At 69.4% G+C, this 48,904-nt stretch carries 42 protein-coding genes and 2 pseudogenes; 19 read left to right on the plus strand and 25 right to left on the minus strand.

The genetic code is table 11. From position 1 onward, the window contains the following. The coding region (locus E1218_RS10670; RefSeq protein ID WP_132318805.1) for a VOC family protein at positions 1-301 on the minus strand (301 nt) is incomplete at its 3' end. Between the two features lie 261 nt (positions 302-562). On the opposite strand from E1218_RS10670, the gene E1218_RS10675 reads away from it, so the two are divergent. Then, positions 563-1,471, plus strand: a complete 909-nt coding sequence (locus E1218_RS10675; protein WP_132318807.1) for an NADP-dependent oxidoreductase — start codon at positions 563-565, stop codon at positions 1,469-1,471. A gap of 139 nt (positions 1,472-1,610) precedes the next feature. Here E1218_RS10675 and E1218_RS10680 read toward each other — a convergent pair whose 3' ends face one another. Both E1218_RS10680 and E1218_RS10685 read right to left on the minus strand, forming a co-directional pair. Then, positions 1,611-2,387 (minus strand): phytanoyl-CoA dioxygenase family protein, encoded by a 777-nt coding sequence (locus tag E1218_RS10680; protein WP_132318809.1) that lies wholly within the window; start codon positions 2,385-2,387, stop codon positions 1,611-1,613. 351 nt (positions 2,388-2,738) lie between these two features. After that, positions 2,739-3,713, minus strand: a complete 975-nt coding sequence (locus E1218_RS10685) for a TolB family protein (protein ID WP_165949224.1) — start codon at positions 3,711-3,713, stop codon at positions 2,739-2,741. Between the two features lie 132 nt (positions 3,714-3,845). Between E1218_RS10685 and E1218_RS10690 the strand changes: the two genes are divergently transcribed. Together E1218_RS10690 and E1218_RS10695 are read left to right on the plus strand one after the other, a co-directional pair. Then, on the plus strand, positions 3,846-4,121 hold the full coding sequence (locus tag E1218_RS10690) for a DUF167 domain-containing protein (RefSeq protein ID WP_132318813.1): 276 nt from the start codon (positions 3,846-3,848) through the stop codon (positions 4,119-4,121). Between the two features lie 54 nt (positions 4,122-4,175). After that, complete coding sequence (locus E1218_RS10695) at positions 4,176-5,195, plus strand: hypothetical protein (protein WP_233712144.1); 1,020 nt, start codon at positions 4,176-4,178, stop codon at positions 5,193-5,195. 426 nt (positions 5,196-5,621) lie between these two features. On the opposite strand, the gene E1218_RS37165 is transcribed toward E1218_RS10695, so the two are convergent. The 6 genes and pseudogenes from E1218_RS37165 to E1218_RS10720 form a co-directional block, all read right to left on the minus strand. Beyond that, positions 5,622-6,029, minus strand: coding sequence for a hypothetical protein (locus tag E1218_RS37165; RefSeq protein ID WP_233712149.1), 408 nt, complete (start codon positions 6,027-6,029; stop codon positions 5,622-5,624). 77 nt (positions 6,030-6,106) lie between these two features. Then, positions 6,107-6,385, minus strand: a pseudogene (locus E1218_RS37170) (class I SAM-dependent methyltransferase); the annotation flags it as partial. Positions 6,386-6,570: 185 nt separating this feature from the next. Next, positions 6,571-7,152, minus strand: coding sequence for a dihydrofolate reductase family protein (locus E1218_RS10705; RefSeq protein WP_132318815.1), 582 nt, complete (start codon positions 7,150-7,152; stop codon positions 6,571-6,573). Between the two features lie 64 nt (positions 7,153-7,216). After that, entirely contained in the window at positions 7,217-8,056 is an 840-nt protein-coding gene (locus E1218_RS10710) for a helix-turn-helix domain-containing protein (RefSeq protein ID WP_233712145.1), read from the minus strand. A 217-nt stretch (positions 8,057-8,273) separates the two neighbouring features. Continuing rightward, the gene (locus E1218_RS10715; protein WP_132318817.1) at positions 8,274-9,704 is read right to left on the minus strand and encodes a glycoside hydrolase family 32 protein; all 1,431 of its coding nucleotides are present in this window, start codon (positions 9,702-9,704) and stop codon (positions 8,274-8,276) included. Beyond that, entirely contained in the window at positions 9,701-10,765 is a 1,065-nt protein-coding gene (locus E1218_RS10720) for a LacI family DNA-binding transcriptional regulator (protein ID WP_132318819.1), read from the minus strand. Before E1218_RS10720 ends, E1218_RS10715 begins: the two co-directional genes overlap by 4 nt. 159 nt (positions 10,766-10,924) lie before the next feature. Here E1218_RS10720 and E1218_RS10725 point away from each other — a divergent pair, with 159 nt between their 5' ends. From E1218_RS10725 to E1218_RS10740, 4 genes are read left to right on the plus strand one after another with little or no spacing between them, the layout of a single operon-like run. Then, positions 10,925-12,328, plus strand: coding sequence for an ABC transporter substrate-binding protein (locus tag E1218_RS10725; protein WP_132318821.1), 1,404 nt, complete (start codon positions 10,925-10,927; stop codon positions 12,326-12,328). Beyond that, positions 12,328-13,260, plus strand: coding sequence for a carbohydrate ABC transporter permease (locus E1218_RS10730; protein ID WP_233712146.1), 933 nt, complete (start codon positions 12,328-12,330; stop codon positions 13,258-13,260). Before E1218_RS10725 ends, E1218_RS10730 begins: the two co-directional genes overlap by 1 nt. After that, the gene (locus E1218_RS10735; protein WP_132318823.1) at positions 13,257-14,096 is read left to right on the plus strand and encodes a carbohydrate ABC transporter permease; all 840 of its coding nucleotides are present in this window, start codon (positions 13,257-13,259) and stop codon (positions 14,094-14,096) included. Before E1218_RS10730 ends, E1218_RS10735 begins: the two co-directional genes overlap by 4 nt. Then, a complete protein-coding gene (locus E1218_RS10740) occupies positions 14,093-15,436 on the plus strand; it encodes a glycoside hydrolase family 32 protein (RefSeq protein WP_165949225.1) in 1,344 nt (447 codons plus the stop codon). The genes E1218_RS10735 and E1218_RS10740 overlap by 4 nt, the downstream gene beginning before the upstream one ends. Before the next feature lie 76 nt (positions 15,437-15,512). Here E1218_RS10740 and E1218_RS10745 read toward each other — a convergent pair whose 3' ends face one another. The 4 genes from E1218_RS10745 to E1218_RS10760 form a co-directional block, all read right to left on the minus strand. Then, complete coding sequence (locus tag E1218_RS10745; RefSeq protein WP_132318825.1) at positions 15,513-16,181, minus strand: dihydrofolate reductase family protein; 669 nt, start codon at positions 16,179-16,181, stop codon at positions 15,513-15,515. Next, positions 16,181-16,687, minus strand: a complete 507-nt coding sequence (locus E1218_RS10750; RefSeq protein WP_132318827.1) for an SRPBCC family protein — start codon at positions 16,685-16,687, stop codon at positions 16,181-16,183. Before E1218_RS10750 ends, E1218_RS10745 begins: the two co-directional genes overlap by 1 nt. Beyond that, positions 16,687-17,028, minus strand: coding sequence for an ArsR/SmtB family transcription factor (locus E1218_RS10755; protein ID WP_132318829.1), 342 nt, complete (start codon positions 17,026-17,028; stop codon positions 16,687-16,689). The genes E1218_RS10750 and E1218_RS10755 overlap by 1 nt, the downstream gene beginning before the upstream one ends. 460 nt (positions 17,029-17,488) lie before the next feature. After that, positions 17,489-18,043, minus strand: a complete 555-nt coding sequence (locus E1218_RS10760) for a hypothetical protein (RefSeq protein WP_132318831.1) — start codon at positions 18,041-18,043, stop codon at positions 17,489-17,491. Positions 18,044-18,193: 150 nt separating this feature from the next. On the opposite strand from E1218_RS10760, the gene E1218_RS10765 reads away from it, so the two are divergent. Further along, positions 18,194-18,970: a hypothetical protein gene (locus E1218_RS10765; protein WP_132318833.1), complete on the plus strand. Its 777-nt coding sequence runs from the start codon at positions 18,194-18,196 to the stop codon at positions 18,968-18,970. Further along, complete coding sequence (locus E1218_RS10770; protein WP_132318835.1) at positions 18,967-20,568, plus strand: RecQ family ATP-dependent DNA helicase; 1,602 nt, start codon at positions 18,967-18,969, stop codon at positions 20,566-20,568. Before E1218_RS10765 ends, E1218_RS10770 begins: the two co-directional genes overlap by 4 nt. 857 nt (positions 20,569-21,425) lie before the next feature. On the opposite strand, the gene E1218_RS10775 is transcribed toward E1218_RS10770, so the two are convergent. From E1218_RS10775 to E1218_RS10785, 3 genes and pseudogenes are all read right to left on the minus strand, one after another. Continuing rightward, a complete protein-coding gene (locus E1218_RS10775) occupies positions 21,426-24,539 on the minus strand; it encodes a PKD domain-containing protein (RefSeq protein ID WP_132318837.1) in 3,114 nt (1,037 codons plus the stop codon). Positions 24,540-24,745: 206 nt separating this feature from the next. Next, positions 24,746-25,098: pseudogene (locus tag E1218_RS10780) on the minus strand (amidohydrolase family protein); the annotation flags it as partial. Positions 25,099-25,289: 191 nt separating this feature from the next. Continuing rightward, on the minus strand, positions 25,290-26,597 hold the full coding sequence (locus E1218_RS10785; RefSeq protein WP_233712147.1) for an acyl-CoA dehydrogenase family protein: 1,308 nt from the start codon (positions 26,595-26,597) through the stop codon (positions 25,290-25,292). Positions 26,598-26,691: 94 nt separating this feature from the next. Between E1218_RS10785 and E1218_RS10790 the strand changes: the two genes are divergently transcribed. From E1218_RS10790 to E1218_RS10805, 4 genes are read left to right on the plus strand one after another with little or no spacing between them, the layout of a single operon-like run. Next, complete coding sequence (locus tag E1218_RS10790; RefSeq protein WP_132318839.1) at positions 26,692-27,417, plus strand: TetR/AcrR family transcriptional regulator; 726 nt, start codon at positions 26,692-26,694, stop codon at positions 27,415-27,417. Next, positions 27,414-28,691 carry an acetyl-CoA C-acetyltransferase gene (locus E1218_RS10795; RefSeq protein ID WP_132318841.1) on the plus strand — a complete coding sequence of 426 codons (1,278 nt, stop codon included), beginning with the start codon at positions 27,414-27,416 and terminating at the stop codon, positions 28,689-28,691. The genes E1218_RS10790 and E1218_RS10795 overlap by 4 nt, the downstream gene beginning before the upstream one ends. 8 nt (positions 28,692-28,699) lie before the next feature. Further along, the gene (locus E1218_RS10800) at positions 28,700-30,046 is read left to right on the plus strand and encodes a 3-oxoacyl-ACP reductase (protein WP_132318843.1); all 1,347 of its coding nucleotides are present in this window, start codon (positions 28,700-28,702) and stop codon (positions 30,044-30,046) included. A 1-nt stretch (position 30,047) separates the two neighbouring features. Next, positions 30,048-30,905, plus strand: a complete 858-nt coding sequence (locus tag E1218_RS10805; RefSeq protein ID WP_132318845.1) for a MaoC family dehydratase — start codon at positions 30,048-30,050, stop codon at positions 30,903-30,905. Between the two features lie 43 nt (positions 30,906-30,948). Here E1218_RS10805 and thrS read toward each other — a convergent pair whose 3' ends face one another. The 6 genes from thrS to E1218_RS10835 all read right to left on the minus strand — a co-directional run bounded on the left by thrS (position 30,949) and on the right by E1218_RS10835 (position 36,855). After that, complete coding sequence (gene thrS, locus E1218_RS10810; RefSeq protein WP_132318847.1) at positions 30,949-32,208, minus strand: threonine--tRNA ligase; 1,260 nt, start codon at positions 32,206-32,208, stop codon at positions 30,949-30,951. A gap of 159 nt (positions 32,209-32,367) precedes the next feature. Continuing rightward, positions 32,368-33,132, minus strand: coding sequence for an amino acid ABC transporter ATP-binding protein (locus E1218_RS10815; RefSeq protein WP_132318849.1), 765 nt, complete (start codon positions 33,130-33,132; stop codon positions 32,368-32,370). Further along, positions 33,129-34,052, minus strand: a complete 924-nt coding sequence (locus E1218_RS10820; protein WP_132318851.1) for an amino acid ABC transporter permease — start codon at positions 34,050-34,052, stop codon at positions 33,129-33,131. The genes E1218_RS10815 and E1218_RS10820 overlap by 4 nt, the downstream gene beginning before the upstream one ends. 2 nt (positions 34,053-34,054) lie before the next feature. Beyond that, positions 34,055-34,984, minus strand: a complete 930-nt coding sequence (locus E1218_RS10825) for an ABC transporter substrate-binding protein (protein ID WP_132318853.1) — start codon at positions 34,982-34,984, stop codon at positions 34,055-34,057. Positions 34,985-35,000: 16 nt separating this feature from the next. Next, positions 35,001-35,825 (minus strand): deaminated glutathione amidase, encoded by an 825-nt coding sequence (locus E1218_RS10830; protein ID WP_202865912.1) that lies wholly within the window; start codon positions 35,823-35,825, stop codon positions 35,001-35,003. 76 nt (positions 35,826-35,901) lie between these two features. Next, entirely contained in the window at positions 35,902-36,855 is a 954-nt protein-coding gene (locus E1218_RS10835) for a substrate-binding domain-containing protein (RefSeq protein WP_132318855.1), read from the minus strand. A gap of 176 nt (positions 36,856-37,031) precedes the next feature. Here E1218_RS10835 and E1218_RS10840 point away from each other — a divergent pair, with 176 nt between their 5' ends. After that, entirely contained in the window at positions 37,032-38,390 is a 1,359-nt protein-coding gene (locus tag E1218_RS10840; RefSeq protein WP_132318857.1) for an aminotransferase-like domain-containing protein, read from the plus strand. 3 nt (positions 38,391-38,393) lie between these two features. On the opposite strand, the gene E1218_RS10845 is transcribed toward E1218_RS10840, so the two are convergent. Continuing rightward, positions 38,394-39,230, minus strand: coding sequence for an acyl-CoA thioesterase (locus E1218_RS10845; RefSeq protein WP_132318859.1), 837 nt, complete (start codon positions 39,228-39,230; stop codon positions 38,394-38,396). Between the two features lie 142 nt (positions 39,231-39,372). Between E1218_RS10845 and E1218_RS10850 the strand changes: the two genes are divergently transcribed. Further along, positions 39,373-39,810, plus strand: a complete 438-nt coding sequence (locus E1218_RS10850) for a DoxX family protein (protein ID WP_202865914.1) — start codon at positions 39,373-39,375, stop codon at positions 39,808-39,810. A gap of 3 nt (positions 39,811-39,813) precedes the next feature. Here E1218_RS10850 and E1218_RS10855 read toward each other — a convergent pair whose 3' ends face one another. After that, on the minus strand, positions 39,814-40,728 hold the full coding sequence (locus E1218_RS10855) for a proteasome assembly chaperone family protein (RefSeq protein ID WP_132318861.1): 915 nt from the start codon (positions 40,726-40,728) through the stop codon (positions 39,814-39,816). Between the two features lie 173 nt (positions 40,729-40,901). Between E1218_RS10855 and E1218_RS10860 the strand changes: the two genes are divergently transcribed. The 3 genes from E1218_RS10860 to E1218_RS10870 all read left to right on the plus strand — a co-directional run bounded on the left by E1218_RS10860 (position 40,902) and on the right by E1218_RS10870 (position 44,535). After that, entirely contained in the window at positions 40,902-41,918 is a 1,017-nt protein-coding gene (locus E1218_RS10860) for a hydroxyacid dehydrogenase (RefSeq protein WP_233712148.1), read from the plus strand. Between the two features lie 127 nt (positions 41,919-42,045). Then, positions 42,046-43,953, plus strand: coding sequence for a DUF2264 domain-containing protein (locus E1218_RS10865; RefSeq protein ID WP_132318863.1), 1,908 nt, complete (start codon positions 42,046-42,048; stop codon positions 43,951-43,953). Positions 43,954-44,004: 51 nt separating this feature from the next. Further along, on the plus strand, positions 44,005-44,535 hold the full coding sequence (locus E1218_RS10870) for a ferritin (RefSeq protein ID WP_132318865.1): 531 nt from the start codon (positions 44,005-44,007) through the stop codon (positions 44,533-44,535). A gap of 170 nt (positions 44,536-44,705) precedes the next feature. Here E1218_RS10870 and E1218_RS10875 read toward each other — a convergent pair whose 3' ends face one another. Next, on the minus strand, positions 44,706-46,589 hold the full coding sequence (locus tag E1218_RS10875; protein WP_132318867.1) for a DUF2207 domain-containing protein: 1,884 nt from the start codon (positions 46,587-46,589) through the stop codon (positions 44,706-44,708). Between the two features lie 116 nt (positions 46,590-46,705). On the opposite strand from E1218_RS10875, the gene E1218_RS10880 reads away from it, so the two are divergent. Continuing rightward, positions 46,706-48,838 carry an elongation factor G-like protein EF-G2 gene (locus E1218_RS10880; protein ID WP_132318869.1) on the plus strand — a complete coding sequence of 711 codons (2,133 nt, stop codon included), beginning with the start codon at positions 46,706-46,708 and terminating at the stop codon, positions 48,836-48,838. The last annotated feature ends 66 nt before the right edge of the window (positions 48,839-48,904 follow it).

Consider the following 48,904-nt stretch of genomic DNA (forward strand, 5'->3'; position numbering starts at 1 on the left):
TGCCTTGCCTGTGCGGACCCCACGGCATGGAGTGAATCTCGATCGGATCGACGGCTGTCGCCCCTGCGGCGAGCGCGCGACGCACGAACGCATCAGGGTCCGCGACGAACACCTCGATCCGGGTGGACGTCGTTCCCAGTTCCGCCGGAGCCGCCCAGCCGTTGTTTCCCGGCTGACCGAGCAGGAGCGGGGCGCCGGACACTCGTAGTCCGGCCACCGACCCGAGGTCCCATTGCAGCTCGGCCCCCATCGCGCGACGGTACCAATCGACGGCAACCGGGACGTCCTCGACAGCGAGCATGACTGAAATGGTCAGTGGGCGCTGGTCAGCCATACGCCCATCCTGTTCGAGGAGACGGCGATGGTCTAGAGCGGTATGGAAATCTCCTCTCACATGCGGCACCGCGGCCGGGACCGTGTCACGGCGCACATACCCGCGGCCCGGCTCCCATCGCCCGCCGAAGTGGCCCATCGAAACCGCGACTGAATGGCCCACGGATCGTGGGCCACGGCTGCGTAAGGTCGGATCGAACCCATCACACTGACCACCGCAAGGATCTTCATGCGTGCCATCACCGTCCGGGACCGCGAGGCCGAAGGCTACGGGCTGTCCCTGACCGAGTTGCCCTACCCCCACGCCGCCGAGAACGACGTCATCGTCGAGGTCCACGCCGCCGGCTTCACCCGCGGCGAACTGGACTGGCCCGGGACCTGGACCGACCGCGCCGGCCACGACCGCACCCCGAGCGTGCCCGGCCACGAACTGTCCGGTGTCGTCGTCGAGCTCGGCTACGGCACCACCGGTCTCACGGTCGGACAGCGGGTCTTCGGGCTGGCCGATTGGACTCGCAACGGTTCGCTCGCCGAGTACGTCGCCGTCGAGGCCCGCAACCTCGCTCCGCTGCCCGCCGGCATCGACCACGTCGCCGCCGCCGCGTTGCCGATCTCCGGGCTGACGGCCTGGCAGGCGCTGGTCGACCACGCTCACCTGCAGGCGGGCCAATCCGTCCTCGTCCACGGCGTCGGCGGCTCCGTCGGCTCGGTCGCCGTACAACTGGCCGGCGAGACCGGAGCCCACATCGTCGGCACCGGCCGAGCCTCCGACCGGGACCTGGCCGGCACCCTGGGCGTCCACGAGTTCCTCGATCTCGACCGCGACCACCTCGAGGACATCGGCGAGGTCGACGTCGTACTCGACGTGATCGGCGGCGAGATCCGCGACCGTTCGACCAAGCTGCTACGCCCGGGCGGCACCCTCGTCACCATCGCCGATCCGCCGACCATCCACCCGCCCGACGGCCGGGCGATCTTCTTCGTCGTCGAGCCCAACCGCGACCGGCTGGCACAGTTGGCCACTCGCCTCCACCGAGGACGCCTCACACCACTCGTCACCGCCACCGAAGACCTGACAGGCACCCCCGCCGCCTTCACCGAACCCACCCGCGGCAGGACCATCATCACCCTCAGATGACACGACCCTGCCGGCGCGAATCTCGTACCGGCTGGGTGATGCGCGCGGCCGAAGGATCAGTGGCGCACCGCCGGCCATGCGGGTCGTCGTGACCCGCTCGGATACCTCCAGGTCGGTGTCGGCGAAGCGGATCCCTACGTCAGATCGGGAGCGGGTCGTAGTTGGCGCCGAACGGGGCGTCCGGCCTGGCGAACTCCCCCATCAGGGCACGCCTCAAGGGCGTCGTGCGCTCGAGGAACTCGGGGTCGTTGCTGAAACGGTCGGCCATGCGGACCCACGGTGGGCTGTAGACGTAGTGCGTGGTGAAGCGGTCGTGGTCGCCGTCGTGGCGGAAGGTTCGATGCCAGACGCCGTTGTGGAACACCAGAGCGGCCCCGGCCTCGGCACACACGACATGGCCGATCGCGATGTCATCGTTGTTCGCACGGATCGCCTCAGGCAGACCGACCCGCGAGCGGTGGCTGCCGGGGATCAGTTCCATGTTGCCCATGCCGGGCACCGTCTGATCGGTGAGCAGATACGACACGCGGAGCTGAAGCAGGGGAACCGGGAAGCCCAGGTCCTTGAAGTCGAAGGCGGACGATCCGTCCTGGTGCCACCGGCCGTTCCCCGCGTGCGCGGGCTGCATCGTGTTCCAGCCGGCCTGCAGGACGAACCGGTCGCCGAGCAGACCCTGCACCTTGGGAAGAACGTCAGGATGGTCGATGAGCCGCTCGAGAACCGGCTCGCTCTCGTACGTCCGGCCGATCTGCCCGAACTGACGGTCGCGATCGCGGTGCAGACGCTGCGAGACGTCGTACGCCTCGGCGGCCTCGTCCCTGGTCAGGACGTTGGGGATGAGGAAGTAGCCCCACGACTCGAAGATGAAGCGGTCGGTCTCGGTCAGCTGACCTTTGTCGACGACGGGATCGAGCATCGCTGTGTCCTCTTCTTCATGCTGTTGGAAGGGCTTGTCAGGTCTGGCATCACTGCGACCAGGGAGTCGGACGGATCACCGACGGCAGGTGGTCAGCGCGACAGCCACCATCCGTGGGCAACCCGTGGATGGTGGCTGTCGGAGTTCGCCGAGGTACTCAGATCCTCAGCGCACGCGACCATCGCCGGCCACGCGATGGCGTCCAGTGGTTCCGCAAGAAGCTCGTACCGGTCACGATTCAATCCTGACGCGTCTCGTGCTGCCGAGAAAGGGCCAACCGCCCCAGATTGGCACCCAGGTCAGAACTAGTCAGTCTCCGGGTCCTGTCTGTTCCGCCGAGAATGCGGGCTATCAGGAGCCGGGAGTGACCTGGCTCCCCGGCGGTTGCCACGCGGGCTGGCCGTCGAACCCCGGTGACTGCGTCAGAGCGCGGCTCGTGCCGGTCTCGACGTCGACGACATAGACGTCCCAGGATCCCTTCGCGTCCGAGTAGTACGCGAGTGACCGGCCGTCCGGAGACCACCGCGGCCGTTCCTCCGACGCCGTCTCGGCCACCACCGAGCGCTGCCCGGTGCCGTCCGCGGCGATCACCTGGATGTCGAAGCCGGCCGACGTCACGCTGTTGTAGGCCAACCGCGAGCCGTCGGCCGACCAGGCCGGGTTCAAGCCGCGGACCGGCTGCGGAAGGAGCGGCTGTTCGAGTCCGGTGTCAGGGTCGACCGAGCGAAGCTCGGGCGCACCGCTGCGCGTGGTGGCGAAGCCGATCCGCGAACCATCCGGGGACCATTGCGGCTTGTCGTCCAGCCCCGGGGAGTTCACCAGTTGCCGGACGTTCGAACCGTCGGCGTTCAGTACGAAGACGTCCCAGTCTCCGTCCCTGTTGGAGCTGAAGGCCAGTCGACGTCCGTCCGGTGACCACGTCGGGTAGAAGTTCGCGGCCGCGTCGCGGGTGATCTGCGTCAGCCCCGTTCCGTCGGGGAAGATCAGGTAGAGGTCGCTTGCTGTCGGCGACCCCGCGTTGAACGCAAGCCGTCGCCCGTCCGCCGACCAGGCGGGGTGCGAGACCGCCGGGAGCGACTCGGTCAGCCGACGCACGTTCGAGCCGTCCGCCTGCATCACGTACAGCGCGTCGGCGCCCTCGCGATCGGAGACGAAGGCAATGAGCCCACCTGCGTGCGTGGTCGACGGCTGCGGCGACGCAGGCGGTGACACCTGCCGCGCCCGCCCGGGTTCGGGCGTCGACGACCTGCACCCGAGCGCCGTGCACCCGAGGACCCCGACCAACAGCGCGGCACTGACCAGCCGCTGCCCGTGGACTGTCCACACGGCCTGAGCTTCACGGTCGATGCCACGGCCCGCCAAGCAGTGGCCTGCCTCCGTATCCGAATCGTTGCGGTCCCCGAGGCCGTGCACCATCGGCTCGACACGTGGTCGCCGGCGGCAGGCGAGAATCGGGTCATGAGGATTTTGCTGCGCGTCAAACCGGGCGCCTCCCGAACCGCCGTCGGCGGCCGGTACGACGGTGCGGCGGGCCCGGCCCTGGTGGTCGCAGTGGCAGCCCGTGCGGTGGAGGGGCAGGCGACGAAGGCGGTCCTGGAGGCGGTCGCAGCGGCGTTCGGCGTACGGCGCGCGGCCGTGACGCTGGTGCGCGGCAGGACCAGCCGGGACAAGCTGGTCGACGTCGACGGCGAGGACGCGGAGCTTCGCCCCAGACTCGAGACGCTCCTCGGCTGAACCGACAGCACCACCTGAGAAGATCTGCGAGCCGACGCCGACGGCCCCGCCGCGATGGACGAAGGCCGCGCCTCACCCGGGAACGCCGGCGGCAACTTCTCCGGCCCCGACCGCATCAAGCGTCTCGACAAGCCGAGACGAAAGGGCGTCATGGACAAGAAGCGATTTCCACTGGCACTGGGGCTGGCCTCGATGGTCCTCGGCCTGGTCACGATCCCGGCGCCCGGCGCGGCAGCGACACGCGCCCGGGCGAGCGCCGTCTGTGAGCTGTCGCTGAACTCCATCAGCGCGACCGGCGCGCACCAGGGCCAGCGCATCAAGGCCACCACCCCGCCGACGGCCGGCGTGACGAGCCAGGCTCCCGACAAGTTCGCCCCCGGTATGACCCGGTTGAGCGGCTCCTGGATGAGCGAGTCGCTGATCCCCTACTCAATGCTGCACCAGGGCAAGGTGGTCATCGGCTCGACGATGTACGCGGCGTCCTGGGAGCAGTACGCAGCGGACGAGTCGGTGCACCTGGGGAGAGTCGGCGGCGGCTGGGACAGCTTCACCTTCTTCGAGGAGTCCCGGTACGACGAAGGCGCGAAGCCCGGGGCGGTCGCGCGCAGGCACGAGTACGGGCTGCGCAGCGACGGAGCGCTCGCCCGCTGGCGGATCAGCGACAAGGGTTGGGTCGCGGCCGGGACCTACCCGGGCTTCGCGGCGGTCAAGACCATGGCTCTGATCAGCCAGACGCGGACCTACGACACCTTCCTCGCGAACACCCGCGGCGGAGCGCTCTACACGATCCGGATCCCGGTCACGAACCCGATGAAGCCGATCGTGACGAGGGTTCGTGCCTCCACCTGGCAGGCCTTCGACACCCTGATCGCCGAGCGCTGCGGCCAGTACGGCACTCTGCTGCTCGGGATCGACAAGCACACGTCGTCGGCCTATCTGTATGCCGTCGGTCACGCGAACGGCACGGCGACCGTGATCCAGAGCCTCGGCAAGGTGCCGAACGTCCACACTGCCCCGGTCTACTTCCGCTCAACGGGCGTCCCCTGGGCCACTCCCCCACTCAACGGCGACTGACCGCTCACTCCCTCGGAAGCTGCGCGTAGCGCAGTCCATGGCGACACTGGTAGCACTTCCAACCCTCGCGACATGGATGCTGCGACAGCCGAATCCGCACTGCCTTCGTTGGTGCGGGGTTGAGTGCTAGTGCCGCGTCCAGAAACGTTGAGGTCGTAACCCGCGTTGGCTGCAGTCCGACAGGACGTATGCGCCCACTGCCCCACGACAAACGCCTGAGCAGACCAGCAATCCGGCTCGATCGCCGGACACCTCCTGTCGAACTGCACACATCACCCCGGATCCCCCAACCGCGGACAGCAAATCGGGACTGGGGACATCCGACCAGATGTTCCAGTCCCATCAGGTGTCGGAGGATCGGCCCAGGCACCCACCACGCGACCACGCTCGTCAACAGTTACGACCCCAACGTTTCCGGGCGAGGCACTAGTGGTGGCGGCGGGCGAGGTGGGCGGTGATCTCGGCGTTGATTTCCACCGTTGCGGGAAGGACCCGGAGGATTCGGCGAAAGACCTCGTCTCGGTCGGCGGGCGGCAGCATCACGTACGCCGAGACCGTCGAGAGTTGTCCGACGTAGTCGCGGGCGCTCATCGTCAGACGCCGTTCGATCACCGACTGCCGGACCTCGGTGAACCACTCGGATTGCTGCAGCTCCGTGCCGGGCCATTCCATCGGACGATCCGTGGAGGGTGTGCCATCGGGCGACGGGACGCCGTCCTCCTCCAGGTACGGCGCACGTGCCGCACGCGCGGCCTCCTTGAGGGCCGGGTCGGCCAGCTGAATCGGTACACCGAACGAGGCGAACACGCCACCCGGCTGGACGAGCGCGGCCATGCGGGCCCACCGCCTTCGGGCCTGGTCCAATGGAGCGCGGCAGCCGAATACACCAGCTCGTACGACGATTCCGTCACCAGGTCCTCGAACGCGGCTTGCACGGTGGTGACGTTGGCCGGCAGACGTTTGCGCAGCTCCGCGAGCATGGCGGCGTCAGGGTCCGTCGCCGTGACCGCGATCCCTCCCTGCGCGAACAGGCGCGTCGCCTTACCTGTCCCGGCGCCGATCTCGAGGGCGGTCCGGATCGGCCGGCCGGCGTACGCCATCACCAGATCGAGGAGCTCCACGGGATATCCCGGCCGGAACCGTTCGTACGCCTCCGCTACCGCCCCGAAGCTCAACGCGCGCGCGACCATGCTGGGATCCTGGCATTTTCCACGCCCCAGCGCCCGCCACTTTCTCTGCCGGAGGCGTGGGAGCGGCGGAGCGCACCGAGGTACGACCTACCGGCAGAGGGTGCCTCGGCCGACAGGGCGAGCGACCCCGGACGACGCAGCGGACGCACTGTTCGGGGCGCTGCGCAGCCACCCGCTCAGATCGGTCAACGGCGCACCCGATAGCGCAGGTGAAGCACCCGGTTGCCCTGGATCACCACGTCCGGATCCTCCAACAGGTGCTGCGCGTTGACCGACCCGAAGTAGCGTTTGCCGGACCCGAAGACCACGGGTACGACGTCCATGCGCACCTCGTCGATCAGGCCCGCGGCGAGCACCTGGCCACCGACATCGCCGGCGGCGACCTCGACCATGCGGTCACCTGCGAGCTCCTGCGCCCTGGCCACGGCTGCCTCGACGCCCTCGACGAAGTGGAACGGCGCCTCGGGGTCCCAGCCCTCGGGCTCCGGCCGGTGCGTCACGACGATCACGTGGTCGATCCCGCTCGGAGGCTTTCCGTCCCAGCCGTCCGTCAGATCGAAGACGTGGCGGCCGGCGATCGTCACCCCGATCTGGTCCCAGTACGGCCGCGTGTAGTCGTAGGAGGTCTGCGACACCTTCACCTCGCCGCTCTCGTCCAAGGAGACGGCACCGCTGGACAACCAGTCGAACAGCGGTCCGGGCATGTCGTTCCCGTCCGCGATGAAGCCGTCCACCGAGACCGAGCTGTACATGACCACCTTGCCCACGGGGCCCTCCTTTGCATCGGGCCCCCAAAGTAGCGTGTCGTCGAGCTGTCACTCTTGTAAGAAATCAATCGGCCGGCAGCGGCCAGCCTTCGAAAACGTGGCCGGGATGTTCGCGCAGGAACCGCCGCCGGACTTCGACGTACCGGGTCGGCGTGAGCCCGGTGAACGCCCGGAACTCGTGACCGAAGTGGGCCTGGTCGAAGTAGCCCGCGTCATAGGCGAGGTCGCCCCAGTCGATCGGTCCGGCGGGGTCGATCGCGAACACGGTGGCGGCGAAGCGGTGGGTGCGGGCCAGCCGCTTCGGCGTGACGCCGATGAGCTCCTTGAACCGCTGTGCCAGGTGAGTGCTGCTGACACCGGCTGCCATGCTCAGGTCGCCGATCGCCACGCCCCCGCTGCTCGCCGCGATGACGCTGCTCGTATGGCGGACCAGCCCCAGGCCGGCGGTCTCGCACAGCCGTCGCATCAGTTCCTCCTCGAGCAGCGTCAGCATCTCGTGCGGTCCGTTCGCCGTGGCCAGCCGGTCTCGCAGCTCGGCCACGGCGGGCCGGCCCCAGACCTGCTCTACCGTGGCCGGCCGGTCACACAGCTCGGCGGCAGGCATCGGCAGGAACGGCGCCAGTCCCCACGGCTTGAAGTGCACGCCGACTGACCGGGTCCGGAGTGGGTAGCCGAACTCCCACGCGCGGGTGGGCGTGGTGGCCACGCAGCCGTCGGCGTACCCGGCCGTCTCGCTGTCGGTGCCGCCGCGGATGCGGAACGGCGCCCCGAGGTTGACGATGAGCAATGCCGACGGCGCGGGCGGCAGCGTCAGCCGGGCGTACGGCCGCTCACCCTCCAGGAAGTAGAGGTCGTCGATCAGCCCGTCCAGCGGCGGTCGTGGCACTCTGGACACGTACTTCATGCCCACAGCATCGCCGACCCCCCGTCGCCATCGCGCGCCGGGATGGTCCAGCCGCGCTGCGGCCGGCATCGGGCCGGCGCCGAAGAGCACCAAGCCAGGCATGTCGAACCAACAGCCGTCCGGCCGTCCAGAGCAGCACCACCTTGACGAGTGCAGAGAAGGTAGCCAGCCCACTTCGGCTCGGACCGGGTCGCCCGGCAATGCCCTCCCGGATTGGCTACCGGGCCACTGTAAGCGAAGCCAGAGTGAAGCCGCCGTCGGTGGCGAACAGGCCCGGCCGGCAGGCACCTGGCTCGTACCTTCGGAAACTCAGCGCGACGCGGTCGTCGACCACCACCTGCCCGGTCGTCCCGTCCAGCAGCACCTGCACGGTATGCACGCCGGGCGGCAATGGACACGCACGCTCCAGCTCCACCGCGTACGGCACGTCGCCATCCACCTGCCACTGCGCCGGACCGGTTCGGCCGCGCGGCCACCGGTCGAGCACGATCCGGCCTCGCTGCGGCTCCAGTCGTACGACGGTCCCGTCCTCACCGTCCGCACCGGCGTGCAGCAACACGCCGAATGCCTGCGTGCCGGCCTCCACGTCGGCCCTCACCGTGATCAGGCATCGTTCAGGCACCGGGTCCCCGATCCATGCGGCGTACCGGTCGACCGCTCCCTCCCCGGGCTTTGTGGCCGCACCGTCGACCGCCGCCAGCTTCACCTGCTCCGCATCCGAAAAGGCCGCGAGGATCTCCGCAGGAAGGCCGAACGCGAGGGTGCCGTCATCCTCCTGCCGCGCTTCGAGTACGGCGAGATCGCCGGCCCACTGCCACGAACCGGCATCGCAATCCCCTTGTTTCGTGGGGATCCAGCCGATGAAGAACCGTCGACCCGCGTGCTCGACGGACTTGGCCGCGTAGAACGCCCGACCGTCGACGGTGTCCCGCCTCGGCGCTAGCCATGGACCGTCCGGCCCGCGTGCGATCCGGTACCGCGTCTGGAACGCGTCGGTGAACTCGGAGTACACCAGGTACCACCAGTCGCCCCACCGGAACACGTCCGGGCACTCCTGCGTGATGAACCGGTGCGGCTCCCACAACGGATCCGCGAGCTCCCACTGTTCAAGATCGGTCGACGTCAACCGCGCGACCACACCACGCCGACGAGCGGGCGAATCGGTGTACCGAGCGGCCAGCACCATCTGCCACGGCTCGTCGGGCGCAGTCCGGTACACGAACGGATCCCGCCAGTCCTGCGGCATGTACCCAGCCGGCGCCCCGAAGGTGTGCGCAGGCAGCTTCGTCCACTCCGTCGGATCGCCGTCACTGACCGCGTGGCAGACGACCTGGAAGGCACCGTCCGCGTCCCCGCGCCGCGGGTTGTGCCCGGTGTAGAAGAGGTGCAGCCGCGAGCCGTCCGTAACCACACTGCCCGTGTAGCAGTCGAAGTCCTCGGCATCACGATCCCCGGCCTGCAGTACGACGCCGTGGTCGGTGAAGTGCACGAAGTCGGTGGTGGACACCAGCGCCCACGGCATACCGCTCGCACCGTCCGTCGGATCCCCGGGTCGCTCGTCCAACAGGTAGAACAACCAGATCCGCTCTGCGTGGCTGAACGGGATCACGTCACCGACGAAGCCCGACACGGGCCGCCAGTGGATCACCTCGGCCTGACCTTCGGTCGCGGGAGCCGGCGTGGTGGATCGCCGACCGACTCGCGTTCGATCAGCTCGCAGTCGACGATCACCCGCTCCGGTGCGTCGTCGGGCGCCGCCAGCACCAGTTCACCGGCTCGGCGGCCGAGCATCAGGTGCGGCAGCGCGGCGGTCGTCAACCCGGGCCGGACCTGATCCGCGACGTCCGGCTGGTCGTCGAAGCCGACGATGCTGACGTCGCCCGGGCAGTCCAGCCCGAGCGCGTGCAGGGCGAGCATCGCGCCGATCGCCATCCGGTCGTTGCCGCAGACCAGCGCGGTCGACCCGTGCTCGACCACGACCTCGGTCGCCAGGTCGTAACCGGATCCGATCTGGTAGTTGCCGTACCGGTGCACCAGATCGGCGGGACGCAGCCCGGCCGCCCGTGCGGCGTCGTCGAACCCACGTCGGCGTTCCTTGCAGGCGTAATCGTTGCGCATGCCGCCGAGGAAGGCGACCTCGCGATGCCCCCGCTCGAACACCGACGCCGCCGCGGCGCGGCCACCGGCGTACTCGTCGGCCAGCAGGATCGTGTCGGCGTGGCCCTCCTCGGGCCAGCAGTTGACGAAGATCGTCCGGATCCCGTCCAGGCGGGGGCTGCGGTGCAGCGGCTTCGGTGACAGCGACGCGTACACGATCGCCGCGACGCCCTGACCGACCAGACTCGCCACCGCGCTGTCGCCCTGCTCCGGATCGCCGGTCGTGTCCACGACCATGCACACGTACCCCGCGGGCTGGACCACCTGTTGCAGGCCGAGCACGATCAAGCCGGCGTACGGCTGCGAGACGATCCCGCTGGTCACGACGCCGACCGTGAACGACCTGTTGGACCGCAGCAGCTGAGCCGCCCGGTTCGGGACGAAGTCGAGCTCGGCGGCGGCCTCCAGCACGCGCCGCCTGGTCTCCTCGGCCACCGCGACGTCGCGGCGGTCGTTGAGCACGAACGAGACGGTCGGCTGCGACACCCCCGCGCGACGAGCGACGTCGGTCATCGTGACGCGTTTCGGCCGGCCGGCCGGCTGCTTCGCCATGGTTCCCCTTCACGGTGCACGGCGTCTCCGCCGTCGCCATCTTCTATCACAACGAGGCCCAATACGTATTGCGCCTCACCGTACAGCACTGCTACCGTCCCGGCTCAATACGTATTGGGCGGCGCGCCGGGCCGCCTGAGGGGTCAAGGAGGCATTCCCATGACAGGTATCCATCCCCCCGGTGGTTCGTTCACCCGCCGCACCCTGCTGAGAGCCGGAGCCGGTGGTCTCGGCCTGGCCGCGCTCGCCGACCTGGCCGCGTGCAGCAACGACAGCAGCGGCTCGTCGAAGTCGCTGAAGATGCTGTACTTCGGCGAGCAGGCGCAGGCGACCCAACTGCAGAACCGGTTGCAGCCGCAGATCAGCAGGCTCGACCCGGGCATGAAGTTCGAGATCTCCGCCATCAACGGCACGGACTGGAACGACTTCCTCGCCAAGGTGCTGACCCAGATCGCCGCCGGCACGCCGCCGGACATCATCAGCGTCGCCACCGAGGGCCTGCAGCTGATGGCCTCGAAGGAGCTGGCGATTCCGCTCGACGATTACGTCACCAGAGACCTCGACGCGCTCAAGGAGTACTTCGCCGACATCCACCCGGCGCTGGTCGAGTCGATGATGTACCAGGGCCACCTGTGGGAGCTGCCGGACAGCTTCAACGCCGGCAACATGTTCTACAGCACGGGCCTCTTCCAGCGCGCGGGCGTCGTACCGCCGACCCCGGACTGGACCCTCGACGACTTCGAGACGGCGGCGACCAGGATCGCCAGGTTCCAGGGCATCAACGCCTTCGGCTGGGTGGTCCGGTTGTGGGGCAGCTGGACGTCGTTCATGTACGCCAACAACGCCAACCTGCTCGAGGAGGGCAAGTACGACGGCGGCGACTGGCTGTGGAGCAAGGCGTACGCCGGCGACGCTGCCGCCGCCGGCCGCAAGGGCGGCTGGAAGTGGGGCGCGCCGACGGCGAACTCCGAGGCCACGGTCGAGGCGCTCGACTACATGATCGAGCTGACCAGGAAGGGGCTCTCGCCGTCGCCCGATGTCGGCGGTGGCGGCACGCTGCAGGGGCTGTTCGCGTCCAACCGGATCGGGATGTCGATCGGTGGCGGGTTCTGGGCCGGCGGCCTGACCAACGCCGGGATGAAGAACGGCAGCTTCGACGTCACGATGTTCCCGAGGTGGAAGAGTCAGCGGCACCTGTTCGGCGCCGGAGGATACGCGATCTTCAAGTCGTCGAAGAAGAAGGACCTGGCCTGGGAGGTCCTGAAGCTGCTGGTCAAGCCGGACTCCTTCGACCTGGTGTTCCCCGGCAACGTCACCACGCCCGGCCGCAAGTCCCTGGTGACGGCAGCGCGGTACGCGAAGACGGGGCCGAAGCACTGGTCGGTCTTCTACGACACGCTGACCGAACACCCCGACACCGCGCCGATTCCGGCACCGCCGTACTACAACGCGCTCGCGACGGCGCTGAACCAGCGGACCACCGAGGCGATCTCGTCCGGTAAGGCGAAGGCTGCGCTCGACGGGTTGCAGTCCGACCTCGAGAAGGCGGCGGGGGCTGGCTGATGGCTGTCGTCACCGCGGAGGTACGGAACACGGTCGTGAAGCGGCACCGGCATCCGGCCGCGCACGGCGAGGCCCCGTTCGGGTTCGCGATGATCGCGCTGTCGGTGCTGTTCGTGGCGGTCTTCACCGCGATCCCGATCGTCGCGTCGCTGGGGCTGTCGTTCTTCTCCTGGGACGTGATCTCGACACCGGAGTTCGTCGGGCTGGAGAACTACCAGCGATTGCTGCACGACGGGCCGGTGCTCAAGTCGTTCGGCGTGACGCTCGGGATGGCCGTCGCGATCGTCGTACTGCAGCTGGTCCTCGGCCTCGGGCTGGCGGTCCTGGTCAACCAGCGCAGGCTCATCTGGGTCCGGACGGCGTTCCGTACGGCCTTCTACCTGCCGCTGCTCGCCTCGACGGCGGCCGTGTCGATCTTCATGGGCTACCTGTTCGACTACAAGTTCGGCGTCGTGAACTACTACCTCGGGCTGCTCGGCATACCGAACGTGCCGTGGCTGACCAGCGGATTCGCGGCGGCCACGACGATCGTCCTGATCGCGGTGTGGCAGCAGGTCGGGTTCACGTTCGTCCTGTTCGTCGCCTCGTTGATGTCGGTGCCCACCGACGTCCTCGAGGCCGCGCAGATCGACGGGGCCGGGCCATTGCGGACGCTGTTCCGGATCAAGGTCCCGTTGATCAGCCCGACCATCCTGTTCGCCGCGGTCGTCGCCCTGATCAACGCGATGCAGCTGTTCGACCAGCCGTACATCATGACCAAGGGCGGCCCGGGGTCGGCGACCACGACGGTGACGATCTCGATGTACCAGAAGGGCTTCCAGAACCTGCAGTTCGGGTACGGCTCGGCGATCGCGATCGTGCTGCTGGCGGCGATCCTGGTGATCACCGGGCTGCAGTTCCTCGCGGCACGAAAGCTGGTGTTCTACCGATGATCCGCTCCACCGGAACCCTCGCCCGGATCGGCCGGGTGACCGGCCTCGTGGTGCTGGTGATCGCCGCGATGGTTGCCCTCGGCCCGTTGCTGTGGACGGTCACCACGTCGCTGCGGACGCCGGCCGAGGCGTTCGGCAACCCACCGCAGTGGATCCCGCTGCACCCGGACTTCTCCAACTACAGCGCGGTCTTCGACCGGATCCCGATCGGCCGGTTCTTCCTGAACAGCGTGATCGTCACCGGCCTGATCGTGGTCGGCCAGACGATCACCTGCACGCTGTCGGGGTACGCGTTCGCGATGGTCAGCTTCCCGGGGCGCTCGGTCATCTTCGGGATCTTCCTCGCCACGATGATGGTGCCGCTGCAGACGATCATCATCCCGGTGTTCGTGATCATCCGGTACCTCGGCCTGTCGGACAGTCCGTTGTCGCTGGTGGTCTCCGCCCTCGGCAGCGCATTCGGCACCTTCCTCATGCGCCAGTACTTCCTGCAGATGCCCAAGGAGCTCGGCGAGGCGGCGCGGATCGACGGCGCCGGCCACTTCCACACCTTCCTGCTGATCTACGCCAAGATGGCCGCCCCGGCGATCGCCACGCTCGCGATCCTGAACTTCTCCGGCTTCTGGGCGGAGTTCTACCGGCCGCTGATCTTCCTGCAGTCGCAGGAGAACTTCACACTGCCGCTCGGACTGGTCGGCCTGCAGGGGAACCTCGGCACCGGCTCGATCTCGGTCGTACTGGCCGGCGTCGTACTGGCGATCCTGCCGAGCGTCGTCCTGTTCATCATCGCCCAGAGGTACTTCATCGCAGGCATCACGGCAGGAGCATCACGGTGACCCAGACCCAGTCACAAGCCCAGACGGCAGCCCGGTCGGCCGCCGCGGTCGCGCATCTGCGCCCCGCGTTCCACATCCGGCCGCCGCGCGGGTACCTCAACGACCCGAACGGGCCGATCGAAGTCGGTGACGACGTTCACCTGTACTTCCAGTCGCGGCCGACGCTCGACCTGCAGATGCCGGTCGAGTGGGGGCACGCGACCTCGCCCGACTACGTGCGCTGGACGCTGCACCGGCCCGCGATGGCCCCACAACCCGGTGGACCGGACACCGACGGCTGCTGGTCCGGCAACACGGTCCTCGACGACAACCGGGTCCGCGCCTTCTACTCCGGGAACGTCGAGGGGCGCCCGTACCAGTCGGTGCTCACGGCCGTCTCGGACGACGGCGGGATGACGTTCGGGCCCGCGCGCCAGGTCGTGCCGGATCCGGAGCAGGCCCTCATGTTCCGCGATCCCTTCGTCTGGAGGGAGAACGACACGTGGTGGCTGGCCGTCGGTGCCGGGTTCGCCGACCGCGGCGCGAGCATCGCGCTGTACCGTTCGGCCGATCTGGAGCATTGGACGTACGAGGGCCCGCTCGCCGAGCTGCCCCGCGGGATCGCCGCCGGAGAGGACACCGGCGCCGCCTGGGAGTGCCCACAGGTGCTCACGCTCGACGGCCGCCGGATCGCCGTCGTCGCGTCCTGGTCACCGGAGCGCGGCCCCGCCGAGGTGCTGTCGTTCGACGTCGACGTCCGCGTGACGCCGCAGCGCGTCGACCACGGCACGAACTTCTACGCGGCCTCCGCCCTCCGGGACAGCCGTTTCGGCCCGCTCCTGTTCGGCTGGCTGACCGAAGGCCGCGACCGCCTTGGCTGGACGGACGACTGGGCCGGGGTGATCTCACTCCCCCGCGTCGTCCACCTCGGCCCCGACGGATCGCTCCGCAGTACACCGGTACCGACCGTCGACACACTGCGCGCCGGTCCCGGCTCACCCGCCGACGGCGTCTCCACCGGCCCGCAGTGCGAGATCGCCGTACCCGAGGGGCCCGGGCAGGTGATCCTCCACTTCGGCGACCAGGAACGCCTGGTCGTCGAACTCGACACAGACACCGTCACGATAGACCGCACCCACGCCAGCCTCGACAACCACGCTCACGGCGGCCGCATGCAGGTGATCGAAGCCTTCGACCCGACCTCAGGCGGCCCGGCCGCCCGCATCTTCCTCGACGGCTCGGTCCTCGAAATCTTCACGAGCTCAGGCCGAGTCCTCAGCACCCGCGTCTATCCGACCACCCCGCCGCCCTGGCGCATCGAGGCCACCGCGAACGCGCAGTACTGGCGCCTCGCGAGCTGAAACGGCCGGACGCACCAGGTGAGGACGCGCGGGTGGCCATCGGTACGGCGGTGTGTTCACCGTGTGCCGGGCGCGCCTACCGCTGCCGGACGGTGTAGGTCAGGTGCGTCACCCTCGGCGAAGGCTCCGCGCGAACCTGCTCCAGGGCCACGCGGGCTACGTCCACGCCCTCGAACAGGCGGACTCCGGTGCCGAAGAGCACGGGCGACAGCGCGAGCGTGAACTCGTCGACCAGGTCGGCGTTCAAGTACTGGACGATTGTCTCCGCGCCGCCGGCGATGCGGACGTCGCGGTCGCCGGCGGCCTGCCTGGCCTGCTCGAGCGCGGCCTCGATGCCGTCGTTGACGAAGTGGAAGGTGGTCCCGCCCGGCCGCTCCCAGGGATCACGCTTCTCGTGCGTCACAACGAAGACCGGGGTGTGGAACGGCGCCTCCTCCGGCCACGCCAGCTCGCCTGCCTCGAACATGCGCTTGCCCATGACGTTCGCACCGATGCGCTCGTGCGTTCTCCGCGCGATGTCGTTGTCGAGTCCTTCCTCGCCGCCCTCGCCGAGCTTCAGGTTCTCCCGGAAGAACCGCTGCGGGAGGACCGCCTGGTGCAGTTCCGCCCACTGCGCCATCCAGCGCCGCACCCTCGGGTCGTCCTGCTTCCTGCCGGGCCCGAAGAGGTCCTCGACGGGCACCGCATCGGGCGCGATGAACCCGTCGAGCGACATCGTCACGCCGAAGAACACCTTTCCGGCCATCAGACTTCCATCTCCTCTCCGGACGACCTGGTGACGTATGCGGCCAGGTTGCCCAGGGTCTGCCGGCCGGCCTCCAGCGCGTGGTACTTCTCGACCGCCTCGTCGCGCAGTGCCTTGGTGGGGAACACCGTGCGCATCTCGATCCGGGTCGCCGTACCGTCGGACTCGAACGTGAGGAACGACTCGAAGGTGTTCGGATCGTCGCGAGACTCACCGTGCAGCAGCGCGATCCGCTCCGGCGGGGCGATCTCGGTCCAGGTGATCCACTCGGAGTAGTCCGTCCCGTCCGGTCCATGCAGCACGAAGTCCCACACCCCGCCGACGCGGAACTCGAACGACCGCGTGGTCGTGGTGAACTCCTCTGGGCCCCACCACCGTGACAGATGCCGCACCTCGGTGAACGCCTCGAACACCAGCTCACGCGGGGCGTCGATCGACCGGGAGATCACGATCTCGCGGTCGGTCCTCGCCGGCTCCGTTCCCGCTTCCTGCCTGGCCCCTGCCATCAGTCATTCTCCTCGCGTCTGTTCAGGTCCTGCACGTAGGCGTCCAGCCGGTCGAAGCTCTCGTTCCAGTACTGCTCGAACCCGCCGGTCCACTCGTGGACCGGCCGCAGGCCGCGGGCGTCCAGGCCGTAGAGGCGCTGCTTGCCGGCCTTGCGGTCCCGCACCAGCCCCACCTCCCGGAGCACCCGCAGGTGCTTGGAGGCCCCTGGCTGCGTGATCCTCAGCTCCCGGGCCACTTCGGTCACCGGCCGCTCCCCCGCCCGCAGCAGGACGAGGATTTCCCGGCGCTGCGGCTCGGCGATCGCGTTGAAAACGTCCGACGTGGTCGCAGCTCGTGCCATGCCACAATCATATGCCCATATAGGAATGCGTCAAGCCTAGGCCAGACAGACGCTCACACGTCGACCAGCTGTGGGCAGCCGTACCACCAGTCGCCCGCTGCCCGAGGGGAGACTGACCAGGACTGTCATGAGGCTCGGTACGGTTCGGAACGGTCGGCGGCTGCGCGATCTTGGTCATCGACGGAGCACGAGGTCACCTGCGGGATCGATCGCGCGTGGTGGGGCACCAACATCGCCAGCCGCGCACTGGTCCAGCTCCTCGCGCTCGTACCGGACCGCCCCGTCCACGCCCGAGCCGCCGGCGACAACCTCAGTTCCCTCCGCGTCCTCAGAGGCAGGCTTCGAGATCAACGGACCGCATACGCCGCAGCCCGGGGCCAAGAAGTCGGAGAGACCCTCCTGGCTCGCTAGTGCGCCCAGCCCGGTCTCTGGAAGACCCAGGTGGTACGGCGCGGTCTCGCTAGGCCGCGGATCGCGTCTCCGCCGTACTCGGGACCGACCCCACTGCTGTCGGCGCTTCGAACGGATCGACGAGAGTCGGTGCGACCGGGTCGACCAGCGTAGGCACGGGCCGCCGGCCAACGGCAGGCGGCGCCACCGCATCGCGGCAGCTCTCGCTCGGCCCGCCGACCCGTCGAGCGACAGTTTCCGCACCGAGGACGACCAGGGCGGTGACGGCGAACGATGCGACGCTGATGCCTCCGCCGATCACCGCGATCGACTCGAAGGACCGGCCGCCGCGAGTCAGCTCGGACGCGGTCATCACCAGTGACGTGTTGGCCGTCGCCAGTGACACCACCATGACCACGCAGCACGCGACTCGGGGAATTCCCCGGACAAGGTTCGTACCGACGACGAGCGCGGTCGCGATGACCGCTACACCGGCGGTGTAGACGACCGGCGGCCACCAGCGATGCACGAACATCGCCCAGATCGTGTCGAACGCGATCGCGCTCATTGCCAGCGGATACACCAGGAGCATCGCCACCCACCGCCGCGCTGCCCAGCCGTTCATACCCCAGGTTCCTCCATCGCCACCCTCGTCGATGACTGGCACTCTCCCACCGAGAGTGCCAACTCATGACCTACCCCGTCCGTCGTTCGGAGTCAAGCCGGGAATTGGCCACAGGTTGATCGGGGTGTGGGCGAATGGTGGGCAGAGGCGATGGGTACTTCGGCGGGACCGTGGGACGCCGCCGGTGTCGCCGGGACGTGCAGCTCTGGAGGGGTCACCGTGATCAATGGCTTCTTCGGTGGTGGAACGCCGGAACTTCGACGGGACCAGGACGGAGTGCCGATCCTGTCGGCCGGCAGTCACCGCCATCCCCGGGACGGCGCCTGCTTCATGGAGTACGCCGCGTACCTCGCCGGGGAACCGTGGTCGGACCATCCGAGCTGCACGCACCCCCTGCTCGCCCATCTCGCCCGCGAGGTCAACGACCGGACGTCGGACTCCGGCCGGCGCGAACTGGCCCCGCTCATCCCTTCCGTGATCGGCCTGACCTCGCACGATCCGATCGTCTATCCGCGGCTCGTCGCGCGTGTCGCCCGGACAGCACTGCCAGTGGTCGCCCCGCAGGACCAGGTCGTGCTGGCGGTGGCCCTGATCCGGGCCGAGCAGCTGACAGCCGAAATCGCAGAACCGTCGGACGAGTCCGGCTCCGACGCCGGCGGTGAAGTCCTGGCCGAGAACGCGCCGGCCAGGAGATGGGCGGAGGCATTCCTCCGGCGGCACCCGCGTCCTCGCCTCGTCACCTACCTCCGCCGTGCGGCCCCCAATTCGCTCTCTGCGGCCACGCGCGCCGCGTCCCGGAGCACGCACACCGGATCCGACGGACTGCTGCGGCAGATGCTTGCCGACGGCATCGAGACGGTCGAACGCCTGACCCGCCGGGCCCCGACCGCCGGGGCGCCGAGTATCCACGCCGGCCCGGGTTCATGACTCTGCCTGCCGAGCTGACCAGGGTCGCACGCGACGTCTTCGGCTGGGACGGGTTCCGGTCCGGCCAGGCGGCGGCGCTTCGGGCCGTGTACGACGGCCGCGACACCGTGGTGGTGATGCCGACCGGGTCGGGCAAGTCGGCCATCTATCAGATCCCGGCCCTGCTGGCCGAAGGTCCCGCGATCGTCGTCAGTCCGTTGATCTCTCTGCAGCACGACCAGATGTCCGCGTTGCGCGACGCGGGCGCCGGTCCGGCTCTCCAACTGAACAGCACGGTGGACGTCGCCAGTCTGCTCGCGGACGAGGCCGGATCGGCGAAGTTCGTATTCGTCACACCCGAGCAGTTGAGTAAGGACGACGTACTCGAAGCACTGGCGCGGCTGCGACCGGCGATGTTCGTCGTCGACGAGGCACACTGCGTGTCGGCCTGGGGCCACGACTTCCGTCCGGACTATCTCCGGCTCGGTGCCGCCGTCGACCGGCTCGGACATCCCGTCGTCCTGGCCCTGACCGCGACGGCCGGGGCGCCGGTCCGCGCGGAGATCGTCGGGGCCCTGCACCTGACCGATCCCGAGATCGTGGTCTCCAGCTTCGACCGGCCGAACCTCCATCTGGCGGCACATGCTGTCGCCGACGCCGAGAGTCGGCGGACCGCCGTGCTGGACGCCGTCGACCGGCTCGATCCGCCGGGCATCGTCTACGCCTCCACCCGTCGGCAGACGGAGGAGTACGCCGCCGAGCTGAACGCCAAGGGAGTGCGGGCGGCCCCGTACCACGCCGGGCTTCGCCAAGCAGATCGCCGTACCGTCCACGACGGCTTCCTGGCCGGCCGGATCCAGATCGTCGTCGGAACGACCGCCTTCGGGCTCGGCATCGACAAACCCGACGTGCGCTTCGTCGTCCATTCCGGAGTGGCCGATTCCCTCGACTCCTACTACCAGGAGATCGGCCGCGCCGGTCGGGACGGCGAACCTGCTCAGGCCGTCCTCTTCCACGGTCCGGGCGACCTCGGGCTCCGAAAGTTCCTCAGCGCCTCACCACCGCCTGAACAGGCGCTGTCGGCTGTGCTGGACGCCGTACGCGCTGCTCCCGGTCCGGTACTGCGGAAGGACGTGGCCCGGCGGACCGGCTTGTCGGCCAACCTGGTCAGTCGTTGCTGCACCTGGCTCGAACAGTCGGGTGGCGTTGCCTTCGACCGCCGCAACCGTCTCGTCCCGGGCGACGCCGGGGATGCTGTCGGCAAGGCGGTTCGAGCTGCCGAGCGGCGCCGGCAGGCGGATCAGTCCCGGCTGGACATGATGCGTGAGTACGCCGCCGCCGCAGGTTGCCGGTGGAGCTTTCTGCTCTCGTACCTCGGTGAGCGATCAGATGGCGCCTGCGGGAGATGTGACAACTGCGAGCGCACCCCGCAGCCCGAGCCAACCGCTGAAGCCGGCCCGTTCCCCGTCCACAGCCGCGTCCGCCACACACAGTTCGGCGACGGCCAGGTCCTCCAGGTCGACGGCGACCATCTCACCCTGCGCTTCGACGACGCCGGATACCGAACCATGTCGGCGGCCGCCGTACTGGAGAAAGACCTCCTCACGCTCGCACCTTGACCGGCGTCCGACTCGTTCCCTCGACGGCCGCACCCCAGGTTCCTTCGCTCCCTGGGCGGCCATGGCTCTCGGCTCGTTCCCTGAGCAGCGCCTTCACGCATTCCTGTCTGGTTCGACGCCCGTCGGCGTCACTGGTCCCTGTCGGGTTCGACTCCTGTCGGGCGCCCCGGACTGGTATCGGGCGCGATCGTGGGATCGGCGGCCGCGTCAGAATCAGTCTCACCGGCGGCCACCGGTCGAACCAGCCGGTCGTCTCCAGTCCGCCGTACGCCATCACTCCGCTCGTTCGCGGTAACCCGTTGCCCGCTCGGCGCCGCCTCCGACGCCGCGCTCTCGACGATGTCTCCAGGCACGCCGTCCTGCCCGAACATCTCCTCAGCAGCACCCGCCGCCCTCCTGCGAACGACGTGATACCCAACCGCCCCCGCGCCCATCGCACCGACAGCGCCCACCAACACCCACACAGGCCCGCGCCTCGCCGCACGCCCTGACCGCCGCTTCACCGTCATCATCACTGGGGCCTCCTCCGCCACTAGATGGCCTCGGTACCCACACCCGGCAATCCGACTCCCAGCTCACCTCGGACCCGCCGAGGCGAAGGAGGTCGCCAAGCCCGCTCCTCATCACCACGGTCTCCTCGACCAAGCGGCCCGACCGGAAGTGGTCGATCAGCGCGTCGTTCGAGGGCGGCAGCCCGCCACCTCGGCGGCAACCGAAGACCTGCACCGGCGCTGAGCCGGTGGTGCGAGGGCGCGTAGCTGGCGTGGCCGATTACCGGATGCGCATCCCGGAGATGGCTCGGGCCGGACCGTGCGCTTCGTCGATGGAACGAACCGAGACGGATCCCTGGCCGTGCGTCAGTTGGGCTGAGTGCCCGTCACCGTGACCTCGGCCAGGCTGATCACACCGGCGCTGGTGGCCGGCGACTGCACCTTGACGTAGCGGGCCACGGTGTTGGTCGGCAGACTGGTGACCGCCCCCGGCGTCGCCCCGAGGTTCAGCTTGGTGACCGTAGAGTCGGCCATCAGCTGGGCGTAGGTCCGGCCCGACATGCTGGCGGTGGAGAGGAACACCACCGCGTTGTTCAGCTTGTCGGCCGAGGCGTCGGTCCGGTTGTGCACCGTGACGTTGCCGACCCGGGAATCGGTCAGCAGGTCGACCTGCCACCACGGCTGCGAGCTAGACGCCGTCCGGCTCACCGACCCGGCGGCGAAGACGCCGTTGGTGTTCCCGTCCACGGCCCGGGCGGCGGTGCCGACGTCGGTCGACGACTGCGTGGCCGGCCGGTTGGTGGACAGGTTCACGGCGCCGGTGGTGCCGCCGACCTGCACCTCGGCCAGGTTCAGGGTGGTGAAGATGCTCGACAGCTGCACCCGCACGTACCGGCCGGTGGCGTTGCCCGCGTTTAGGGTCAGGCTGTTGGTGGTGGACGGGAACGCCGAGAACGACATCTCCTTCACCGAGTCGTCGGCCCGCAGCGAGGACATCGACCTGCCGCTCATGTCGGTCGAGGAGATGAACACCGAGCCGCTGCCCATCCGGTTCGAGTCGGTCCGGCTCCACACCGTGACCGTGGAGACGGCCGCCGCGGAACCGAGGTCGACCTGCCACCACGGCTGGGTGGAGGTGTTGGTCTGGGTCACCGAGCCGCTCGCGAACACGCCGTTGGTGTTGCCGTCCACCGCCCGGGCCGCCACCGCGGTACCGCTGGTGCTCGACTGGGTGGCGGTCTTGCCCCGGGCCAGGTTCGGATCGGTGACGGTTACCGTGGTGGTCGACACCGCGCTGTCCACCTTGCCGTCCCGCACGACCAGGCTGAAGGTCAGCGTGGCCGGTGTGGCCGGGGCGGTGAAGGTCGGCTTCTGCACCGTCCGGCTGGACAGCGTCACCACCGGCCCACCGGTCTGGGTCCAGGTGTAGGTCAGCGGGTCGTTGTCGGCGTCGCGGCTGCCGGAGCCGTCCAGCGTCACCGTGGTACCCGTGTTGACCGTCTGCGCCGTCCCGGCGTTCGCCACCGGCACCTGGTTGACCGCGGTGGTGGTCACCGTGGTGGTCGCCGCCGCGCTGTTGGCCCGGCCGTCCCGCACCACCAGGCTGAAGGTCAGCGTGGACGCCGAGGACGGGGCGGTGAAGGTCGGCTTCGCCGCCGTCGTACTGGACAGCGTCACCGCCGGTCCACCGGTCTGGGTCCACGCGTAGGTGAGGTCGTCGCCGTCGGCGTCGGTGCCGGACCCGTTCAGGGTCACGGTCGTACCAGCCACGACCGACTGCGGCGCACCGGCGTTCGCCACCGGGAGGCGGTTGTTCGATTCCGAGAGCGGCCGCGGGGTGCAGTTGCTCACCGAGACCGTGAAGGGCTCGACTTCGTTGTCCGTCTCGATCATGGCGCCGTCCTCGGAGCCGCTGAGCGAGATGGTGTACGCCTGGCCGGCGTTCACGCGGGTCTCCCGCCACTCGTCCGTACCGCGCTCCCACTCGATGATCAGGACCCGGCCGGTGACCACGCGGACGGTGCACCCGTCGGCCCAGGCACCCATGTACGGGTAGAGCGGAACGCCCGACTCCGAGTAGACGGTGCGCGCGTTGTCGCCGGAGCGGCCGTTGCCCTGGTAGGCCGTGTCGGCCGGCCAGGTGATCACGCCGCCGTACCAGTCACCGGGGTTCTCGCCGGTGCCGGCGTAGCGCCAGCGGGCGTTGACCCAGGAGACCGGGTCGCAGGTGGTGGGGTCGGTACAGGCGGGCGGCGTCGGCGGGACCGGCGGGCCGGGCACGAAGGCGTACTCGAACGGCGAACCGCTCTGCACGCTGACGATGCTGCTGCCGCTCAGAGTGGTCGGCACGGTGTAGCTCTGGCCGGCCGACAGGTTGGCCAGCGACGCGTGCGAGTCCCCGACCGGGCCGGAGAACACGGTGGCGCTGCCCGAGGTGACGGTGATCTTCCAGTTCGCCACCTGCGGGGCCGGCCCGTAGACGTCGTGCGAGGCGGTGTAGCCGTAGCGGGCCCGGCTGGGGTCGGTCTCGGCCGGCCAGACGGCGGCGTACCCGCTGTCCGACGGACCCCACGGGCACGGGCTGCTGGTGCAGGTCCAGGTCACCCGGGCCGACTCGCCGTCGCCGGCCGGCGGGGGCGTGACCGGCCCACCCGGGGTGAACGTGTACTCGAACGCGGAGCCGCCCTGCACGCTCACGATGCTGCTGTTGCTGAGCGTGCTGGACACGGTGTAGCTCTCGCCGGCCGACAGCGCGGCCAGCGACGAGTGCGAGCCGTCGGCCGGGCCCGCGTAAACCGTGGCGCTGCCGGAGGTGACGGTGATCTTCCAGCCGGCCACCTTGGACACCGGAGCGTAGACGTCGGCGGAGACGGTGTAGCCGTAGCGGGCCCGGGTGGGCTCGGCCGTGGCCGGCCAGACGGCCGCGTTGGTGGTGTAGCTCTGGCCCGACGGGCAGGGGCTGCTGGTGCAGTTCCAGGTGGCCAGCACCGAGCCGTCACCGGAGGCCGGCGGCGGGTCGTCGGTCGGCGTGCCGGGGGTGATCGTGTACTCGAACGACCCACCGTCCTGCACGCTGACGAGGCTGCTGTTACTCAGCGTGCTGGGCAGGATGTAGCTGTCGCCGGTCTGCAGATTGGCCAGCGACGAGTGAGAGTCGTCGGCCGGGCCGGCGAACACGATGGCGCTGCCGGACGTGACGGTGATCTTCCAGCCCGCCACTTTGGGCGCCGGGGCGTACACGTCGTGGGAGACGGTATAGCCGTAGCGGGCCCGGACCGGCTCGGCCGCGGCCGGCCAGACCGCCGTGTTGCTGGTGTCCGACGGGCCCCACGGGCACGGGCTGCTGGTGCAGGACCACGTCGCCACGACGGAGGACGCAGGATCACCCTCGGCTGCCAGCGCGGGCGCGACGGCGAGGCCTAGCACCATCACGACCGCAGTGGTGAGAACGAAAAATGCGGTCGCGAACCGTTTCGGCATGCCGCCCCCCGGATTGTGACTCTCCCCTTGCGGCAAACCGTAGCCCAAGTCGCTCTCTGTCATGCGAAAAAAAGGCGAAAAGATGCAACCACGAACCATTCGTTACGGACTTCATCACGCTACGGAAAGACCCCATTACTCATTGATGAGAAATCGGAAGATCGCGGGACTGAAGGGCTCGCGGCGGGTGCAGAGCGTAGTGGTCATCAGAGGGGGCGGCCGGCTAGCAAGGTTTGGGTGATGAGGGGTACGCCGAGGCGGTAGGCCAGGTGGAGATGGGAGGGGGCGTCGAGGGCGGCCAGGTCGGCGCGAGCGCCTACGGTCACGCGGCCGATATCGTCGCGGCGGAGCGAGGCGGCGCCGCCTGCGGTGGCTGACCAGAGGGCTTCGGCCGGGCTCATGTGCATTTCGCGAACGGCCAGGGCGATGCAGAGCGGCATCGACAGGAGTAGCAGGAGCCGGGCTTGCAGTCGCTGGCCAGCGAGACGGCGGCGCCGGCGTCGAGCAGGCGGCGGGCGTCCGGGTAGGGCGAGCGGGTGGAGAACTCGACCGCGGGCACCCACATGCTGCCTTCATCGCATGAGCGGGCGCGGAAGGCGGTGGACTCCAGACTCTCGCGTCTGTTCTCTCTCAAATCTCACGTAGCAGTCACTGAGCAGGCCGCCGTACGCTCTCCCACGACTTCGTGGGAGACGGACGACGGCCTGTACCGAGGTGACCCTCAAATCACCCTCTGACCTGCACAAACACCTACCGGATGCGCATGCCGGAGATGGCTCGGGCGATCACGAGGCGCTGGATCTCGCTGGTGCCTTCGAAGATGGTGTAGATCTTGGCGTCTCGGTGCATGCGCTCTACGGGGTACTCGCGGGTGTAGCCGTTGCCGCCGAGGATCTGGATGGCTTCTTCGGTGACGCGGACGGCTACTTCGCCGGCTTTGAGTTTGGCCATGGAGCCTTCGCCGTGGCGGTAGTCGGGGGTTTCGCCGCGCATGAGGGCGGCGGACATGTTGGCGGCGCGCCAGACGAGCAGGCGGGCGGCGTCGATCTCCATGGCCATGTCGGCGAGTTTGAACGCGATGCCCTGGTTGTCGATGATCGGGCGGCCGAACTGTTCGCGGCTCTTGGCGTAGTCCAGGGCCACCTCGTAGGCGGCGCGGGCGATGCCGATGGCCTGGGCGCCGACGATGTGGCGGGTCATCTCGAAGGTGGCCATCGAGGCGTTCCGGCCGGACGCCTGCGCCGAGCGGGCGCGGGCCAGCCGCTCGTCCAGCTTCTCCTTGCCGCCCAGCACGTTGGCCGCGGGGATGCGGACGTTGTCGAAGAAGACGTCGGCGGTATGCGAGGCGCGCAGGCCGTGCTTGCGCAGCTTGGTGCCCTGCTGCAGGCCGCGGACCTCGGTCCGGGGTACGACGAACGCCGCCTGCCCCTTGGTCCCGAGGGACGGATCGACGGTCGCGACGACGACGTGGATGTCGGCGATCCCGCCGTTCGTCGCCCACGCCTTCTGCCCGTTGATCACCCACTCGTCGGTGACGGCGTCGTACGTCGCCCGGGTTCGGATCGCGGACACGTCGGAGCCGGCGCCGGGTTCCGACGAGCAGAAGGCCGCCACACGAACGTCGTCCGGCGTGCCGTAGCACCGGCCCATCCACTGGCTCCACTGCTCGGCCGTGCCGTTCGAGAAGATCGCGGACGACGCCAGGCCGGTGCCCTTGAGCGACATCGCGATGCCGGCGTCGCCCCAGAAGAGTTCCTCGTGGACCAGCGGCATCAGCAGGCCGGACGGGTCGACGAAGAGGTTGACGTTGGCGTCCAGGCCGTAGAGGCCGATCTTGGCGGCCTCCTGGATGACCGGCCACGGCGTCTCCTCGCGCTCGTCCCACTCGGAGGCGGCCGGGCGGATGACCTCGGCGGCGAAGGTGTGGGCCCAGTCGCGGATCTCCCGCTGCTCGTCGTTCAGGGCGAGCGAGAAGGTGCTCCAGCCCGGCTTCGAGCGCTCGGCGCCGAGCGCACCGGCGAGCGTCATCACGTCTGCGGACACAACAGGGTCGCTCATCGACATCCTCACTGGGCAGGCAACGACCAGATGTTACCCACGAGTGTAACTGTCGTTTGCACCAGGGGGTACCAGTGTGGCTAAGATCGATCCCATGAGCTCCGCGCTGCTCGCGATCGGACGCCGCCGGACCACGGCGGAGCGTCGCCGCGACCGGGAGCGGGACATCATCCGGGCCACCCGCGGACTGTTCGACGAGCGCGGCACGATCGACGCCCAGATCGACGATATCGCCAAACGGGTCGGGATCAACAAGGCGCTGATCTACCGGCACTTCGCCGGCAAGGAGGAGCTGTTCGCGCTCACCCTGGTCGACTACCTGGGCGAACTGGACGAGCGGCTGTCACAGACGGACAACCCGCGGCGGACCCCGCTCAACCGGCTCCGACGACTCAGTGAGGTCTTCGTCGACTTCTGTCTCGAGTACCCGGCGTTCGCCGACTGCGCGATGAGCCTGCTCAGAAGGACCGGCGAGGAGCTGTTCGGCGAGATCACCGAGCCGGTGATGACCAAGCTCGGTACGGCGATGGCCACGGCGCTGGAGCGGATCGCGGCGATCCTGAAGGCCGGCCAGCGGTCAGGGGTGTTCGACGAGGTCGACACCGACTACCTCGCCAACCACCTCTACACCCAGACGCTCGGGTCGTTGCACATGGCAAGGGTCGGCCTGATCGTGTCGAGCGGGCAACCGGGGCACCCGGTCGTGCATCATGCCGATGTCGCGACTGTCCGGGCGACCGCGATCACCGCAACGCTCGCAACCGCAGTAGGTCGTAAGGCACTACCCAAGCGCTCCAGCAGAGCAGGAGAGAAATCGTGACCGAGACCCGCAGGGTGGCCGTTGTCGCCGGCAACCGGATCCCCTTCGCCAGGCAGGACAAGACGTACCGGCACGCCTCGAACTCCGACATGCTCACCGCCGCGCTGAACGGCCTGGTCGACCGGACCGGACTGGGCGGCCAGGAGCTCGGCGAGGTGGTCGCCGGCGCGGTTCTCAAGCACTCCCGCGACTGGAACATGGTCCGCGAGGTCGTTCTCGGGTCCAAGCTGGCGCCGACGACCCCGGCGTACGACATCCAGCAGGCGTGCGGGACTGGATTGGAGGCGGCCATCCTGGTCGCCAACAAGGTCGCTCTCGGCCAGATCGACGCCGGGATCGCGGGTGGGGTCGACACCGCGAGCGACGCTCCGATCGCGGTCAACGACCGGCTGCGCACGATCCTGCTCGACCTCAACCGGGCGAAAAGCTTCCAGGACCGCCTCAAGGTACTGGCGCGGGTCCGGCCGAAGTACGTCGTCCCGGAGATCCCGCGGAACTCCGAGCCGCGGACCCGGAAGTCGATGGGCGACCACGCGGCCCTGACCGCGCTGGAGTGGGGCATCACCCGCAAGGCGCAGGACGAGCTGGCGTTCCGGTCTCACCTGAACCTGGCCGCCAGCTACGACCGGGGCTTCCAGCAGGACCTGATCACGCCGTACCTCGGCCTGGAGAAGGACCAGAACCTGCGTCCCGACACGACGCCGGAGAAGCTGGCCAGGCTGAAGACCGTCTACGGCAAGGGCGAGACCGCGACCATGACGGCCGGCAACTCGACCCCGCTGACGGACGGCGCGTCCGCCGTACTGCTGGCCACGGACGAGTGGGCAGAGCAGCACGGGTTGCGGCCGCTCGCCTACCTGACACACTCGCAGACCGCGGCGGTCGATTACGTGAAGGGCGCCGAGGGGCTTCTGATGGCTCCCGCGTACGCCGTGCCGCGGATGCTGCAGCGGGCCGGGCTCGCGCTGCAGGACTTCGACTACTACGAGATCCACGAGGCGTTCGCGTCCCAGGTGCTGTCCACGCTGAAAGCATGGGAGGATCCGATCTTCTGCAAGGAGCGGCTCGGCCTGGACGCGCCGCTCGGCGAGATCGACCGGGACAAGCTGAACGTGAACGGCGGCTCGCTGGCCGCGGGTCACCCGTTCGCGGCGACCGGCGGGCGGATCGTGGCCGCGCTGGCCAAACAACTGGACGAGAACGGCGGCGGCCGGGGCCTGATCTCCATCTGCGCCGCGGGCGGCCAGGGCGTCGTCGCCATCCTCGAGAAGTAGGAGCTGAGATGACGGACCGCTACCAGACCTTCACCCGGACGCCGCTCGGCCAGACCCTGGTGAAGAACCTGGGTCTGCCCGACCCGACTCCGCTGCCCCGCTGGACCGAGGGCGGGCCCGTGATCGACGGGCCGGTGGTGTTCGGCGCGATCGCCGAGACCGACGCCGGGAAGGCGATCCAGGCCCTGCTGCGAGACATCGGCGCCTCCTTCAGTACGGCGACCGAAGGCATCGCGTCGAGTGAGATCCGGCCGAAGGCGCTCGTCTTCGACGCGACCGGCGCGACCTCGACCGCGGAGCTGACCAGCCTGCAGCGCTTCTTCTCCCCCGTCATCCGGCAGCTGTCACCGGCCGGCCGGGTGATCGTGGTCGGCCGGACGCCGGAACTCGCGCAGTCGCCCGGGCAGCAGATCGCCCAGCGCGCCCTCGAGGGCTTCACCCGCAGCCTCGGCAAGGAGGTGAAGCGCGGGGCGACGGTCAATCTGGTGTACGTCGCGCCGGACGCCCACGAGCAACTCGACTCGACCCTGCGCTTCTTCCTCTCCCCCAAGTCCGCGTACGTCGACGGCCAGGTCGCCCGGATCGGGACCGGTCCCCTGGTCGGCAACGACCCGGATCGGCCGCTGGCCGGCAAGGTCGCCCTGGTCACCGGAGCGGCTCGCGGGATCGGGGCCGCGATCGCCGACACCCTGGCTCGCGACGGCGCGACCGTGATCGGCGTCGACGTACCGCAGAACGCGGACGCGTTGCGCAAGGTGATCTCCCGGATCGGCGGCAGTGAACTGCTGCTCGACGTGACCGCGGTGGACGCGGCCCAGCGGATCGCCGCGCACGCGCAGGAGCAGTACGGCGGCCTCGACATTGTCGTCCACAACGCCGGCATCACCCGGGACAAGCGGCTGGCGAACATGCGCACCGACGCGTGGGACGCCGTACTGGACGTGAACCTGCGAGCACCGGAGCGGATCACCCACCATCTCCTCGAGTCACAGACCCTGAGGGACGGCGGCTCGATCATCGGCGTGGCGAGCATCGCCGGGATCGCGGGCAACGACGGCCAGACGAACTACGCGACCTCGAAGGCCGGCGTGATCGGCCTGGTCCAGGCGCTCGCGCCGAAGCTGGCCGAGCGACAGATCCGGATCAACGCGGTCGCGCCCGGTTTCATCGAGACCGAGATGACCGCGAAGGTGCCGTTCACGATCCGCGAGGTCGGCCGCCGGATCAACTCGCTGCAGCAGGGTGGGCTTCCCATCGACGTGGCCGAGACGATCGCCTGGTTCGCGGATCCGGCGTCGGCCGGGGTGACCGGCAACGTGGTCCGCGTCTGCGGCCAGAGCATGCTGGGTGCGTGACATGCCCACACGCAAGTACGACGACACCCCGAAGTTCGGCGCGCTCTACGCCCGGACCGTGAAGGCCACGCTGCGCCGGGCGGACTACGAGCCGGACGCCGACGGGCTCACGCTCGAGCTCCCGCGGTCCGCGATCGACCAGGACCACCTGACGGCGTACCGCGACGTCACCGGTTTCGCCGCCGGCCCGGCGCTGCCGGCGACGTACCCGCACGTGCTTGCGTTCCCGCTGCACCTGGACCTGATGTCCGACCCCTCGTTCCCCTACAAACCGATGGGGATCGTGCACCTGTCGAACACGATCACCCAGTTGCAGCCGATCCCGATGCACGCCGAGCCGGCCATCCGGGTGCACAGTACGGCGGAACGCCCGCACCCGAAGGGCACGGTCTTCGACATCGTCAGCGAGGTCACCGTCGACGGTGAGGTGGTGTGGACCGATCTGACCACACTGCTCAGCCGCTCGGCCGGCAACGAGAACGCGTCCGTCGACCTGCTGCCGGATCCCGAGGTCGACCCGAGCGCCTGGTGGGACCTGCGCGGGAACCTCGGCCGCCGGTACGCCGCCGCGTCCGGCGACCGGAATCCGATCCACCTGTTCAAGCTGACCGCGCAGGCGTTCGGGTTCCCCCGCCAGATCGCGCACGGGATGTGGGCGAAGGCCGCGTCACTGGCCTCGCTCCAGCGCGGCACCAAGCTCCCGGACGCCTTCACGGTCCGCGTCGACTTCCGCAAGCCGGTGCTGCTGCCGTCCCGGGTCCAGTTCGGCTCCAGGACGACAGGCAAGACCACCGACTTCGCCCTGTACGACGAGCGTCGCGAGCTCACCCACCTGGTCGGACAGCTGCAGGCAGTCTGAACCGCCAGGCCATCACAATGCGGCTTTCGGGCCGTCGGCACGCTCAGCTCGCCACCGCGACTCCGCTTGCGATGGCCTGGCGGTTCGCTAACACGTCCACCTCTGCCCAGATCCGGTCCAAGGCCTCGCCCGCCGGCTCGGCCGGACGTTGCCGGCCGCCGCGGTCGCGGATCGACAGCTCGCCGGCCGCTGCCTCGCGCGCTCCGATCACCGCCAGGTACGGCGCCAGCCGGTTCCCGCGGATCCGGGCGCCCAGGCTGCCCTCGTCGGCGTGTGCGATCTCGACCCGCAGGCCGCGGTCCGACGCCTGCCGGACCACCTCCGCGGCGAGCTTCTCCTCGTCGTCCGAGATCGGCAGCACGACGACCTGCACGGGCGCGAGCCAGGCCGGGAACGCCCCGCCGTGCACCTCGATCAGCTGGGCCATCGCCCGCTCGATGCTGCCCACGATCGCGCGGTGCACCATCACCGGCCGATGTTTGTTGCCGTCGGCACCGACGTACTCGAGGCCGAAGCGCTCCGGCTGATGGAAGTCGATCTGGACGGTCGACAGGCTGAACTCACGGCCGGCCGAGTCCGCCACCTGGATGTCGATCTTCGGTCCGTAGAACGCGGCGTCGCCGGGCGACTCCTCGTAGTCCATTCCGGCGTCGTCGAGTACCGCTCGCAGGAGACTGGCGGCCTGCGCCCAGCTGTCGGCGTCACCGACGTACTTGCTGGCCGGCGAGCCGATCTCGGACTCCGCGGACGGCAGGGCCAGGACGTAGCGGGACGCGCTGATGCCCAAATCCAGGTACGCCTGGTTGATCAGGCCGAGCGCGTGCCCCGCCTCCTCGGCGACCTGGTCGAGCCGGCAGAAGATGTGCGCGTCGTTGAGCTGCATCGCCCGCACCCTGCTCAGGCCGCCGATCGCACCGGACAGCTCGGCGCGGTACTGGCCACCCAGCTCGGAGAACCGCAGCGGAAGCTCCCGATAGCTGTGTGCGCGGGACCGGTACATCAGGGCGTGGTGCGGGCAGATGCTCGGCCGCAGGACGAATTCCTCGCCGTCCAGATCCATCGGCGGATACATGTCGTCGCTGTACTTCGCCCAGTGGCCGGAGATCTCGTACAGCTCGCGTTTGGCCAGGACCGGCGAGTAGACCTGCTGGTAGCCGGCTCTTCGCTCCACCTCGGCGATGTAGCTCTCCAAGGCGTGGCGAACGGCGGCACCCGCGGGCAACCAGTAGGGCAGTCCGGCCCCGATCAACGGGTCCGAGTCGAACAGGCCGAGCTCACGGCCGATCTTGCGGTGGTCGTACATGGTGTGGCTCCTCAGGAGGATGGGGCGAGGAACCACCGGGCACGACGAAGCCCCGGGGCACTCGCCCCGGGGCTTGGTCGGACAATCAGGTGTCAGCGCGCCGGGACGGACTCCGGCGTCGTCGTGACTACAGCGCGCTGCAACATGTCTCCCACGGTATCAGAGGAACCGGGACAGGAACGCCCGGGTTCTTTCGTGCTGCGGATCGTCGATGACCTGCTCCGGCGTGCCCTGCTCGACCACCTGGCCGTCGTCCATGAACACCACCCGGTCGGCGGCCTCGCGGGCGAAGCTGATCTCGTGCGTGACCACGATCATCGTCAGCCCGGCGGTCGCCAGCTTCTTCATCGTGACCAGCACCTCGCCGACCAGTTCCGGGTCGAGCGCCGACGTCGGCTCGTCGAACAGCATCAGCTTCGGCCGCATCGCCAGCGCCCGCGCGATCGCCACCCGCTGCTGCTGGCCACCGGACAACTGCCGCGGGTACGCCTTCTCCCGGCCGGCCAGCCCGACCTCGGCGAGCAACTGGACGGCCCGGGCGGTCGCCTCGCGGCGACCCTCGCCGAGGACCGCGATCGGCGCCTCGACGATGTTCTCCAGGGCGGTCATGTGCGGGAACAGGTTGAACTGCTGGAACACCATCCCGATGTCCCGGCGCCGGCGGGCGATCTCGTTCGGCGCCAACTCGTGCAGCCGGCCGTTGCGGACGTCGTACCCGACGTCGCGGCCGTCCACCGTGATCCGGCCGGCGTCCAGCGACTCCAGCAGGTTCACGCAGCGCAGGAACGTCGACTTCCCCGAGCCGGACGGGCCGAGGACGACGACGGTCTCGCCGGAGGTGACGTCGAGGTCGATGCCGGACAGGACTTCGGTGTGCCCGAAGCTCTTGCGGACGCCGCGCGCCCGCAGTACCGCCGTGCTCATGCCGCACTCCCCTTCGGACGGATTCTCAGGAAGTCCCAGAAGCTCGCGGGCTGGTGCCGGGCGCCGCGGTTGTAGTGCCGTTCGATGAAGGACTGGACGACGTACAGCACCGAGGTGACCGCGAGGTACCACAGGCAGACCACGATCAGCATCGGGATCGTCTCGAACGTCCGGTTGTAGATCGACTGCGCGGTGTAGAGCAGGTCGCTCAGCGCGATCACGCTGACCAGCGCGGTCGCCTTCACCATGCTGATCACCTGATTGCCGGTCGGCGGCACGATGAACCGCATCGCCTGCGGCAGGATGATCCGCTTCATGATCCGGGTGTTCGTCATCCCGAGCGCCTGGCCGGCCTCCTTCTGGCCGGGGTCGACCGAGAGCAGGCCGCCGCGGACGATCTCGGCCATGTAGGCGCCCTCGTTCAGGCCGAGGCCGAGGATGGCGGCCAGCAGCGGGGTGATCAGGGTGTTGGTGTCGAAGCTGGCGAACACCGGCCCGAACGGGATGCCGAGATTGAGCTGTGGCAGCAACGCGGACAGGTTGTAGAAGAAGATCAGCTGGACCAGCGTCGGCGTCCCGCGGAAGAACCAGATGTAGACCCCGGCCGCGCCGCGCAGCAGCGGGTTGGCCGAGATCCGGCAGACCGCGAGCAGCACGCCGAGGACGACGCCGATGACCATCGCGACGACGGTCAGCATCAGCGTGACGCCGAGGCCGCGCATGATCGACTCGGCCCGCAGCCAGCTGTAGACCACGTCCCAGCCGAAGTTCTCGTTGGTGACCAGCATCGTCACCAGCTGCGCGGCGAAGACCAGGACGACCAACGCCGAGAGCCAGCGCCACGGGTGCTTGCGCCGGGAGGCGTTGCGGACGTCGAGGTTCACGCCCGCCGGGGGTGCTTCCTGCACGGTGGTTGCCATGATCAGCTCTTCCCGAGGTTGAGGCCGGGCTTGGGCAGCTTGTTCTGCTCCAGGCCCCATTTCGCCATGATCGCGTCGTAGGTGCCGTTGGCGTGCAGCTTCTGCAGGGCGGCCAGCAGGACCTCGGCCAGCGGCGAGCCGATCGGCACCAACGCGCCCTGGAACAGGTCCTCGAACCCGTTGCCCTTGCCGACGCCGGCCAGTTCCAGCTTGCCGCCGGACTGCGCGACGAAGTACGTCAGCGGCGCCTGCGAGGAGAAGAATGCGTCCGCCCGGTCGGACTGAACTGCGAGGATCGACGACGGCTGGTCCTTGTAGGACTGCACCTCGACCGGCGGCTTGCCGGCCGCGACACACTTCACCGACTGGGCCTTGATCACCTTTTCCGCCGACCCGGCCGCCATCACGCCGACGCGCTTGCCGCAGGCGGTCGCGAGGTCCTCGATCCCCTTCGGGTTTCCCTTCCGGACGGCGAAGACGACGTACTCCTGGACGTAGTCGATGAACGTCGCCTGCTTCTGCCGCTCGACGAAGTCACCGGTCGGGCCCATGTCCAGGTCGTAGCGGCCGGCCTGCATCCCGGACAGCACGCTGGCCAGGCCGTCGACGGTGGTGTGCTCGATCCGGATGCCGAGCAACTGCCCGACCGCCTGGGACAGGTCGGCGGTGGCGCCTTCGACCGGCGCGCCCTTGTCGGTGCCGACGATCACGTACGGCGGGAACGAGCCGTTGTTGACGGCAACGATCTTGCCGGCGGACCTGATCTTGGCCGGCAGCTGGTCGTGCAGGGCCTTGTCGACCTGCTGCTGCGGGATCGCGGCGGCCGGGGCCTTCGCGTCGCCGCCGGTGCCGGTGGCGACCGGGTCCGGGGTGCAGGCGGTGACACCGAGCAGGCTCGCGGCCAGCACGGCGACGGCGGTTCTGCGAGACATGAGTACTCCTACGGCGTCAGCTGGTGGGGACAGCTTCGACCGGTCGAGGGGTGGGGCTGACGGTGAAGCGCCGGTTGATCAGCACCGGCAGGCGGTGGCGGGCGTCGGTCAGACGCCGCGCGGAGACGACGGCCGAGATGGTGGCCGGTTCCTCTCCCGCCTGGGCGAGCGGAACACCGAGCGGGTCGACGATCAGGCTGTGCCCGATGTTGCGCTGACCGCACTCGCCGCTCGCGACGACGTACACGGTGTTCTCCAGCGCGCGGGCGGTGACCAGGGTCTGCCAGTGGTGTTCCTTGAGGGGACCCTTGACCCATGCCGCCGGGAGCACGAGGACGTCGGCACCTTGCAGGGTGAGCAGGCGCGCGAGTTCCGGGAAGCGGATGTCGTAGCAGGTCATCAGGCCGACCTTGAAACCGTCGACCTCGATGAGCTCGGGTACGACGTCGGCGGGCGTCACGTTGTCGGACTCCAGCTGGCTGAACGCGTCGTACAGGTGGAGTTTGCGGTAGAGGCCGATGATCTCGCCGTTCTTGAGGACGACGAGGGTGTTGTACGGCTTCTCGCTGCCGGACTTTTCGTGGATGCCGACGACAACGGTCACGTGCAGGCCTTCGGTCGCCTGGCGGAGGCCGGTGACGAACGGGCCGTCGAGCGGCTGGGCGTGCTCGCGGATGCGCTCGCGCTCCTCGATGAACCGGGCGAGCACCCCCTCGGGCAGCACCAGGAGATCGGTGCCGTCGGCCTCGGCCTGCTTGATCAGCCCGGTGGCCGTCTCCAGGTTCTCCTGCCAGCCGATGCTCGCGACGAACTGCGCGGCCGCCACCCTCAGCGTGCTCATCCACGTCCTCGCTTCGCTGCGCTCGCGGGTGAGACCCAGGGTGCATTGCGCCGAAAGATGAACTCGCTCCGCTCGTTCATGCGGTCCTTTCCAACGGGTCGATCTGGTACGGGAACAGGTCCCCTTCCGGCACGGGGTGCTCGAGCAGCTCCTGCGCGACGAGTTGCTCCTGGAAGGCGGCGACCATCCGGCGGTCGGGTGAGACGCCGTACGGCAGCCAGTCCCCGCCGAAGACCCGGGTGGTGACGCCGACCTCCTCGTTGTGCCAGGGGGTGACGTCCATCAGCTTGTTCCGGCGCTGGAAGCTGAGCTGCTTCGCCTGCTCGAACCGGTCGATCAGCTGCTGGGCGAGCTCCGGCCGGGCAGCGAGGACTTCCCTGCGCAGGGCAAGGAGATGGATGCCCGGGATGAAGCCGTGCCGGGCGAAGTAGGCACGTTCCTCGGCCCGGGTGTCGCGGAAGAGCGTGCGGAACGGCGAGTCGGCGTCGTGGAAACCCGGTGGCATGAACGGCGTCATCACCGCGTCCAGCGCCTTGTCCTGCAGCAGCTCCACGAGCCGGGCACCGTCGGTGGTGTGCCGGACGTTGTCGCCGACGGCAACGCCACCGATCCGGTCGACGACGGGATGGGCGGCCGTCAGCGGGCCGACCTGCCAGTCCGCGTCACGGATGCCCACTCCGGCCTCGGCGATGACCGCCCGGGTCCAGGTGTTTCCGCTGTCCGGCCAGCCGGTCAGGCCGATCCGGGCGCCCTTGAGGTCGGCCGCGGTCTCGAGGTCCGCGTTTCGCCGGACGATGATGCAGCGATGCCGGAAGCCCCGCATCAGGAACACCGGCAACGCGACCACGCGATCGTCGCCGGCCGCGCGGGCCCGGACGTACCGGCTGAACGAGGTCTCACCACCGTCGTACTCCGGCGACGTCCAGAGGTCCGGCGTCGTCTCCAGCCGGGTCACGGCCGGGCCGGGAACGTCGCCGAGAGCCAGTGGGATCACGTGGTCCCAGTGGCGGACGCCGAGTTCGAGCTTCACGAAGTACTACCTCCGGTGATCGGTCGTTCGGGGCGGCTCCGGTACCCGGGACGCTCTCGTGGGGTCCGCGGCCGCGACGGCGGTGTCGCGAAGAGGAATGTTCGGTAGCCTATGTTCAGCTCGATCGCTCGAACAATGATTCGAAATGTTACTGATCAAAAAACCCGGGAGGCTGCGTGGCCGAGGACGTGCCACCGCAGGACGGTCCGGCGGTCTCGTCGGCCTGGCTGGCCGAGCAGGTCACCGAGGCCAGCGCGGCCGGGATCGCGGCCACGATCGCGCGCCTGGTCCGGCACGGTGAGCTCGCACCACAGACCAGGCTGCCGACGGTGCGAGCCCTCGCGTCCCGGCTCGACGTGAGCCCGGCGACCGTGTCCGCGGCCTGGGCGACGCTGCGCAAACAACGTGTGGTCGCCGGCGGTGGACGCCAGGGCACGTGGGTGCTCGGCGGCCTCGCGGTCCCCCGGCCGGCGCGCTACGAGAACATCTCCCGCCTCTGGCCGAACCAGACGCTGAACCTGTCCCGCGCCGTCCCGGACCCGGCGCTGCTTCCGAACCTGGCGCCGGCCTTCGAGCACGCGCTCCGCGATCCGGAGGTGCACTCGTACGACGTCGTGTCGATCAGCGGACCGCTCCGCGCCGCGGCCGAGCACACGTGGCCGTTCAGGACCGACAACTGGATGACCGTGAACGGCGGCTACGAAGGCCTCCTGCTGCTCATGCGCACGACGGTCGTCCCCGGTGAGCACGTGGCGATCGAGGACCCGGCCACCCCGCGACTGCTCGACATCCTCGACAACGTCGGCGCCCGCGCCGTACCGGTGGCGACCGACGCGGACGGTCCGATCCCGGCGTCGCTGCGGGACGCGCTCCGGCTGGATCCGGTCGCGTTCGTCTACGAACCGCGCAGCAGTTCCTACCTCGGGGCGTCGGTGACGCCCGGGCGGCGCGACGAGCTGGCGGCGCTGCTCGCCGGCACCGACACCCTGGTGGTCGAGGACGACGGACTGGGCGAGCTGAGCGCGTTCGACTACCACGGGGTGGCCGAGTTGCTGCCGGAGCAGAGCGTGCTCGTGCGGAGCTACTCCAAGTCGCACTCCCCCGACCTTCGCCTGGGCGTGATGGCGGGCGCGACCGAACCGATCGAGCGCGTCCGCGTCTACCGCCAGTTCGGGTCAGGCTGGACGAGTCGCCTGTTGCAGAACGCTCTCGCCTGGCTGCTCGAGGACGAGGCCGCACGCTCCACGGTCGCTGCCGCGCGAACGACATACCAGGAACGGCGGGAGCACCTCGCCGGTCTGCTCGCTGCCCGCGGCGTGCCGTCCGCAGGGGTGGACGGCCTGGCGATCTGGGTGCCGGTCCGCAGTGAGCCCGAGGCGCTGCTCGTGCTCGCCTCGCACGGGGTCGCGGTGGCCGGCGCGAGCGCCAGCTGGACCAGGCCCGCGCCACCCGTCATTCGCGTCGCCACCGGCATCCCGATCCCGGACGCCGACCGGGTCGCGGACGCGATCGCGCTGGCGGTGCAGGCCCGATGAGGGCTAGTCGAGGTCGAGGCCTACCGGGCGGATGAGGCCTTCCTGAGCCACCGAGGCGACGAGGTGGCCGTTCTCGGTGAAGAGGCGGCCGGTGGCGAAACCTCTGGCGCCGGACGCGGACGGCGAGGCCTGGTCGTAGAGCAGCCACTCGTCGGCGCGGAACTGGCGGTGGAACCAGAGGGCGTGGTCGAGCGACGCCGGCTGGATCCGGCGGTCGCCGATGACGATGCCGTGCGGGAGCAAGCTTGCCCCGAGCAACGTCAGGTCGCTCGCGTACGCCAGCACGCAGGCGTGCAGCGCGGGATCGTCGGGGAGCTTGCCGGCGGCCTTGATCCAGAACTGGCGGCCGGTGACTCCGGCCAGCCGGACGTCCAGGGCGGCCCACTCCTTGTCCCAGTCGGCCGCCTTGCGGCCGGAGCGGGCCTCGAGCACGCTCGCGAGCGTGGGCGCCTCGTCCGGGGCGACCAGGTCGTCCGGCATCGGGTCCTGGTGGTCGAGGCCCGGCTCGAGGCGCTGGAAGGAGGCCGACATGTAGAAGATCGGCTTGCCGTTCTGCGACGCGACCACTCGGCGGCTGCTGAACGAACCGCCGTCCCGCGTCGGCTCCGGGCGGTAGATGATCGGCACGGACGTGTCGCCGCCGCGGAGGAAGTAGCCGTGCAGCGAGTGCACGATCCGCTCCGGCTCGACGGTCCGGCCGGCTGCCGCCAGCGCCTGACCGAGCACCTGGCCGCCGAACACCCGTTGCATCGCGGTCTGCGGCTGACGCCCACGGAACAGGTCGACGTCGATCTTCTCCAGGTCGAGCAGCTCGACCAGGTCCTCCAGCGACTCAGGCATGCCTCATCCTGACAGGTCCGGCCGAACTCGGGACGCCGTACGTCGTGTGGAGACCGTCACTCGGCGTCTTTCGGTGAGCTTTCGGTCGCACACGGTATAGTTGAGCCCTCAATTATTAATCGCTTGTTTCGAGGAGAGGCTTGTGAAACTGCTCCGATCGGCCGCCGCCCGCGATCTCGTCCTGCTGCTCTCGAGGATCGGGCTGGGGGTTGTCTTCATCGCCCATGGCTGGCAGAAGTTCCAGACCAACGGCCTCGACCGCACCGCCGCGGGCTTCGAGCAGATCGGAGTGCCCGCCCCGACGCTGTCGGCGTACTACGCGACCGGGATCGAGTTGTTGGGTGGTGTCGCGCTGATCCTCGGCGTGCTCACACCGGTGGCCGGCGTGCTGCTGGCGCTCGACATGGTCGGCGCACTCGCGTTCGTGCACCTGTCCAACGGCGTCTTCGTCGCGAACGGCGGCTGGGAGCTGGTCGCCGCACTCGGACTGTTGTCGCTGACGCTCGCCGCCGTGGGCTCCGGACGGGTCAGCGTGGACAACCTTCTGGCGCCGTCGGCTCGCCAGAAGGTCGCCGCCTGAGGCCTACTTGTCGTCCTCGCGGTTGAGCTCGGCCAGGAACTGCTCGACCTCCGCGCCCAGCTCTTCCGCCGAGGGCGTCGAGCCGGCCAGCAGGCTGCCGCGGCTGACCGAGCCGGCCGCGGCGTCGTACTGCGTCTCGAGCGCGTTGACCACCGCGGTCGCGTCCTCCGAGGCCTCGACCTGCTCGTCGACCAGCCGGCCGGTGACGGCGGCCTCGTCGAGCAGGGCCTTGCTAGGGAGGAGCAGGCCGGTCGCGGCGGAGATCGCGTGCACCAGGGCCAGCGCGGCACCGGGGAAGCGATTCTCGGCCAGGTAGTGCGGCACATGGACCGCGAAGCCCATCGCGTCCCTGCCGGCCTCGCCGAGCCGCACCTGCAGCATCGTGCCGGCGCTCGCTGGCAGCCGCATCTCGCCGTCCCAGATGTTCGAGCGCGTGACCAGCTCGGGACGGGTCGCGTGCGCGGTCAGGCCGAGCGGACGGGTGTGCGGGACGCCCATCGGGATGCCGTGGACGCCGATCGTGAGCGTCACGTTGTACCGCTCGATCAGTTGCCGCGCCGCACCGGCGAACCGGTTCCAGTGGTTGTCCGGCTCGACGCCTTCGAGCAGCAGGAACTCGACGCCCGCGTCGTCCTTCAGCAGGTGCAGGTCGAGCTGCGGCGGGGTGTAGTCGATGAACCGGTCCTCGGCGAACGTCACCTCGGGCCGCCGGGCCCGGTAGTCGTGCAGGAGGTCCACGTCGAACCGCGCGAGCAACCGGCTGTCCAGCACCTCGAGCAGGTGGTCGGCCGTCACCCGGCCCGCCTGACCCGCGTCCATGAACCCGTCCAGCGAATGCACCAGCACCTTCGGCGTCGCCGCCGGGCCGGTCGCCACCGACTCGTCGACGATCTCGTAGAGGTCGTCCGGTCGCAGCATCCTCGTCTCCTTCGCACGTGACCAACAGGGCGGGGAGGCCCCTGTGTCCTGTCCTTCGACCGTGACAACGCCCGAGGCCGGAACCACATTCCGGCCGGCAGGATCTTTCAGGATCTTTTCAAATTCCGGGCTCAGAGGCGACAGGTTTGGAAAGCGCTTGCTAAGTTGCTGGGGTGAGCAGCGAACCAGACTCCGCCCTGACCGTGATGCTGGCGATGAACGACGCCAGCCGGGATCGCGTCCTCGTCCCCCGGGTCCGCGACCGGCTGGATGCGGTCGCTACCGTCCTCCCGGTCGGGCCGGGGACGACGTTCCTCGACGATCCCCGGATCGCGGCCGCGCTGCCGGACGTCGACGTACTGCTGACCGGGTGGGGTTGCCCGCGGATCGGCCCGGAGGTGCTGGACGCCGCACCGAAGCTGCAGGCGATCCTGCACGCGGCCGGCTCGGTGAAGGCGATCGTCGCCCCCGAGGCGTTCGACCGGGGTATCCAGGTCTCGTCGGCGGCGCACGCCAACGCGCTGCCCGTGGCCGAGTTCACCGTCGCCGCCGTCGTGCTGGCGGGCAAGCGGGCGTTCCGGCTCGCGGCGCAGTACCGGACCGAGCGGACGAAGGCCGATCCGCACGGGATGCCGGGCAGCTACGGGTCGACGGTGGGCCTGCTGGGAGCGTCGCGGATCGGCCGGATGGTCGCGGAGCGGCTGCGGGGCTTCGACCTGCACGTGCTGATCAGCGATCCCTACCTGACCTCGGCCGAAGCGGCTGAGCTCGGCGCCGAACTGGTCGGGAACGACGAACTGTTCAGCCGCAGCGACATCGTCAGTGTGCACGCACCGCTGCTGCCGGAGACGGTCGGTCTCGTGAACGCGCGGTTGCTGGGGCTGCTACGGGACGGCTCGGTGCTGATCAACACCGCCCGCGGCAAGATCATCGACGCGGTCGCGCTGGAGCGCGAGTGCGTGTCCGGCCGGATCGACGCCGTCCTCGACGTCACCGACCCGGAGCCGCTGCCGGCGGACTCCCCGTTGCTCGACCTGCCGAACGTGTTCGTCACACCGCATGTCGCCGGCGCCGTCGGCAACGAGATCGCCCGCCTCGGCGAGCTCGCCGTCGGCGAACTCGAACGCCTTACCACCGGCCAACCCCTGCGACACGCCATCAACGCCACCGACCTCGGGAGACTCGCATGACAGTGCTGTCTGCCGGGCCTCCGGCGCCGGCGGGGACCTGGGGCCCTGGCTCCCGGTCTTCCCTCGTCGCTCCGGTCGCTCCGGTCGCTTCGCTCCCTCCACTCCTCAGTCCAGACCGGGAGACCCCATGACCCGCCTCGTCCTGCCCGATACCGATCGAGTGCTCTCGCGTCAGACCGGGTGGAGCCGGGCGCACTGGGAGGCTTTGGCCGATCATCTGCTCGATGCGTTGGTGCCGTACTTCTCCCCCGGTGCTTCACTGATCGCGCTGCCGGGGCGGCCGAGTCGGTCGGGGACGGCATCTGACGCATTGGAGGGTTTCGCGCGCTCGTTCATGCTGGCCGCCTTCCGGATCGCCGGGGTGCAGGGCAAGGGGTGCCAGCAGCTGATCGAGCGGTACGCGCGCGGTGTCGCGAACGGCGCGAACCCGGACCACCCCGAGGCGTGGCTGCGGCTCACCCCGCGCTCGCAGCAGATGGTCGAGGCCGCCGCGATCGCGGTCGCGTTGCACGAGACCCGCGAATGGATCTGGGACCGGCTCGACACCCGGGCGCAGGAGCACGTCGCCGAGTGGCTCGGCGGATTCAACGGGTCGACAACGCACGACAACAACTGGCGACTCTTCCAGGTCGTCAGTGAACAGTTCCTGGCATCCGTCGGCGCGCCGTACTCGCAGGAGGACATCGACGGCGGGCTGGACCGGATCGAGGACTGGTACGTCGGCGACGGCTGGTACTCCGACGGCGACGGGCAGAACTTCGACAACTACATCGGCTGGGCGATGCACCTCTACCCCGGGTTGTGGACCCGGATGGCGGCTGCCACGCCGGGCGCGCAGTACGAGGACCGGCTGAAGCTGTACCGCGAACGGCTGCGGCTGTTCCTTGAGGACGCCGTGCATCTGGTCGGCAACGACGGTGCGCCGGTGTACCAGGGTCGCTCGCTGACCTACCGGATGGCTGCGGCCACGCCGTACTGGATGGGTGAACTGCTGGACGCCAATCCGTTGACGCCTGGTCAGACGCGGCGGCTGTGCTCCGGGATCGCCCGGCACTTCGTCCAGCACGGTGTGCCGGACGAGCGTGGGCTGCTGACGCTCGGGTGGTACGACACTTTCCTGCCGACCACTCAGCAGTACTCCGGTCCCGGCTCGCCGTACTGGGCGTCGAAGGGCTTCATCGGGCTCGTGCTGCCGCCGGAGCACCCGGTGTGGACGGACCCAGAGGACTCGGTGCCGCTGGATGACGCCGACCAGGTACGTGCGATGCCTGCGCCGGGGTGGATCGTGCATGCGAGCCGGCACGACCAGGTGGTGCAGTTGGTCAACCACGGCGCCGACCACGCGCCGTTGGCCGAGCCAGAGGGTGTGGAGCCGGAGGGCGACGCGCATTACAGCCGGCTCGCGTACGCCAACCACGCCGGTCCGGAGCTGGCCGACCACGCGCCGCGGATCGACAACCTGATCTCGCTCGTCGACGCGGAGGGCCGATCGAGCGCACGCGGGCGGATCCGGCGGATCGCGGTCGCCGGACGGACGGCGTCGTCGTGGCACAAGGCGTGGCTGGGGCCGGACGGACCGTGGCGGATCGAGATCGCGTCGGTGGTCCACGGCGGCTGGGAGATCCGGTGCGTGCTGGTCGACGGCCCGGCCGGGGCGCTGGTCCGCGGCGGCGGATTCGCGGTCGCCGGCGAATCCTTGCCTGAGGCAACCGCGGGGTACCGGTGGGCGTCGGCGCGCAACGACGAGGGCCTGCTGTCGGCGGTGGTCGGGCTGCACGGGTACGACGAGGCCGGCGTCCACCGCGGGCTCGGCGCGAACGCGTTCGGTGCGCACTCGGCGACGCCGTACCTGACCGCTCCGCACGACGGCGAGCCGCTCGTGCTGGTCAGCGCCGTACTGCTCACGCGGGACGCGCTCCGGCCCGAAGCGCTTGCCGAAGGCATCGATGTCGCGGTCGACCGGACGACGGTCCGGATCAGCCTGCCCGGCGGCGGCCGCGAGGTGGTCGAACTGGGACCGGACCGAGCGGGTTAGGTCAGCCTCGCCAACGGTGAGAAAACGGATCCTGGCCAGTAGATTGACGGCATGAGCACGTACGAGAAGCTTCTGCAAGAACAGATCCGTAACGAATTCACGGCGGCACAGCAGTATGTGGCAGTGGCTGTCTGGTACGACGACCAGGACCTGCCCCGGCTGGCGTCCCACTTCTACAAGCAGGCTCTCGAAGAGCGCAACCACGCGATGATGATGGTGCAGTACCTGCTCGACAAGGGCATCCGGCCGCACATCCCGGGCGTCGGAGAGGTCGAGTCCGACTTCACGAGCGCGCTCGAGCCGCTGGAACTGGCGCTGCAGCAGGAGATCACCGTCACCAAGCAGATCGAGACCCTCGCCCGGACCGCGCGGGACGAGAGCGACTACATCGGTGAGCAGTTCATGCAGTGGTTCCTCAAGGAGCAGGTCGAGGAGGTCGCGGCGATGAACACGCTGGTCAACGTGGCGAAGCGCGCTGGTGACAATCTGTTCCACCTCGAGGACTACCTGGCGCGGGAAGGTGCGGGCGACGGTGGCGCCACCGACCCGACGGCGCCGCCCATCGCTGGTGGGAAGGTCTGAAGAGCTTCTTCCCAGTTTCTCGTTCGGCTCTCTGAGTGCCCCTGCGGCCGACCCGGTCGCAGAGGCGACCCACCCCCGCGGCCCGTGGTGGGCGCACGCAGCAGCCTTCCTTCCCGACCGACGTGGACGATGGCTGGTGCAGCCTTCTGCCACCACCCACCGTCGGTGGGTTACCAACTGCCGCCGCCTCCGCCGCCTCCTCCGCCGCCGGAGGAGCCGCCGCTGAAGCCTGACGAGGAGCCGCCGCCGGAGCCGGAGCCGGCCGGGGCGGGCGGGGGGTCGAAGGTGCTGGCGACGGTGTGGCTGAGGGCGCCTGCCGTCCAGCCGGAGGTGTAGTAGGACGGGCCCGAGTACCAGTACGGGTCGGGGGTGACGCGGCCGGCCGCGACCAGTTGGGCGCAGAGCTGCTGCCAGCGGTCGGCCAGCCCGAAGACGATCGCCCAGGGCAGGTACTTGCTGAAGATGTCCTCGCCCTCCTCGAACCGCAACTGGTCCGCCTCGGCCGTCGCCAGGTACTTCCGGAACCCGATCAGCTGATCGGTCACCGCCCGCCCGGCCGGATTCCGCTGACCACGCGCCCGCTTGGCGATCCAGATGCCAATGGCAACGATCACGGCGACCACCGGCACCCCGATCACCACCGCCCGGCCCAGTCCCCCGGTCGCGGCGCCGACGATGGTGCCCATCAGCCCGGCGCCGAACACCCAGATCCCGATCATCGCCGTACATGCGCAGCCGAAGCCGTTCCTGAACACCGAGCCACCACCCCGCCGCGGCATCCGCAGGTACCACCCACGCTGCTTCACCTGGTCCCGCAGCGCCGCGACCATCCCGTCGTGCGCCCGCCGCATGGTGTGATCGCCGACCGCTCCACGCCGCAGGACGACGGCCGACCCCGGCTGCAGCGACGGGAACAGCCCGGACAGCAGCAGCTGCTCGTGCGGCGCGGTCGCCGCCGCCGGATTCACCAGTACGGCGCTCTGCGAGTTGCCGGTGTTCTCGACCCGGACGCCGCCGCGCACGGCCAGCTCGATCAGCGTCGCGGCGGTCTCCGTCGTGTTCGCCTTCGCGTCGATCAGCAGGCCGCCCTCGGCGACCGGGATCCGGGGTGGCGCGAACGCGACCGGGATCTGGTCCTCGGCCAGGTCGTCCCTGACCGGCTGCGCCGCCATCCCGTCCGGCGGGAACGTCCCCGGCGGCATCCCGGCGAACCGCTGGTCCGGGCTGCCCTTCTGCCAGTACAGCACCGCCGCCACGATCGCGACCACGGTCGCCGCAGCCGAGGTGACGAGCGAGGGCCAGGTGACGCCTGACCGTTCCATCCAGCTCGGCGGGTCGACGAGGATCGGGGTGTCGTTGCTGACCGCGCCGGCCTTGATCCCCGCGACGATGGTCAGCTGCTCGCCGCGTGACAGGTCACTCGCGCCGAAGACGCCCTTCCCACCGCTGACCGTCTTCTCCGGGCAGGTCGCCTGCGAGCCCGCCGTACCGGTGAAGCACTCGACCTGGGTCACGCCTTGGGGCACGGTGACGTCGACCGAGACCCGGTTGAGCACGGCCTCCCAGGCGGAGCCGGTGGCGTCCCAGTACAGCTCGCTGTGGTCGTCGAAGTGCCGGAGCGCGCCGCGGACGTCGTACGTGATCACGTACGTCGCGTCGTATCCGCGGATCGTCTCGGACGAGGAGCCGATCTTGATCCGCAGTGTCTGGTACCGGTCGCCGTTCGACGCGGCGGTCTCGGTGGTGAACTCGTCGGGCGCGCCCGAGGGCGAGTCGACGGTGATGTCCGAGACGTCGTACCGCTGGTCCTTCGAGTCGTCGTCACGCCACGGCTCCCGGGTGACCAGGTCGCGGTAGATGCCGTGCCGCCCGGTGCTGCCGAAGCTGTAGGCGATCGTCTCCTTCACCTTCAGCACCCCGTCGGGGGTGACGGTGTACTCGATCCGGAAGCTCTTCACCTCGTCGCCGGGGGCGGCCGAGGCGGGGCTCGCGAAGCCGGCCAGTGCGAGGGCGGTGACGAGCAGCGTGATCGCGGTGACGAGGGCCCTTCGCATGCGGCGACAGTACCGATCGCCGGGATCACGCTGACCCGTCAGGGAGAAAACGCCGTCCGAAGGCTCTTGTGCTGAGTGGCCGTTGGGGGAATCGTGGGTGGACCAGGAGGAACGTCATGGCAGACAAGGCGAATACTTCCCAGGGCACCGGAGCCGCCCCCGCTGTGGACAGCCCGGCCGCCATCCGCAACGTGGTGCTCGTCGGCCCGTCCGGTGCCGGCAAGACCACTCTCGTCGAGGCCCTGCTGGTGGCCTCCGGCGTGCTGTCCAGACCCGGCACCGTCCTCGACGGCACCACGGTCTGCGACTTCGACGACGCCGAGATCCGCCAGCAGCGGTCGGTCGGGCTCTCACTGGCCTCTTTGCCGCACGACGATGTCAAGGTCAACCTGATCGACACCCCCGGGTACGCCGATTTCGTCGGTGAACTGCGCGCCGGCCTCCGGGCCGCCGACTGCGCCCTGTTCGTGATCTCGGCGAGCGAGGGCGTCGACGAGCCGACCAAGACGCTGTGGCACGAATGCGACCAGGTCGGCATGCCGCGGGCCGTCGTGATCACCAAGCTCGACCACGCCCGGGCGAACTACCAGAACGCGCTGGCCGCCGCGCAGGCCGCGTTCGGCGACAAGGTGCTGCCGCTCTACCTGCCCGCCGGTGACGGGCTGATCGGACTGCTCTCGCAGACCTACTACGAGTACGCCGACGGCAAGCGCTCCACGGCGGCCCCGGACGAGTCGCACGCGGACCAGATCGAGGAGCTCCGCGGCTCGCTGATCGAGGGCATCATCGAGGAGTCCGAGGACGAGTCGCTGATGGACCGCTACCTGGGCGGCGAGGAGATCGACCAGAAGGTGCTGATCGAGGACCTCGAGCGCGCCGTCGCCCGGGGCTCGTTCTTCCCCGTCGTCCCGGTCTGCAGTGGCACCGGTGTCGGCACCCAGGAGTTGCTCGAGGTGATGACGAGCGGCTTCCCGTCGCCCCCCGAGCACATTCTCCCGGAGGTCTACACCTCGCACGGCGTACCGCGCCAGGGACTCGCCTGCGACCCGAGCGGGCCGCTGCTCGCCGAGGTGGTGAAGACGACGTCGGACCCGTACGTCGGCAGGGTCAGCCTGGTGCGGGTGTTCTCCGGCACCATCAGGCCCGACACGACGGTTCACGTGTCGGGCCATTTCACGTCGTTCTTCGGTGAGAGCTCACACGCCGACCACGACGAGGACGAGAAGATCGGCACGCTGTCGTTCCCGCTGGGCAAGCTCCAGCGGCCGGCGTCCGCGGTGATCGCGGGCGACCTGTGCGCGATCGGGCGGCTGACCCGGGCGGAGACCGGTGACACCTTGTCCGACAAGTCGGACCCGCTGCTGCTCAAGCCGTGGACGATGCCCGAGCCGCTGCTGCCGATCGCGGTCCAGGCGCATGCCAAGACCGACGAGGACAAGCTGGGGATCGGGTTGCAGCGGCTGGCCGCCGAGGACCCGACGCTGCGGATCGAACAGAACCCCGAGACCCACCAGATCGTGCTGTGGTGCATGGGGGAGGCGCACTCGGACGTCGTCCTGGACGGGCTGGCGAACCGGTACGGCGTGACCGTGGACACCGTGGAGTTGCGGGTGCCGCTGCGGGAGACGTTCGGCGGGAAGGCCAAGGGGCACGGGCGGCACGTCAAGCAGTCCGGCGGCCATGGCCAGTACGCCGTCTGCGACATCGAGGTGGAGCCGTTGCCGGAGGGTTCCGACTTCGAGTTCGTCGACAAGGTGGTCGGTGGGGCGGTGCCACGGCAGTTCATCCCGAGTGTGGAGAAGGGCGTCCGGGCGCAGATGGAGAGGGGTGTCGCGGCCGGCTACCCGATGGTCGACATCCGGGTCACGCTGCTGGACGGCAAGGCGCACAGCGTCGACTCGTCCGACATGGCGTTCCAGATGGCCGGCGGCTTGGCGCTGCGGGAGGCGGCGGCCGCGACGAAGGTGAGCCTGCTGGAGCCGGTGGACCTGGTCTCGGTGATGGTCCCGGACGAGTTGGTCGGTGCGGTGATGAGCGACCTTTCCGGCCGGCGCGGGCGGCTGCTCGGCACCGACAAGGTCGGCGACGACCGCACGGTGGTGAAGGCCGAGGTGCCGCAGGTGGAGATCACCCGCTACGCCATCGACCTGCGGTCGCTGTCCCACGGCGCCGCGTCGTTCACGCGGTCGTTCTCCCGCTACGAGCCGATGCCGGAGTCGGCGGCGGCGAAGGTGAAGTCGTCCTCCTGAGTACGACGAGCAGGCGCGGCCACGCGGTAGCGCCTGCTCAGCCACCGCCGGCGACCCCCACCCGCC

It is taken from the genome of Kribbella turkmenica (assembly GCF_004348725.1).
Lineage (GTDB): Bacteria > Actinomycetota > Actinomycetes > Propionibacteriales > Kribbellaceae > Kribbella > Kribbella turkmenica.

Excerpts from the sequence above, each read along its gene's own strand:
- E1218_RS10675 (WP_132318807.1), top strand. The coding sequence starts at position 563 with ATGCGTGCCATCACCGTCCGGGACCGCGAGGCCGAAGGCTACGGGCTG.
- E1218_RS10680 (WP_132318809.1), bottom strand. The coding sequence starts at position 2,387 with ATGCTCGATCCCGTCGTCGACAAAGGTCAGCTGACCGAGACCGACCGC.
- E1218_RS10690 (WP_132318813.1), top strand. The coding sequence starts at position 3,846 with ATGAGGATTTTGCTGCGCGTCAAACCGGGCGCCTCCCGAACCGCCGTC.
- E1218_RS10695 (WP_233712144.1), top strand. The coding sequence starts at position 4,176 with ATGGACGAAGGCCGCGCCTCACCCGGGAACGCCGGCGGCAACTTCTCC.
- E1218_RS37165 (WP_233712149.1), bottom strand. The coding sequence starts at position 6,029 with ATGGCCGCGCTCGTCCAGCCGGGTGGCGTGTTCGCCTCGTTCGGTGTA.
- E1218_RS10710 (WP_233712145.1), bottom strand. The coding sequence starts at position 8,056 with ATGAAGTACGTGTCCAGAGTGCCACGACCGCCGCTGGACGGGCTGATC.
- E1218_RS10720 (WP_132318819.1), bottom strand. The coding sequence starts at position 10,765 with ATGGCGAAGCAGCCGGCCGGCCGGCCGAAACGCGTCACGATGACCGAC.
- E1218_RS10725 (WP_132318821.1), top strand. The coding sequence starts at position 10,925 with ATGACAGGTATCCATCCCCCCGGTGGTTCGTTCACCCGCCGCACCCTG.
- E1218_RS10730 (WP_233712146.1), top strand. The coding sequence starts at position 12,328 with ATGGCTGTCGTCACCGCGGAGGTACGGAACACGGTCGTGAAGCGGCAC.
- E1218_RS10735 (WP_132318823.1), top strand. The coding sequence starts at position 13,257 with ATGATCCGCTCCACCGGAACCCTCGCCCGGATCGGCCGGGTGACCGGC.
- E1218_RS10745 (WP_132318825.1), bottom strand. The coding sequence starts at position 16,181 with ATGGCCGGAAAGGTGTTCTTCGGCGTGACGATGTCGCTCGACGGGTTC.
- E1218_RS10750 (WP_132318827.1), bottom strand. The coding sequence starts at position 16,687 with ATGGCAGGGGCCAGGCAGGAAGCGGGAACGGAGCCGGCGAGGACCGAC.
- E1218_RS10755 (WP_132318829.1), bottom strand. The coding sequence starts at position 17,028 with ATGGCACGAGCTGCGACCACGTCGGACGTTTTCAACGCGATCGCCGAG.
- E1218_RS10760 (WP_132318831.1), bottom strand. The coding sequence starts at position 18,043 with ATGAACGGCTGGGCAGCGCGGCGGTGGGTGGCGATGCTCCTGGTGTAT.
- E1218_RS10765 (WP_132318833.1), top strand. The coding sequence starts at position 18,194 with ATGGGTACTTCGGCGGGACCGTGGGACGCCGCCGGTGTCGCCGGGACG.
- E1218_RS10770 (WP_132318835.1), top strand. The coding sequence starts at position 18,967 with ATGACTCTGCCTGCCGAGCTGACCAGGGTCGCACGCGACGTCTTCGGC.
- E1218_RS10775 (WP_132318837.1), bottom strand. The coding sequence starts at position 24,539 with ATGCCGAAACGGTTCGCGACCGCATTTTTCGTTCTCACCACTGCGGTC.
- E1218_RS10785 (WP_233712147.1), bottom strand. The coding sequence starts at position 26,597 with ATGAGCGACCCTGTTGTGTCCGCAGACGTGATGACGCTCGCCGGTGCG.
- E1218_RS10790 (WP_132318839.1), top strand. The coding sequence starts at position 26,692 with ATGAGCTCCGCGCTGCTCGCGATCGGACGCCGCCGGACCACGGCGGAG.
- E1218_RS10800 (WP_132318843.1), top strand. The coding sequence starts at position 28,700 with ATGACGGACCGCTACCAGACCTTCACCCGGACGCCGCTCGGCCAGACC.
- E1218_RS10805 (WP_132318845.1), top strand. The coding sequence starts at position 30,048 with ATGCCCACACGCAAGTACGACGACACCCCGAAGTTCGGCGCGCTCTAC.
- thrS (WP_132318847.1), bottom strand. The coding sequence starts at position 32,208 with ATGTACGACCACCGCAAGATCGGCCGTGAGCTCGGCCTGTTCGACTCG.
- E1218_RS10815 (WP_132318849.1), bottom strand. The coding sequence starts at position 33,132 with ATGAGCACGGCGGTACTGCGGGCGCGCGGCGTCCGCAAGAGCTTCGGG.
- E1218_RS10820 (WP_132318851.1), bottom strand. The coding sequence starts at position 34,052 with ATGGCAACCACCGTGCAGGAAGCACCCCCGGCGGGCGTGAACCTCGAC.
- E1218_RS10825 (WP_132318853.1), bottom strand. The coding sequence starts at position 34,984 with ATGTCTCGCAGAACCGCCGTCGCCGTGCTGGCCGCGAGCCTGCTCGGT.
- E1218_RS10830 (WP_202865912.1), bottom strand. The coding sequence starts at position 35,825 with ATGAGCACGCTGAGGGTGGCGGCCGCGCAGTTCGTCGCGAGCATCGGC.
- E1218_RS10845 (WP_132318859.1), bottom strand. The coding sequence starts at position 39,230 with ATGCCTGAGTCGCTGGAGGACCTGGTCGAGCTGCTCGACCTGGAGAAG.
- E1218_RS10855 (WP_132318861.1), bottom strand. The coding sequence starts at position 40,728 with ATGCTGCGACCGGACGACCTCTACGAGATCGTCGACGAGTCGGTGGCG.
- E1218_RS10865 (WP_132318863.1), top strand. The coding sequence starts at position 42,046 with ATGACCCGCCTCGTCCTGCCCGATACCGATCGAGTGCTCTCGCGTCAG.
- E1218_RS10870 (WP_132318865.1), top strand. The coding sequence starts at position 44,005 with ATGAGCACGTACGAGAAGCTTCTGCAAGAACAGATCCGTAACGAATTC.
- E1218_RS10875 (WP_132318867.1), bottom strand. The coding sequence starts at position 46,589 with ATGCGAAGGGCCCTCGTCACCGCGATCACGCTGCTCGTCACCGCCCTC.
- E1218_RS10880 (WP_132318869.1), top strand. The coding sequence starts at position 46,706 with ATGGCAGACAAGGCGAATACTTCCCAGGGCACCGGAGCCGCCCCCGCT.